The organism is Intrasporangium oryzae NRRL B-24470 (assembly GCF_000576595.1).
Classification (GTDB): domain Bacteria; phylum Actinomycetota; class Actinomycetes; order Actinomycetales; family Dermatophilaceae; genus Intrasporangium_C; species Intrasporangium_C oryzae.
Genome location: NZ_AWSA01000003.1, coordinates 110,937 through 154,990 on the forward strand (window position 1 = coordinate 110,937; position 44,054 = coordinate 154,990).

Annotated in this window: 39 protein-coding genes (1 of these 39 only partly in view); 16 read left to right on the forward strand and 23 right to left on the reverse strand. The window is 70.3% G+C overall.

Going from position 1 to position 44,054, the window contains the following annotated elements:
• Positions 1-831: the 3' portion of a ferredoxin reductase family protein gene (locus N865_RS02200; RefSeq protein WP_051509907.1), read on the forward strand. It extends 540 nt beyond the left edge of the window; the window shows 831 of its 1,371 coding nt (coding positions 541-1,371); its start codon lies beyond the left edge, outside the window; its stop codon occupies positions 829-831.
• A gap of 310 nt (positions 832-1,141) precedes the next feature.
• The gene (locus N865_RS02205; RefSeq protein ID WP_084327871.1) at positions 1,142-2,524 is read left to right on the forward strand and encodes an MDR family MFS transporter; all 1,383 of its coding nucleotides are present in this window, start codon (positions 1,142-1,144) and stop codon (positions 2,522-2,524) included.
• Positions 2,525-2,746: 222 nt separating this feature from the next.
• Here the strand turns inward: N865_RS02205 and N865_RS02210 are convergent, their stop codons facing one another.
• Positions 2,747-3,088 carry a nuclear transport factor 2 family protein gene (locus tag N865_RS02210; RefSeq protein ID WP_034801007.1) on the reverse strand — a complete coding sequence of 114 codons (342 nt, stop codon included), beginning with the start codon at positions 3,086-3,088 and terminating at the stop codon, positions 2,747-2,749.
• Between the two features lie 165 nt (positions 3,089-3,253).
• Here N865_RS02210 and N865_RS02215 point away from each other — a divergent pair, with 165 nt between their 5' ends.
• A complete protein-coding gene (locus N865_RS02215) occupies positions 3,254-4,294 on the forward strand; it encodes an NAD(P)-dependent alcohol dehydrogenase (protein ID WP_034801162.1) in 1,041 nt (346 codons plus the stop codon).
• Between the two features lie 99 nt (positions 4,295-4,393).
• Here the strand turns inward: N865_RS02215 and N865_RS02220 are convergent, their stop codons facing one another.
• Together N865_RS02220 and N865_RS02225 are read right to left on the reverse strand one after the other, a co-directional pair.
• Positions 4,394-5,428 (reverse strand): NAD(P)-dependent alcohol dehydrogenase, encoded by a 1,035-nt coding sequence (locus tag N865_RS02220; protein ID WP_034801010.1) that lies wholly within the window; start codon positions 5,426-5,428, stop codon positions 4,394-4,396.
• A gap of 148 nt (positions 5,429-5,576) precedes the next feature.
• Entirely contained in the window at positions 5,577-6,458 is an 882-nt protein-coding gene (locus N865_RS02225) for a hypothetical protein (RefSeq protein WP_211244833.1), read from the reverse strand.
• A gap of 145 nt (positions 6,459-6,603) precedes the next feature.
• Between N865_RS02225 and N865_RS02230 the strand changes: the two genes are divergently transcribed.
• Entirely contained in the window at positions 6,604-7,398 is a 795-nt protein-coding gene (locus tag N865_RS02230) for a DUF5995 family protein (protein WP_051509910.1), read from the forward strand.
• Between the two features lie 283 nt (positions 7,399-7,681).
• Here the strand turns inward: N865_RS02230 and N865_RS02235 are convergent, their stop codons facing one another.
• Genes N865_RS02235 through N865_RS02245 form a run of 3 tightly spaced genes read right to left on the reverse strand, consistent with a single transcriptional unit; the run spans position 7,682 to position 9,928 of the window.
• The gene (locus N865_RS02235; protein WP_157557515.1) at positions 7,682-9,181 is read right to left on the reverse strand and encodes a hypothetical protein; all 1,500 of its coding nucleotides are present in this window, start codon (positions 9,179-9,181) and stop codon (positions 7,682-7,684) included.
• A gap of 41 nt (positions 9,182-9,222) precedes the next feature.
• The gene (locus N865_RS02240) at positions 9,223-9,657 is read right to left on the reverse strand and encodes a TA system VapC family ribonuclease toxin (RefSeq protein WP_034801014.1); all 435 of its coding nucleotides are present in this window, start codon (positions 9,655-9,657) and stop codon (positions 9,223-9,225) included.
• Entirely contained in the window at positions 9,644-9,928 is a 285-nt protein-coding gene (locus tag N865_RS02245; RefSeq protein WP_034801017.1) for a type II toxin-antitoxin system VapB family antitoxin, read from the reverse strand. The genes N865_RS02240 and N865_RS02245 overlap by 14 nt, the downstream gene beginning before the upstream one ends.
• Before the next feature lie 212 nt (positions 9,929-10,140).
• Between N865_RS02245 and N865_RS02250 the strand changes: the two genes are divergently transcribed.
• Positions 10,141-10,545 carry a cupin domain-containing protein gene (locus tag N865_RS02250; protein ID WP_034801019.1) on the forward strand — a complete coding sequence of 135 codons (405 nt, stop codon included), beginning with the start codon at positions 10,141-10,143 and terminating at the stop codon, positions 10,543-10,545.
• A gap of 29 nt (positions 10,546-10,574) precedes the next feature.
• Here the strand turns inward: N865_RS02250 and N865_RS02255 are convergent, their stop codons facing one another.
• From N865_RS02255 to N865_RS02280, 6 genes are all read right to left on the reverse strand, one after another.
• Entirely contained in the window at positions 10,575-11,966 is a 1,392-nt protein-coding gene (locus tag N865_RS02255; RefSeq protein ID WP_034801022.1) for an FAD-binding oxidoreductase, read from the reverse strand.
• A gap of 117 nt (positions 11,967-12,083) precedes the next feature.
• Entirely contained in the window at positions 12,084-13,397 is a 1,314-nt protein-coding gene (locus tag N865_RS21515) for a HipA domain-containing protein (RefSeq protein WP_051509911.1), read from the reverse strand.
• Positions 13,397-13,660 carry a helix-turn-helix transcriptional regulator gene (locus N865_RS23875; protein ID WP_051509913.1) on the reverse strand — a complete coding sequence of 88 codons (264 nt, stop codon included), beginning with the start codon at positions 13,658-13,660 and terminating at the stop codon, positions 13,397-13,399. Before N865_RS23875 ends, N865_RS21515 begins: the two co-directional genes overlap by 1 nt.
• Positions 13,661-13,852: 192 nt before the next feature.
• Entirely contained in the window at positions 13,853-14,308 is a 456-nt protein-coding gene (locus N865_RS21520; RefSeq protein ID WP_157557516.1) for a PASTA domain-containing protein, read from the reverse strand.
• Between the two features lie 32 nt (positions 14,309-14,340).
• Positions 14,341-14,805: a hypothetical protein gene (locus N865_RS21525; RefSeq protein ID WP_051509918.1), complete on the reverse strand. Its 465-nt coding sequence runs from the start codon at positions 14,803-14,805 to the stop codon at positions 14,341-14,343.
• 124 nt (positions 14,806-14,929) lie between these two features.
• Positions 14,930-16,396 (reverse strand): hypothetical protein, encoded by a 1,467-nt coding sequence (locus N865_RS02280; protein WP_034801024.1) that lies wholly within the window; start codon positions 16,394-16,396, stop codon positions 14,930-14,932.
• 192 nt (positions 16,397-16,588) lie between these two features.
• On the opposite strand from N865_RS02280, the gene N865_RS02285 reads away from it, so the two are divergent.
• From N865_RS02285 to N865_RS02310, 6 genes are all read left to right on the forward strand, one after another.
• Entirely contained in the window at positions 16,589-18,730 is a 2,142-nt protein-coding gene (locus tag N865_RS02285) for a hypothetical protein (protein WP_051509920.1), read from the forward strand.
• Between the two features lie 2 nt (positions 18,731-18,732).
• On the forward strand, positions 18,733-20,352 hold the full coding sequence (locus tag N865_RS02290) for a class I SAM-dependent DNA methyltransferase (protein WP_034801027.1): 1,620 nt from the start codon (positions 18,733-18,735) through the stop codon (positions 20,350-20,352).
• 83 nt (positions 20,353-20,435) lie between these two features.
• The gene (locus tag N865_RS21530; RefSeq protein WP_169735684.1) at positions 20,436-21,539 is read left to right on the forward strand and encodes a restriction endonuclease subunit S; all 1,104 of its coding nucleotides are present in this window, start codon (positions 20,436-20,438) and stop codon (positions 21,537-21,539) included.
• 1 nt (position 21,540) lies between these two features.
• Positions 21,541-24,777: a type I restriction endonuclease subunit R gene (locus N865_RS02300; RefSeq protein WP_034801029.1), complete on the forward strand. Its 3,237-nt coding sequence runs from the start codon at positions 21,541-21,543 to the stop codon at positions 24,775-24,777.
• 31 nt (positions 24,778-24,808) lie between these two features.
• The gene (locus N865_RS02305; protein WP_034801032.1) at positions 24,809-25,804 is read left to right on the forward strand and encodes an ImmA/IrrE family metallo-endopeptidase; all 996 of its coding nucleotides are present in this window, start codon (positions 24,809-24,811) and stop codon (positions 25,802-25,804) included.
• A gap of 243 nt (positions 25,805-26,047) precedes the next feature.
• On the forward strand, positions 26,048-27,298 hold the full coding sequence (locus N865_RS02310) for a hypothetical protein (protein WP_034801181.1): 1,251 nt from the start codon (positions 26,048-26,050) through the stop codon (positions 27,296-27,298).
• 129 nt (positions 27,299-27,427) lie between these two features.
• Here the strand turns inward: N865_RS02310 and N865_RS02315 are convergent, their stop codons facing one another.
• Positions 27,428-28,006 (reverse strand): hypothetical protein, encoded by a 579-nt coding sequence (locus tag N865_RS02315; RefSeq protein ID WP_157557517.1) that lies wholly within the window; start codon positions 28,004-28,006, stop codon positions 27,428-27,430.
• A 168-nt stretch (positions 28,007-28,174) separates the two neighbouring features.
• Here N865_RS02315 and N865_RS02320 point away from each other — a divergent pair, with 168 nt between their 5' ends.
• Both N865_RS02320 and N865_RS02325 read left to right on the forward strand, forming a co-directional pair.
• Positions 28,175-28,369, forward strand: a complete 195-nt coding sequence (locus N865_RS02320) for a hypothetical protein (protein ID WP_034801036.1) — start codon at positions 28,175-28,177, stop codon at positions 28,367-28,369.
• A gap of 18 nt (positions 28,370-28,387) precedes the next feature.
• A complete protein-coding gene (locus N865_RS02325) occupies positions 28,388-28,789 on the forward strand; it encodes a YccF domain-containing protein (RefSeq protein WP_034801038.1) in 402 nt (133 codons plus the stop codon).
• A 154-nt stretch (positions 28,790-28,943) separates the two neighbouring features.
• On the opposite strand, the gene ptsP is transcribed toward N865_RS02325, so the two are convergent.
• The 5 genes from ptsP to N865_RS02350 all read right to left on the reverse strand — a co-directional run bounded on the left by ptsP (position 28,944) and on the right by N865_RS02350 (position 35,029).
• Positions 28,944-30,626 carry a phosphoenolpyruvate--protein phosphotransferase gene (gene ptsP / locus N865_RS02330; protein ID WP_034801040.1) on the reverse strand — a complete coding sequence of 561 codons (1,683 nt, stop codon included), beginning with the start codon at positions 30,624-30,626 and terminating at the stop codon, positions 28,944-28,946.
• 7 nt (positions 30,627-30,633) lie between these two features.
• The gene (locus N865_RS02335; protein ID WP_034801043.1) at positions 30,634-30,903 is read right to left on the reverse strand and encodes an HPr family phosphocarrier protein; all 270 of its coding nucleotides are present in this window, start codon (positions 30,901-30,903) and stop codon (positions 30,634-30,636) included.
• Between the two features lie 160 nt (positions 30,904-31,063).
• Positions 31,064-33,199, reverse strand: coding sequence for a PTS fructose transporter subunit IIABC (locus tag N865_RS02340; RefSeq protein WP_157557518.1), 2,136 nt, complete (start codon positions 33,197-33,199; stop codon positions 31,064-31,066).
• 124 nt (positions 33,200-33,323) lie between these two features.
• Positions 33,324-34,271, reverse strand: a complete 948-nt coding sequence (gene pfkB, locus N865_RS02345; protein ID WP_034801045.1) for a 1-phosphofructokinase — start codon at positions 34,269-34,271, stop codon at positions 33,324-33,326.
• Entirely contained in the window at positions 34,268-35,029 is a 762-nt protein-coding gene (locus tag N865_RS02350) for a DeoR/GlpR family DNA-binding transcription regulator (protein WP_034801047.1), read from the reverse strand. Before N865_RS02350 ends, pfkB begins: the two co-directional genes overlap by 4 nt.
• Positions 35,030-35,315: 286 nt before the next feature.
• Here N865_RS02350 and N865_RS22130 point away from each other — a divergent pair, with 286 nt between their 5' ends.
• Positions 35,316-37,496: an ATP-dependent DNA ligase gene (locus N865_RS22130; protein ID WP_084327868.1), complete on the forward strand. Its 2,181-nt coding sequence runs from the start codon at positions 35,316-35,318 to the stop codon at positions 37,494-37,496.
• 21 nt (positions 37,497-37,517) lie between these two features.
• Here the strand turns inward: N865_RS22130 and N865_RS02360 are convergent, their stop codons facing one another.
• Entirely contained in the window at positions 37,518-38,180 is a 663-nt protein-coding gene (locus tag N865_RS02360) for a methyltransferase domain-containing protein (protein WP_034801049.1), read from the reverse strand.
• Between the two features lie 97 nt (positions 38,181-38,277).
• Positions 38,278-40,068 (reverse strand): alkaline phosphatase D family protein, encoded by a 1,791-nt coding sequence (locus tag N865_RS02365; protein ID WP_034801052.1) that lies wholly within the window; start codon positions 40,066-40,068, stop codon positions 38,278-38,280.
• 311 nt (positions 40,069-40,379) lie between these two features.
• Between N865_RS02365 and N865_RS02370 the strand changes: the two genes are divergently transcribed.
• A complete protein-coding gene (locus tag N865_RS02370) occupies positions 40,380-40,970 on the forward strand; it encodes a DoxX family protein (RefSeq protein ID WP_245603635.1) in 591 nt (196 codons plus the stop codon).
• Positions 40,971-40,981: 11 nt separating this feature from the next.
• Positions 40,982-41,530, forward strand: coding sequence for a hypothetical protein (locus N865_RS02375; RefSeq protein ID WP_034801054.1), 549 nt, complete (start codon positions 40,982-40,984; stop codon positions 41,528-41,530).
• Between the two features lie 60 nt (positions 41,531-41,590).
• Here N865_RS02375 and N865_RS02380 read toward each other — a convergent pair whose 3' ends face one another.
• The 3 genes from N865_RS02380 to N865_RS22955 all read right to left on the reverse strand — a co-directional run.
• Complete coding sequence (locus N865_RS02380) at positions 41,591-41,977, reverse strand: VOC family protein (protein ID WP_034801187.1); 387 nt, start codon at positions 41,975-41,977, stop codon at positions 41,591-41,593.
• Positions 41,978-42,116: 139 nt separating this feature from the next.
• Complete coding sequence (locus N865_RS02385) at positions 42,117-42,527, reverse strand: pyridoxamine 5'-phosphate oxidase family protein (RefSeq protein WP_034801057.1); 411 nt, start codon at positions 42,525-42,527, stop codon at positions 42,117-42,119.
• Positions 42,528-42,666: 139 nt separating this feature from the next.
• On the reverse strand, positions 42,667-44,054 hold a 1,388-nt coding region (locus N865_RS22955; RefSeq protein WP_211244834.1), incomplete at its 5' end, for a hypothetical protein.

The following is a 44,054-nucleotide window of genomic DNA, read 5'->3' on the forward strand; positions in this document are numbered from 1 at the left end:
CGCCTCACCGGGCTCTTCCTGGCGTTCGGCTTCGTCCACGGCGTGATGGACTCGACCCTCTTCGGCTCGCAGCTGCTGCGGTGGTCGTACCTCGTCGTCGGCGGCATCGGGCTGGCCTTCTACCTCTACCGGGAGCTGCTCGCGCGGCACTTCGCGCGGACCCACGACTACCAGGTCGAGTCCGTCCGGCCCATCCACGACTCAGCGGTGGAGATCTGGCTGCGGCCCCTCGGCCGGCGGTTCGGGTTCCGGGCCGGCCAGTTCGCCCTCGTCAACCTCGAGGCGAAGGACGGCTGGCACCGCCACCCCTTCACCATCGCGAGCGCCCCGGCGGAGTCCAAGGTCCGGATCACCGTGGGTGCCGTCGGTGACTTCACCTCGAGCATCGGCGACCTCGTCGAGCCGGGAATGCCGGCCGTCATCAGCAGCCCCAAGGGCCACTTCGACTACTGCCGGGGCACCGAGCGCCAGGTGTGGGTCGCCGGTGGCATCGGTATCGCCCCCTTCCTCAGCTGGCTCCGCTCCGTCCGCCCCGGCGCGCTCCCGCACCGGGTGGACCTCTTCTACAGCGCTCGCGGTCCGGCTCCCCTCGCCGAGGAGGTGGCCGAGCTCGTCGGGCTGCACGAGGAGCTGCACCTGCACCTCACCGACACCCTCGGCGACCCGCGGCTGACGGGCGAGGCGATCATGGCGACGGTCGGGGGTGCGCCGCGTGAGCTCTCGGCCTTCCTCTGCGGACCCGAGGCCATGGTGAACGCCCTGCAGAAGGACCTGGTCCGCGGCGGCGTCAAGCCGGCCAACGTGCACCGGGAGTACTACAACCTGCGCTGAGTCTGGGACCACCCGCTGGATCTGGGACGACCCGCTGGATCTCTGCCAACCGCTGGATCTCTGCCAACCTCCGCCTGATCCCTGCCGATCTGCCGTCGGGCGGGCTGGCTGCGGAATGAACGAGCCGTTCCAGCGTTGACGTTAGGTGTTGCCGAAGTCCCCTGCCGCTTCGCCGCCGGCCTTCGCTCGCACGTCTTGGTTGCCCTGCCTGCCACAGCCGATCTCGACTTCCAGGAGGATCGTGTCCACCTCTACCACCTCGTCAGCAGTGGGACTCCGATCGGAGCGGGGCCCCATCCTCCTCGCCCTCATGCTCTCGACCGCGCTCATCGCGATCGACGCGACGATCCTCGCGACCGCGGTCCCGTCGATCGTCAACGATCTCGGCGGCCTGGCACAGTTCCCGTGGCTCTTCTCGGTGTATCTGCTGGCCCAAGCGGTGTCCGTCCCCGTCTACGCCAAGCTCGCCGACACGCTCGGGCGCAAGCCGCTCATCCTCGTCGGCATCGCCATCTTCCTCGCCGGCTCGATCCTCTGCGGTTTCGCGTGGAGCATGACCTCGCTCATCGTCATGCGGGCCATCCAGGGCCTCGGCGCCGGGGCCGTGCTGCCCATGACGATCACGATCGCCGGTGACATCTACACGGTCGCCGAGCGGGCGAGGACGCAGGGATACATCGCCAGCGTCTGGGCGGTCTCCTCCGTCGTCGGCCCGACGCTCGGTGGGGTCTTCTCCCAGTTCGTGTCGTGGCGCTGGATCTTCTTCGTCAACATCCCGATCTGTCTCGTCGCGATGTGGATGCTGTCGCGCACCTATCACGAGAAGGTCGAGCGGCACGGACACCGCATCGACTACGCCGGCGCCGGGGTCCTCATGGCCTCTCTCACCCTGCTCATCCTCGCGCTGCTCGAGGGCGGCCAGGCGTGGGCGTGGGCGTCGTGGCAGAGCATCGGGGCGTTCGTCATCGGTGGCCTGCTCCTCGTGGTGTTCGTCCTGGTCGAGCGGCGCGCGGCCGAGCCGGTGCTGCCGCTCGAGCTGTTCTCCCGCCGCCTCATCGTCTCGACGTCTCTGCTTTCCCTCGGCGTCGGGGCGATCCTCGTCGGACTCACGTCGTACGTGCCGACCTTCCTCGAGCGCACCACGGGTGCGGCTCCGGTCGTCGCGGGCCTCGCGGTCGCCGCGTTGACGCTGGGCTGGCCGGTCTCGGCGTCCCAGTCGGGCCGGTTCTACCTGCGGATCGGCTTCCGCGTCACGGCCCTCATCGGCCTCACCCTCACGACGCTCGGGTGCCTGGCGCTCTGGCTCACGTCGACCTCGCCGAACGTCTGGTCGACTGCGGCGTCGTGCTTCCTCGTCGGGTTGGGCCTCGGTCTCGTCGCCACCCCGACCCTCATCGCGGCCCAGTCGTCCGTCCCGTGGAACGAGCGTGCGGTCGTCACGGGGTCCAACATGTTCATGCGCTCGGTCGGCAGCGCTGTCGGGGTGGCGATCTTCGGTGCCATCTTCAACGGCGTCATCATGCGACAGGGCGGGGAGGCTTCGGCCCCGGCGATCCAGAGCGGCTCGACGGCGGTCTTCCTCGGGGTGCTCCTCGTTGCGGGGGCGAGCATCGTCGTCGGCCTGACCATGCCGCAGGCGCGGGTGGAGGACGTCGAGCACCGCCCGGCGCAGCTCGAGCCCGACGCCGCGTAGGGCCAGTCCGCCCTTCGCCGTTCAATGACCCCGCCGCGCCGCCTGACCTGCCCCGCCCCGGCGGAGTTGTTGCGGCCAACCGGCGCGGCCGGACCGCCGCATCTCCGCCCGGGTGGAGTTGTTGTGGGCGCCCGGGGCTCGCCGGCCGCCGCCGCGCTGGAACCCGACGTATGCCGCTGAGCCGGGCTCCGCGGCATACGACCTCCCCGACGTGCCTCGGACTCAGGCGGGCTGGACGGTGTAGACGACTGTCTGCACCCGGATCAGGCCGTCCGCGAAGATGAACGTGTCGATGCCGTCCTCGACCTTGCGGCCACCCCCGGTGGCCTTCCACTCGAGGTAGAGCACGTCCTCGGCGAACGTCTGGTCCAGCTCCCACTGGGCCTGCGGGACGTCGCTGAGCAGCTGGGTGAACACCTCGCGCGCGCCGTCCTTGCCGCGGTAGACCTTCTTTTGGACGACGAGGATGGCGTCGTCGGCGTAGTCGGCGATGATCTCCTCGAGGTCCTCGGCGCCGAGTGACTGGCCGTGGTGGGCGAATACTTCTTCAGGAGTCCGTGCCATGGGGATCGCCTTCCTTCGGTTTGGGGGTCCAACGGCAACGCTGGCCCTTCGAGTGTCGTCGGCAGCCGCGGCCCTGTACATGGGCCGAAGGTCCCAAGCCGAGCTCGTCGCTGAGTACAGTCGAAGGCGGGGATTCCACGCGGCATCGGGGTGTTCGGAGGCGTCATGAAGGCTGTTCGGCTGCATCGGTACGAGACCCGGCCCGTGGTGGAGGAGGTCCCCGAGCCCGTGATCACCCATCCGCTCGACGTCATCGTCCGGATCGGCGGCGCGGGCCTGTGCCGCACCGACCTGCACATCGTCGAGGGCCAGTGGGCGCCGACGAGCAACGTCGCCCTGCCGTACACACTGGGCCACGAGAACGCCGGCTGGATCCATGCGGTCGGCTCCGCGGTCGACCACCTCACTCCCGGAGATGCGGTGATCCTCCACCCGTTGATGACGTGCGGCTACTGCCGGGCCTGCCGGGCGGGCGACGACGTGCACTGCGAGGCGTCGGCCTTTCCCGGGATCGACACCGATGGCGGGATGGCAGAGCTGCTCAAGACTGCAGCGCGCTCGGCCGTCAAGCTGCCGGCGGGGATCGAGCCGGCGTCGGTCGCCGCGCTCGCCGATGCCGGCCTCACGGCGTACCACGCGGTGAAGAAGGCCGTGCCGCAACTGTTCCCGGGCAGCACCTGCGTGGTCATGGGCGCCGGCGGGCTCGGCCACCTGGGCATCCAGTGCCTGCGTGCGCTGAGCCCGACGCGGATCATCGTGCTCGACCGCAACCCCGACGCCCTCGCCCTGACGCCCGGCTGGGGGGCGGACGAGACGGTGCTCGTGGACGGCTCGCACGTCGACCGGGTCCTCGAGCTGACCGACGGCAAGGGCGCCGAGGTGGTCCTCGACTTCGTCGGCGAGCAGGGTGCGGAGCGCGACAGCTGGTCGATGACGCGGCGGGCCGGCAGCGACTTCGTGATCGGCTACGGCGGGACGGTCTCGATCCCGGCCATCGACGTCATCTCGACGGAGCGCAACGTCATCGGCAACCTCGTCGGCAGCTACAACGACCTCGTCGAGCTCATGGCCCTCACTGCGGCCGGGAGGGTCGAGATGCTGACGCAGACCTACCCGCTCGACGCCGTCAACGACGCCATGGACGACCTCGACGCAGGCCGCCTGCGCGGCCGCGGCATCCTCGTCCCCGAGGGCGCCGCTGGGTGACCTGACCCGGCCAACGCCCGAGCACGTATGCCGCGGGGCTGGGCTCCGCGGCATACGGCGTCTCGTGCGGCCCGGGGTGACCTGCCCGGGCTCGGGGGCTCAGGGGACGATGACGGCGCGCCCGCGTAGGGTGCCGGCGTGCATCCGCTCGTAGGCCTTCGGCGCGTCGTCGAGGGAGAACCGCTCGGTCTCCACGTGGATGAGGCCGGCGCGGGCGAGGTCGAGCACCTCGAAGAGCTCGCTGCGGGACCCCCAGTAGGGTGCCCGCGCCTTGGTCTCCCAGGGCAGCGTGAAGATCCCGACGGGGACGGCGCCGGCGCCGACGCCCACGATGACGATCTCGGAGTCGGGGTGGGTGAGCTTCGCGGCGAGCGCCGTCGTCGGCTCGATGCCGACGAAGTCGAAGACCGCGGTGGCTCCGCGGCCGCCGTTGAGGGCGCGGACCTTCTCGACCGCCGACTCGTCGGACCGGAACGCGTGGTGGGCACCGACGTCCTTGGCGAGCTGGAGCTTCTCGTCGGAGACGTCGAGGGCGACGACGGTGGCCGGCGACATGGCACGCAGGATCTGGATGCCGATGTGGCCGAGGCCTCCGGAGCCGATGACGACCGCGACCGCCCCGGGCACGAGGGCCGGGAGGCTCGGCTTGATGGCGTGGTACGGCGTGAGGCCGGCGTCGGTCAGCGAGACGTTCTCGACCGGGTCGAGGTCGCCGAGCGGCACGAGGTGGCGCTGGTTGTCGACGAGCATGTACTCGGCCATCGCGCCCGGGGCGCCGAGGCCGGGTGGGACGATGCCGCGCTCGGCGGCCACGTGGCAGTAGTTCTCCTGGCCCTTCGCGCAGGCGGGGCAGACGCCGCACCCCCACGGCCCGTAGACGGCGACCGAGTCGCCGACCTGGACGGCCGTGACCCCGGCGCCGACCTCGTCGACGATGCCGGCGCCCTCGTGGCCGAGGGTGAGCGGCAGTCCGTAGACGTAGGCCTCCTCGGGGAGTCCCATGACGAACTCGTCGGAGTGGCAGGCTCCGGCGGCGGTGACCTTGAGCAGGATCTCGCCCGGTCCCGGCGTGGGCTTCTCGACCTCCATGACCCTGGGTGGCTGGCCGATCTCGACGTACTGCAGAGCCTTCATCGCTGGCCCTTTCCCGAACGTGAATGACAAGCTTCCGACGAGATCGACGTTAGCCCCGGGGTCACAACGCGACGCGAATCCGTGACCAGACCGACATCCCTGATGTGTGCCGTCCCAGCGCGACGCGAGGCGGCGTATGCCGCTGGGCTCAGCGGGCCGGCATACGGCCGTTGCGCTCGTGCGCGATCCATAGCGCGACGGATCCGGCCAGCACCAGAGCGAATCCGCCGAGGACGAGCCACGTGAGCGGACGGTCGGTGGCGAGCTCGGAGCGGGCCCGCGCAGCCGCGACGAGGATGAGAGAGATCATGATCACCTCGACCTGGAGCATGAGGCGGACCGTCGTCCAGCGGGGGTCGAGGAATACCCAGATCCCCGCGCTGCCGAGGCAGAAGATCGCACCCATGACCCGGCACGTCAACGGGGTGAGCAACCACGGCCAGACGGGGATCATCACGGCCGGGGCCACGAACATCACGACCCCCTGCGCGAGCGCGCCGACCCCGACGACCCCCACCGTCCAGCGCGCGACCGGGCCGAGCCGGTCCTCCTCCGGTCGCGGCGGTGCCTCGTACCGGCGGTTGCGGACCCAGGCGGCCACGACGAGGAAGGGTGCCGTGAAGTAGAGGAAGGCCCAGAGCCAGAAGGCCGGGTGACCGTGGTTGAACCGGTCCCAGTGCAGGACCGTCGCGATGCCGAGCAGCGTCGCGAACATCGCGACGGCGAGGAAGCCGGACTTCAGTGCGCTCCACCGGCGCTCGCTGAGCGCCCGGATGAAGAAGTAGGCGCCGCCGGCGTAGGCCGCACCGAGCACCATCGGCGTCATCGTCGGGCGGATGGTCCACGCCCACAGCTGCCGCGTCTCACCGGGGAAGAGGTAGAGGATGACGAACGCGACGATGAGGAACGGCGCGATGAAGAGCGACAGCCCGCGCGTGAAGCGCAGGACGCGGTCGTCCGCGACAAGGGCCCTCGCCGCTGCCGGGTCCGCGAGGTCGGGGCGGTGGTCCCCGCCCGGGTCACGGCTCATGTCAGAACCTCCGTGCGACGCGCGACCCGCGGGAGACCTGTGTCGGCCGACACCGGTCCCCCTTTCCCCACGGGCGTGGTTGTCGCCACATCGAGGCGCCAACAGGTCGAGAATAGGCGGGCAGGGGCGCTCCCGAGGAGGATTCATGCAGGAGCCACCGCACGACCCGAGCCCGCCGGCGCGGCCCGACCCGATCGACGCCGTCCTCGCCGACATGCAGGATCGCCTCGACGCGATGCCGCCCGAGCTCTCGAGCCAGCGCGCCTTCCTCGGGACCTACCGACGCACGACGCTCGCGGTCGAGAAGGCGATCCGCGACGGGGTCTTCGAGGACCCCGCCTGGGTGGCCGTCTGGGATGCCGCCTTCGCTCGCCTCTACCTCGACGCCCTCGACGCACGCCTCTCCGGCGGACTGGCCCCGCGGCCCTGGCGGCTCGCGTTCGACGCGCCCTCCGGGCTGCCGCCGCTCCGCCACGTCCTGCTCGGCATCAACGCGCACATCAACTACGACCTGCCGCAGGCGCTCCTCGCTGTCATCTCCGACGAGGACTTCCTGGATCCCACCCTGCTCGACCGACGTCATCGCGACCACGAGCGGATCGACGGCGTCCTGGCCGCCCGGGTCGCCGCCGAGGACGACGAGCTGTCCGCCGTGTCGGCTCGCTCGCTGCTCGACCGGGTCCTGCAGCCCCTGAACCACCGCGCGTCACAGCGATTCCTGCGCGAGGCGCGCATCAAGGTCTGGCACAACACGAGGGAGCTGCAGCAGGCCCGCCTCGCCGGCCCGGGGGCGTATGCCGCTCGGCTGGCCGAGCTCGAGGTGCTCAGTGCCGCTCGCCTCGCGGACCTGACCGCGCCGGGGCAGGTCCTGTTGCGTCTCGCGGTTGCGGGCTTCGGCGTCCTGCTTCCACCTCCCGCCGAGCCGACCCCGCCGGACTGACACGCCGCCCGCGCTGGGAGGGAGGCCAGCGACATACGTCGACCTACGTCCGGAAGCCTCAGGCCGGAAGCCTCAGGCCGGAAGCCTCAGGCCGGAGGCCGGCCGGCCCTAGGGCAGCCCTAGGTCGCTTCCCACCCCACCCGCTCGGCGTCTCCGCGGCATGGCGGTTCAGGCTGCCTCGTCGCTGCGGTCTTATCGGTCACGGGCGGGATCGTCACATGTCATGCCGCCCTCGGTAACGAGAGGCGGATCGGAGGCGCTGGCCTGCGCTGGGCCGCGGGCGTCAGCGTATGGACGAGATACCGCGAAGCAGGTCACTGCGCCTGTCGGCCCGGATCCTGTCCACGGACGTCGTGGGCCAGGTCACGCCGTTGATCTGGACGTCGAGTCCATATCTATTGTCCGACAGTTCCGGGGTGCGGCAGTCACCCTTGAGTCCCGGGTGGTGTTTTCCCAACAGGGTCAGGCGCCACTGTGGCTCTCCTTGGTCCATCAACAGCAGGATCCAGTCGGATTTGAGTCGGGCCGTGAGATAGGCCCAGTCCTCGGTGCGGGGGGGCCGGTGCTGGACCGCCACGTACGCAAGTCTGCCCACGAACACGACCACGATGACCCCGACCGTCACCACAATCCCGTCAGGGAGGGTAACGGTGAAGGGGGCTTCAAAATACACCTCACCGAAGATGATGACTGCGAGGACGACCACCGCAGTGAGGAGTGCGTCCCAAAGGCCGTGGCCCAGCCGCTGCCACCACGCAGGCGGATCACCGGTTCCCGCAGCCCAGTCGTCTCGGTCTGCCAACCGGGCAAGTTCTTCGAGCCAGTTCGTCGAGCCGGGGGCGGCGGGGGCAGGCATGAGCTCTGCCAGTGCGGAGTCGGCCGACCGCTTTGGGGGCGCGTCCTGGATCGGGTCGAGCAGGGTCAGCGGGCGGGGAACGCGGTTCGCGCGACGCATCGCGAGGACCGTTCCGAGCGCAAGGGACACCCCGGCCGGCACCAGGGTGAGAAAAGCGAGGACAGCGAAGGTGGCCTCCTGGTCCCAGGCCAGACCGTTGAACGGGCCAGCCAACGCACGCACGAGTAGGGACCCGCCGTAGGAGTCGGCGGACTCGAAGCAGTCCACCCCAGCCGTGTAGCGCTGCCCACCTACCACCCACTCCACCCAGCAGGTCTCGTCGGAGATTCCCAGCACGTTGGCCGAGACGTCGCGCCCGGTCCAGTAGATGAGGTTGACGAGCCCGAACGCCGCCAGTCCGATGAACCCGAAGAACGAGGCCAGGCGCGGGAATGACGTCCGGACCAGCTGCCACTTCGAGATCGGGGGTTGCCTCGGTCCAGTGAAGAGACGATTGAGCCTCGGCCATCCGGACGCCTCGGTCGGGCCGATCAGCAGGGTACGGCCCGATGAGTCGCCGAACGGCAGCAACTGCTCGTACAGCGTCTCCGCGAGCCCATCGCGATGGTGCCTGAAATGTCTGGTCCCTGGGCCGGTCAGGTCCCGCAGTGCCAGCACCAGATGGCCCTCGGTATGGCTCAGCACGTGCAGGGAGTCCTCCGCCGGAAGGGCCTTGGCCACTTCCCAACGGTTGTCAGCGGCTACCACCACATCGACCTTCGTGCGACCGCCGCCGGCTCGGGCCGTCCCATCCCTGCCGCGCCACCAGCGAGCGCTGCCCCAGACCACGATCCCGACCGCGAGGGGAACCACGACGAACACGACCACAGGCCCCATCGCCACGCCCCCAAGGGTATCGCTGTCAAGATCACCGTCGAGATTGCCCAAGCGCGGCGCGACGCTACAAGAAAGCGACGCCCGGGTCCGCTCTAGTCCGAAAGGGGCGTGATCGCGCGGAGCGGTGCGAAGCGGGCGAAGCCGCGGTCGAGGGTCACGAGGCTCGCCCCGAGCTCAAGGGCCTGCGCGGCAAGCACGGCGTCGGGGACGTCGTTGCCGCGCAGGCGATGCTCGGAGACGAGCCGCTGGACGATCGGCCAGTGGTCGGGCCCAGGACGCACGAGCAGCGCTGCGGGTGCGGAGGCGAGCGAGGTGGCGAAGGCGAGGGCGTCCGCGGGGGTCGACGGTTGTCGGAACACCCTGGGGTGCGTGGCGATCCGAACGACGGAGGCGAGCACGGGCTCGCTGACCGCGATCCGCTCGTGGCCGACCAGCCGAGGAGCGAGCCACTCACTGACCCGTGCCGCGGTCTCCGACTCGGTCGGCCGGTATGCGTAGAGGCAGACGTTGACGTCAAGCAGGAGCATGGCCCGCGTGGTCTCCGGGGACCGCGTTGTCTCCGAGCAGCTGGGCCATGAGCTCCCTGTCCTCGAGGTCGACTCCCGGGAGGACGCCGGACATTTCGGGGACGAAGGTGTGGAGCACGTAGTCGCCGCGACTGACGGAGTCGCGGGCCTCGTCGGCGATGAGCTTGCGCAGGGCGTCCTCCAGGACGGAGCCGATGGTCCGGTGCTGGCGCGCGGCGATGAGCTTCGCCTCGGCGAGGAGGCGGTCGTCGATGTTGACCGTCGTGCGCACGGATGCATCATATCATCACTCGCCTAGCATCATGATGCTCGCGACAGAGTGCCCGGGACCGGGAGACTGCCGCCCCGACTCTGCCCCCTCCGGCCGGCCGCCGAGGCGAGCCCTCCCGGCCGGCCGCCGAGGCAAGCCCGCCCGGCCGGCTCGCCGCGTAGGCTGGGACCCAGCCCAGCGGCATACGTCCCTCGCACTCCTCAGGTGGTCCCGTGGTCGAGCACGATCCTGCGCAACCCGTCACGCGCGTCGCGGCCGGCGAGCTCGGCCCGAGCGACCCCACGCCGGGGATGGCTCGCCAGGTCGCTCTCCACACCGAGGCGATGTGGTCGGGCACGGTCGACACCGAGGCGGGCGCGGTCTCCGGATGGCACCACCACGGCGAGCACGACACGACGATCTACGTCGTGTCGGGACGGATGCGCCTCGAGTCCGGGCCGGGTGGTGAGGTGGCCGTCGAGGCCGGGCCCGGCGACTTCCTCCACGTCCCCGCCGGCGCCATCCACCGCGAGTCCAACCCGGGCGAATCCCGCTCGCACGCTGTGGTCGTGCGCTGCGGCCACGGCACGCCGACGGTCAACGTCGACGGTCCGGCGCCGGGGCACGGTCCCACCTGACGCCGAAGCCGCCTGACGAGGAGGGTGAGTCAGGCCCCCGCGGGCGCGACCGTGTGGTTGTGGTGGAAGACGTCGTCCGGGTCCCACGCCTGCTTGACCGCTGCGAGACGCAGGTACGTGTCGCCCGGGTAGATGTCGTGGATGCGCTCGCCGTCCGCGTCGACGACGAAGCCGAGGTAGGCGCCGGGTGTCCCGTCGGCGAGGGACCGCCCCAGGGTTTCGAGCCAGGGCTTCTGGTCGTCGAGGGCGTCCGCCCCGGAGACGATGGCTGCGGTGTTCAGCATGACCGGCCACTGCCGGTGGGCGTAGGCCGTCGCATCCGCGGCGACCCGCGAGATCGCCCCGCCGAGGGGGCGCAGCTGGACCGCGGCCATCTGCACTGTTGGGTCCGCCATCCGCTCTGTCAGCGTGTCGACGATGAGCCGAGCGTCGTCAAGGTCGATGTCCTGCGCATAGCCCGTCCACGACGTCGCGATCGGGTGGTAGCTGTCGTCGCCGGGCTGGAACATCCCGGAGTAGGGCATCGGCGCGAGGAGGTCCGCCAGCGGGGTTGCGACGGCCCGGAACGGCGCGAGGACGGGTTCGGCGTCGGCCGGCCCACCGGCATACGCCATGAGGGCCAGGATGACGAGCCGGCCGTGGTGCTCCGGCGCGAAAAACGGCATCGGCGGGGCCGGCATGACGTTGACGATGACGCCGAGCTCGTCGGGGGCCGCGAGCGCCAGCTCCATGAACCGGGCGATCGTCTCGGCGGTGGCGGGGAGCATGAGCATGCCGCCGACGATCTCGGGCACCTCGTGGAGCCTGAACTGCAGACGGGTCACGACGCCGAAGCCGCCGCCGCCCCCGCGCACGGCCCAGAAGAGGTCGGGGTGGTGGTCGGCGTCCACGTGGAGGATCTGCCCGTCGGCCGTCACGAGCTCGACGGCGAGGAGGTGGTCGATCGTCATCCCGAACCTGCGACTGAGGAAGCCGACGCCGCCACCGACGGTGATGCCCGCGACACCGACGGAGCCGGTGTCGCCGAAGCCCGTCGCGAGGCCATGCGCGCCGACCGCGTGCGTGTAGCGGCCCGCCGTGACGCCGGCGCCCACCCACGCGGTCCGGCCGTCGACGTCGATCTCGATCGCATCGAGGCCGCGGACGTCGATGACGAGCCCGTCGTCGATGGTGCCGAAGCCGGCGCCGCTGTGGCCGCCCGCGCGGACCGCGATCTCGAGGCCGCACTCCCGGGCATGCTCGATCGCCGCGGCGACGTCGGCGGCATCGGCGACGCGGACGACCGCGGCCGGGCGCCGGTCGATGTGCCGCGAGAAGATGAGGCGGGCGTTCTCGTAGTCGGGATCGTTTGGCGTGAACACCGTGCCGGAGACACAGGCGCGCAGGTCGTCGAGCGTGCGGTCGGTGCGTGTCGAAGTCATGCTGACCATCCTGAGAGTTCAAGTTGACCTGAGGTCAAGGCTTTTCGCTGACATCAGGACGTCGAACGGGATGGGCTGATCTCGACACGGGCCGTATGCCGCCCAGCCGGGCCCCGCCTAGGTGCTCCTGCGACGAGGTCCGCGACGGGCGCGGACAGCAGGCGCCACGGTGAGCGCGCCGGCGAGAAGCGACGACACTCGCGCCGCCACCGTCTCGACTGCTCCGTCGCCGACACCAGGGTGAGCTGCGCGATCCACCTCGTCGAGGGCACGGCCGAGGCCCTCCAGAGTCGACGTGACCAGCTCGGTCGCACGCCTCTCCGGGAGTCGCCACGATCTGCCCTCGGCGACGAGGGCGCGAGTGTCGATCCTGTCCAGATCGGACTCGCCGTCGATGTCGAAACCGAACCGCCGCTGCGAGGTCGGGTGATGTAGGTGCATCGAGGTGTCGTAGGCCGGCGCCAGCCGCGCCGAGCCGTCGGGGAGCCGCAGGACCGAGATGTTCTTGGCGTGCATGTCCGTGTTGCCGATCGCGACGTTGAACGTGACGAGGCGCAGGAGGTCGTCCGGCTCGGCCCCCCCTGCTCGCAGGATCTCCGCTATGGCCGACAAGCTCGGGAGGGCGTTCCCGTACTGGAACTTGCGTGTCGGATCTGCGGTGCTGATGCTGAGGGCCTGTGCGGAGTCCTCTTGGTGAACACGCCTGATGCGACCGCTCTCATCCGCCTTGCGGTCGTAGCGGGAGACCGCGATGGCTCGCACCCCGTCGACTGACAAGACGTGGGCGTCGACCGTCGTCAGACCGAGACTGCGCGCAAGCGCGAGAGCCAGCGCCTCGGTGTCGACCACGTCTGCAACCGGGCTCGTCTCCGGATGAGCGATCTTGAGGATCCACGTGGACGGCGCACCCCCGAGGCACCGGAGCCAGCCCACAGCATCCCGATGCAAGCCGATCTTCGGGATCATCCCCGCAAGCGAGATCGACTGGTTCCCCCGCAGGGTGTGGTCCGCCGGCGAGTGTCGATCTGCCTCCCGCAGCAGGGTGGCGACTTCCGGATCTGTGGCGCGCTCGTAGGAGCCCGTCCGGTCGGGAGCATCCTCAGCCAGGCCTTGGAAGACGAGCGCCCCGGCGGTGTCACGGCCGTATGCCGAGATGAGTCCGAAGGTGTCCTCAGGCGCGACCCCGGCAGAGAGTGCGTAGTTCGTGCGGGCGTTGCCCTCGGGCAGCAGACCATCGAGGAAGACGCGCACCCGAGCCGGATTCGCGCGAGTGCCGGGCGAGGTCACAGGGAGCAGGTGTGAGACGACTCGCGACTGCGAACCCCACCTGCCGTAGGCGGCGTCGCTCCACGTCCACCCGGGCCGGCCCCTGTGATCGGCGTGCAGGTCGGCGATGTGCGTGTCATAGAGCCAGACGGCAAGCGCCTGCATCAGTTCTCCCGAGCTGTCCCATTGGAGCGCGTCTCGGCCGTCAGCGTCACTCCGTACAACCGGAGCAGAGCAAAGAGCCGGTCGGTGTAGAGGCTCGGCTTTCCGGACTCGATCTCGTAGAGGTATCGACGGGAGATACCGAGCCGCTCGGCAACCTCGTCCTGAGTCAGATCGCTGCTCGCTCGAACCTCGGCGAGGAAGGCGCCAAGATCCGTTGCGGAACGGATCCGCGCCCATGGTTCAGAGTGTTGTCGCTCCGGCAATGAAGAACCTCCTGAGGAGGGGATATCCTCTCCTCAAACTAACGGGCGAATATCCTCCCGTCAATCGATTGGGAGCTTATGCTCCCGCTGTTCAGCAAGCCGCACGACATCGACCGCGCCAACCGTTGGACGCAACCAGCAGGCGACGCCGCTACCCCTTCGCAGCGGCGCCGCCTGGTCTGATACCGACGGTTAGTCGGTGAGCTTCTTGGAGCGCAGGACGATCGTCACGTCCGGCGCCGCCTTGGTCCCGGCGGGCGGCGACTGTGAGACGACGACCCAGTTGCGGTCGACCACCAGCAGCCTGCCTTGGCCGGTGGCGTCCTCCTCGCTGAGGTTGTAGAAACCGGCGGCCTGCATCGTGTCCTGTGCGAGCTGGTGGTTGACGCCGACGACGTCGGGGACCACGCCGAGCTGGGCCTGTGGCGCCGGGGCAGCGACCGCTCGCGTCTGTGATGCAGCCGGCGTGCCCTCCCCGGAGACGCTGGGCGCCGGCGCCTCAACGGTTTCCGTCTCGGTGGCCACCACCGTGACGGTGGCGATCGGCGGTGTCGGAACGGCATCACCGCCGCACGATGTGAGCGACAGGACCCCGGCAGCGGCAGCCGCGATCGACGGCGCGCGCCACGAGCGAGCCGCACGCGTCATCGACGACGGCCTGCCTGCGCCGACGCCCCGCATCATCGGCGCGTCCAGTCGTTGCAGCCGCTCGACTTGAAGAACTTGTCGGTCTTGCGGATCGTAACGACCGAGCGACCGGAGCTGTTGTCGTTGTCGATGATGCTGTCGAGGCCGTCGCCCCCGTTGTTTCGCTCCCAGTAGCAGTTCCCCGAGGCGGGCGCGTCTGAGACGTAGGTTCCGGGCTTGACGTCGACGCCCACCTGGTAGACGCCGTCCCCGGCCATGGCCACGGCGGGCGGAGGCGGCGGAGCGGTGACGGTCTTGACGGGCCCAGCGACCCCGACGGTGACAGTGGGCGCCGGCACCTCGACAGTCTGCGTCGGGCCGGCTGTCACCGTGGCCGTGACTGTCGGGGGGGCGGCACCCGAGACGGTCGGCGCGGCCTCCCCGCTGCTCCCGGCGGCGCCGATGGCGAGGGCGACGAACGCGGTGGCGCCGTACCCGATGACGTGCTTGCGATTCATGAGTTCTCCTTGTGTTTGCGGGCGCGCCAGGCACCCGTTCGTGGTGCGGCGGGGTTGGGCACCCGCGCCTGAACACGTGCTGGGCGGACCGGCCGCTCCCCCCAGGGCGACCGGCCCGCGTCTGTCAGGCAGCGCCGCTGGCGTGCCCGGTCTCGGGGGCGGGGTCAGCCGCGAGCTCTGCGGCTTCCATGGCGACGCCGGCAAGGGCGTCGAGGGCCTTCGACAGGTGCGACTGCACACCCGACTGCACGGTGTTGCACTCCTTGTCGATGGCGTCCGCGCTCTTGCGGATCGACCCGGAGGCGGACCGGATCTTGTTGATACGGTCGAGCAACAGGGTGGCGGCCCCGATCTGCTCCTCGGCGGTCTCGAGGCCCTCGACGTCTCGGCGCGATGACGCGGCCAGCGCGCTGACGCGCATCAGCTGGACCACCGTGCGCAGCAGGTCGCTGTCGTCGGATGCGGGGTCGAAGGCGAGCACGACGCGCCGAGCACCCAGCACTCGGATCGTCTGTCCCTTGTTCTGCGCCGCGGTGCGGACGACGCCGATCGACGCTGCCGCCTCACGGTTGCGCTCTGACTCGTCGAGGTAGTCGTTCCAGACGCGGCCGTCCATCGAGTCGTGCATCTCGACGACGACGCGGGCGACGCCGCCCGCGATTGTCAGCACGCCGTCGCCCTTCTTGCAGCGCTGGATGCTGCCGGTGACCCCGCCCATGTCCGCGTACTCGTCGCCGAGCCCGGCCGCGATCGCTTCCATCACGCCGTTGACCTCCGACTCGAAGGTCCCACCCTTGAGGGGCGTCACACTCGCCGTGCGCGTGACTGCGGCGGCTGCGGCCTTCTGCACCTCGACTGCCTTGGCGAGCTCGTCGACCTTGCCGATGAGGGCGAGGTGGTTCTTGTCCATGGCGTCGGTGAACATCTTCTGCTGGTCCGCGAGCGTCTTGGCCTGCTTCGCGAAGGGCGACGTTGGGTCGGCCGGGTCGAACTGTCGGCTGACCTTGCCGAGCAGCTCGTCGGTCTGCTTGAACGCCTGGTCGCCGATCTTGCGGCCGACGGACTCGAGCACGGGCCCGAGCTTGGCCAGCAGTTCTGGGCTCTCGCCGCCGAAGATCCGCTCGACATCGGCACGCAGCGCATCCGTCGTCGACTTCACCGTCTCGGCGTACGCCGCCCGCGTCGAGGCGCCGGCCTCCGCGATCACCGTGCGCGCCGCGTCCGTCGCCTTCGCGACCGACTCCGCGGCAGCCTTCACGGCGGATCCGGTGACGTCGGCGGCCTGAGCGCTGGAGGCCTCGGTGCGGGCCGCGACGTCGGCCACGAGCCGCTCGAGCTCGAAGGTGTCCTGCGCTCCCCCGGCACAGGCGATGGCCTGCGCTCCGACGGCGAGCGCCTGGGTGACGAAGCCCCCGAGGTCGACGCCGACCATCTGCTGGGCCGGCACTGCACTTCCGCGGCGCCCGGTCGACCAGCGCAGCGCCTCGGTGGCGACCGCCTTGTCCGCGACCGTGAGGTCGGTGATCACGACGGCTCCGGCGACCGGGTCGAAGGATGCCGCCGGGACCGTCCGGCTCGGGTTCTCGATCATGATGGCCCTCCTGGGTCAATGGGCCGCGACCTTCGCTGCCGTTGACCCGAGACTGGCCCGCCAGCGTGGGAACGCAGAGTGCGACCAGTGATAACGAGGGTTATCAGCGTTTGATCGGTCCGATAGCCCGGTTAGGTCTAGCGTGAGTCCACGAAACCGGACACACCGGGCACGCCGACGGAGGAGGGCCACATGGCTGAGGTCTCGACCCTTCAGCTCTCCCTCTCCGATGTGGCGCGTCTCGCGGGCGTCCGCCGCCCGGTCGTGTCGATGTGGCGGACCCGCGAGCTCGCCGGCCACCCCTTCCCCAAGCCGGTGGCACTCGTGGCGGGCCAAGAGCGTTTCGACGCCTTTGAGATCGCTGACTACCTCGCCACGACAGGCCGCGGCAACAACCCCGAAGCGCGGGACGACCTCGCCGCCCATGCCCAGCTGACGCACCTGTCGCACCTGGATGAGACGACAGCTGCGGACGGGCTGACCGCCCTGCTCTGCCTGGCTGCGTCGACCGGCGAGGCCCTGGGCGATCTCGATCACGCCACGCTCGTGTCGCTGGCCTCGGATGCCGACAGCGCCGACGCCTTTCTCCTCCGCGAGGTCGAGGCGCTCGGCGCAGACCTCCCGATGCTGGCCGCTCACGCAGAAGCCCTCGCCGACGCGTCGTACTCCCCCGCCGCGGCCTTCGAGCTCCTCCTGCGCCAGCAGCTCCAAAGGTCCCTCCGCGGGCACGCGAGTGTCGCCCTACGGCCGGAGGCGCAGCAGCTGGTCGCGCAGATCGCGGCGGCCCTCGCCAACGACGCGGGCATGGAGACCCCCCTCTTCGTCGACGTCACCGACGGCAGCGCTGACCTCGTGCTGGCCACCGCGCGGGCGTATGCCGCTGAGTCACCTCCCAGCGTCGCCACTGTCGCGCTCGACAGCCGCTCCGCGCGGCTGGCCCGGCGCCGGCTGCGCGTCCACGACCTGCACCGCCTCGATGTGCTTGTCGACGAGGACGGCGACTTCTCGATCCCGTCCACGATGGACGGGTCGGTCCACGTCCTCCAGCTGCCACCGGCTGGCCAGCCAGGTCTGTCGGATGTCGAGATGATCGATGCGATCGGCAACCTCCTCGTCCAGCTCGCCGACAACTCACGTGTCGTGGTGCTCGGTCCTGCGAGCGCCCTCACAGACCCGCCTTCAAGCCCCGAGGCCGACAGCGCGCGAGACGCGATCCTTCGCTCGGACCGCCTGCGCGCGGCGGTCCGGCTACCCAAGGGCCTCCTCATCCGCTCCCCTCGCAAGCCGCTGGCCCTCTATGCGCTCGGCCCGGCGCACCCGGACGTGCCGGTCGGGGAGCGCTGGACCGTCGTCGCGGACGTGTCAGATCGGTCCCTCGATCCTGGCGCCATCGACGACCTCGTCACCGACGTGGTCGCGGCAATGGCCAGTGAGCCAGAGGTTCGACGTCACGCCTTCCGCTTCGCGAGGCGAATGCGGACCGCGGCACTGCTTCCCGGCAGGAAGGCCCTCGTGGGCACGGTCGCACCGGCCCGCCGCATGTCGACCTCCCCCGATCTCCTCGTCCGGATCGACGAGCTCACCCGAAGCCTCGGGCGCGTGCCGCTGTCGCACCTCCGGGTCGAGGCCGTCGCCCCTCTCGACTCTCCAAGGGGGACCAGCACCCAGACGCTGGGCGAGGCCGTGGCCGCTCGGGTCTGCCGAATCGTCCCCGGCAACCGGGTCGACCCGGCCGACCTCACGGCCTCCGACGGACGCCGCGTCATCGGGACCGATGAGCTGCTCGGGACGGCACCGCTCGGGAGCCGACGCGTCGACACTCTCGACTTCGCAGGCTCCTACCCGGCTGCCCGGTTCACCGAGCCCGGCGACGTCGTCTTCTGCACGACCCCACGCGTCGCAGCGCTCGTCGACGACGCGGGCGGCTCGGTCGTCGTCACCCCGGCCCGCGTCCTGCGCGTCGTTCGCGATCCCGACCGGGGTGAGCCGCCCCTGCTGCCCGCGGTCCTCGCCGCCGACATCAGGGCCGCCGGAACCAGGGGGGACGCGAGCTCAGCGAAGGACTGGAGACGGTGGGCCATCCGCCACGTCCCCAAGGGCCAGCTCCACGCTCTCGCCAACACGCTCGAGGAAGTCGAGCGAGAGCGACACGAGCTGCGCACTCGACTGGGCCAGCTCGACGCCCTCGCGGCTGCCCTCACCGAGGGCGTGACCGCCGAGGCGCTGACGATCACGGCACGGCCAACCATGCCCGCGACTCACAACGACCTCCCGACCGACGACACACCTGCCACCCCACCCGGCGCGAGCGCGCCAGACGAGGAAGGATCCTGACCATGCCACCGAGGAAGAAGGCCGACGCGAGCGCGCCGTCGACGATGAAGGAGCTCAAGGACACCCTCTGGAAGGCCGCCGACAAGCTCCGCGGCTCGATGGACGCGTCCCAGTACAAGGACGTCATCCTCGGTCTCGTCTTCCTCAAGTACGTCTCCGACGCCTTCGAGGAGCGCCGCGAGCAGATCCGCACCGAGCTGACCGCGGACGGCTTCAGCGAGGAGCAGCTCGCTCCCCTGCTCGACGACATGGACGAGTACACCGCCCATGCCGTCTTCTGGGTCCCGGCGACCGCCCGTTGGACCTACCTCGCCCAGCACGCCAAGGGCCTGCCCGCCCAGGACGGTCAGCCGCACAAGAACGTCGGACAGCTCGTCGACGAGGCGATGGACCTGCTCATCGGGTCCAACCCTTCCCTCAAGGGGGCGCTGCCTCGGATCTACAACCGGGACAACGTCGACCAGCGCCGCCTCGGCGAGCTCATCGACCTCTTCAACTCGGCCCGCTTCACCGGTCAGGGCGCCTCCAAGGCCCGAGACCTCCTCGGCGAGGTGTACGAGTACTTCCTCGAGAAGTTCGCGCGTGCCGAAGGCAAGCGCGGCGGCGAGTTCTTCACACCGCCCAGCGTCGTGCGCACCCTCGTCGAGGTCCTCGAGCCGACCAAGGGTCGCATCTACGACCCGGCCTGCGGCTCCGGTGGCATGTTCGTCCAGGCCGAGAAGTTCCTCGCCGCCCACCACCAGGACAAGACCGCCCTGTCGATCTACGGGCAGGAGCTCAATGAGCGCACTTGGCGCCTGGCCCGGATGAACCTCGCCATCCACGGCCTCAACGGCAACCTCGCCGCCGTCTGGGGGGACACCTTCGCGATCGACCTGCACGCCGACGTGCAGATGGACTACGTCATGTCCAACCCGCCGTTCAACATCAAGGACTGGACCCGCAAGGAGGACGACCCCCGCTGGCGCTACGGCGTCCCGCCCGCCGGCAACGCGAACTACGCCTGGATCCAGCACATCCTGTCCAAGCTCGCCCCCGGCGGCAGCGCCGGCGTCGTCATGGCCAACGGATCCATGTCGACCAACAGCGGTGGTGAGGGCGAGATCCGCGCCCAGCTCGTCGAGGCCGACCTCGTCTCCTGCATGGTCGCCCTGCCCACCCAGCTCTTCCGCAGCACCGGCATCCCCGTCTGCGTCTGGTTCTTCGCCAAGGACAAGGCCTCGGGACCCAGGGGCTCGACCGACCGCAGCGGGCAGGTCCTGTTCATCGACGCTCGCAACCTCGGCTACATGGTCGACCGCGCCGAACGCGCCCTCGCCGACGACGACATCGCCCAGATTGCCAACACGTACCACGCCTGGCGGGGCACCACGTCTGCAGTCGAAGCTGGGCTCTCGTATGCCGACGTGCCGGGTTTCGCCAAGTCCGTGACCCTCGCGGCGATCAAGGCCTCTGACTACGCCCTCACCCCGGGTCGATACGTGGGCGCCGCCGAAGCCGAGGACGACGGCGAACCCATCGAGGAGAAGATCGAACGCCTCACCCAGGAGCTCTTCGCCCGCTTCGACGAGTCCGCCCGACTCGAGCATGTCGTCCGCGGGCAGCTGGGGAGACTGTTGTGAGGCAGGGGTGGACCCGCGCGCTAGTGGGAGATGTTGCTGCTCCCGGAGCGCGGTCCATCGCGATCGGGCCCTTCGGCTCCAGTTTGAAGGCGGAGCTGTATGCCGGGCATGGCATCCCCGTCATCCGTGGCCAGAACATCGCCGACGGGCGGCAGATCGACGACACCGACCTCGTTTTCGTGCCGGAGGAGGTGGCGCGCACGTTTCCCGCCTGCATCGTGCGCGCAGGCGACCTCGTTTTTCCACATCGAGGTGCTATTGGCCGTGTCGCCATCGTCGGCGGACGTGAGTACCTGCTCTCGTCGAGCATGATGAAACTCACGTGCAACCCAGAACTTGTCGACCCGACGTATGTCTTCTACTACTTCCGGGGCCCGGGCAAGAGGGAGCTCCTTACTCGGGCATCTACCGTCGGCACTCCCGGCATTGGGCAGCCGCTCAAGTCTCTGCGGGGGATCCCGATCTATTTTCCCAGCCTGGAGCAGCAGCGGGCCATCGCGGAGGTGCTGGGGGCGCTCGACGACAAGATCGCCGCCAACCGTGTCACTGAGTCCACCGCAGAAGAGCTCATATCCACTTGGTATCGACACTCCGTCAACAGCGATGCGGTGAGTGTGCCCTTGATGAACGCGCTCGATATAACGTTCGGCGAACCCTTCGGGGGACCTCATTTCAGTGAGCCCGGCGTTGGTCGCCCCCTCATCCGTATTCGCGACCTGAAGACCTTTGAATCACAGGTGTGGACCACGGAGCACAGACCCAAGGAACGGATCATCCGTCCCGGCGACGTCGTCGTCGGCATGGATGCCGAGTTTCGCCCGACCTGGTGGCTTGGCACCGAAGGCCTGTTGAATCAGCGTGTCCTCCAAGCGTCCGGACGCGGGTTCGGCTCTGCCTTGGCGCTGGAGGCCCTTCGAGCGCCACTCAGTCGCATTGAGGGATACAAAACCGGCACGACCGTCATCCATCTGAACAAGAGCGACCTGTCGCGGGAGGCACTGGTGCTTCCCGGGGAAGATGCGCTGAACCGCTTCGAGAGACAGGCCGAACCCGTGCTGCGCCATCGCGTCTCCTTGGCGACGGAGCGGCGCGCCCTTGCTGACGTGCGTGATCTGCTGTTGCCGCAGTTGATGTCGGGGAAGATCAGGGTCAGGGACGCGGAGCGCGTCGTCGAGGGGGTTGTGTGACATGACGGGGGACGTCGGGGGTTTCGACGGGTCTGGGTTCTCCGAGGCGGATTGGGAGGACGCGGCCATGGAGGCCCTGGCCGGGCACGGCTGGGTCCCCAAGCAGGGCAAGGATTTCGCGCCCGGCTCGGGTGAGCGTGAGAGCTGGGATGACCTCGTCCTGCCCTCGCGGGTTTTGGAGGCCCTGCGTCGGCTGAACCCGACGGTGCCGCCGGAGTACCTGAAGCAGGCTGCCGCCGAGATCTTCCGCCCAAGCTCGAATGACGCGCTGACGGAGAACCACCGCGCGCACGGCTTCATGGTCGAGGGCTACCGGGGGATCAGCTGGGTAGACCACGAGGGCGCCGAGCACAACCCGACGATCCGGCTGGTCAGCGACGACCCGGCATACGACGACTGGCTCGTCGTCAACCAGGTGACCGTCCGCTCTCGCGACGTGGAGCGACGCTTCGACCTCGTCGTCTACTGCAACGGCTTGCCGGTCTCGGTGATCGAGCTGAAGAAGGCGGGAAAGGAGACGGCCGACGTCGCGGCCGCGCACGCTCAGCTGCAGACCTATCTGCGGGAGCTGCCGATGTGCTTCCGGTTCGCGGTCCTCACGGTCGCGAGCGACGGGATCATCGCGAAGTACGGAACGCCGTTCACGCCGCTCAACCACTTCTCGCCGTGGAACGTCGACGACGACGGGCAGCCGCTCGGCTTCGGTGCGACGTCGGGGCTCGACGACCTCGGCACCGGGCTGGACCAGCTCATCGACGGGGTGTTCAACCAGGACCGGTTCCTGCAGCTCATGCGCAACTTCACCGCGTTCGACCAGGGCGCCGACGGCCTCGCGAAGCGGATCGCCAAGCCGCACCAGTACTTCGCCGTCAACAAAGCGGTGTGGCGGACCGTGCAGGCGGTCGAGTCGGACGGCAAGGCCGGCGTCGTCTGGCACACGCAGGGCTCCGGCAAGTCGATGGAGATGGAGCTCTACACCCACTACGTCCAGCGCCATCCGAAGCTGCTCAACCCGACCATCGTCGTCGTGACCGACCGGACCGAGCTCGACGGACAGCTCTTCGACGGGTTCCGGCAGAGCCTCCTGCTCGCCGAGGAGCCGAAGCAGATCACGAAGCGGGCCGACCTGCGCCGGGAGCTGTCCGAGCGGACGACTGGCGGCATCTACTTCACGACGCTGCAGAAGTTCGGCCTGTCCAAGGAGGAGAAGGACGCCGGCGAGTCCCACCCGCTCCTGTCGGACCGGCGCAACATCATCGTCGTCGTCGACGAGGCCCACCGCAGTCACTACGACGACCTCGACGGCTACGCCCGGCACCTCAAGGACGCCCTGCCCAAGGCGACCCTCATCGCCTTCACCGGCACGCCGATCTCCTTCGCCGAGCGGAACACGCAGGCCGTGTTCGGTGAGTACATCGACATCTATGACCTCAGCCGCGCTGTCGCCGACGGGGCCACGGTTCCGGTGCATTTCGAGCCGCGCCTGATCAAGGTCGGGTTCGCCGAGGGTGTCTCCGAGGACGACGTCGACGCCGCCGCGGACGAGCTCACCGTCGGCCTGGACGACGTCGAGCGCGACAAGATCGAGCGCAGCGTCGCCGTCGTCAACGCCGTCTACGGCGCGCCGGCCCGCATCGAGAAGCTCGCCGAGGACCTCGTCGCCCACTGGGAGGCCCGCCGGGCGGTTATGGAGCCGTTCATCTCCTGCACCGGCAAGGCCCTCATCGTCGGCGGCACCCGCGAGATCTGCGCGAAGATCTACGACGCGATCATCGCGATCCGCCCGGACTGGCACTCGCCCGAGCTCGACAAGGGGAAGATCAAGGTCGTCTACACCGGCGACCCCACCGACACCCCGCCCGTGTCGAACCACGTCCGCCGCGAGTCGCAGAACAAGGCGATCAAGGCCCGGCTCAAGGACCCCGACGACGAGCTCGAGATCATCATCGTCAAGGACATGATGCTCACGGGCTACGACTCCCCGCCGCTGCACACGCTCTATCTCGACCGGCCGCTCAAGGGTGCACTACTCATGCAGACCCTCGCCCGCGTGAATCGGACCTTCCGTGGCAAGCAGGACGGCCTGCTTGTCGCCTACGCGCCGCTCGCCGAGAACCTGCACACGGCGCTGGCCGAGTACACACCGCAGGACCAGGCGCAGAAGCCGATGGGCAAGGACCTCGGCGAGGCCGTCGAGCTGACCCGTGCCCTGCTCGCCCAGCTCGACGCCCTGCTTGCGGTGTATGACTGGCGTAGGGAGTACGCGGACCTCGCAGCGCGTGGCGACAAGAGGGCGTACGCCAACGTCGTCGCCCGGGCTGTCAGCCACTTGCGCGACCCGGCAACGCCGGGCAACCACGTGCCCGAGGGCAGCGACACGGAGACGATCTCAGCGGCATACCGACGCCTGAGCAGCCAGCTCGCCCGCGCGTGGGCGCTCTGCGCGCCGTCCGGGCAGCTCGAGGACGTGCGCGGCGAGGCGCGGTTCTACGAGGAAGTGCGCGTGTGGATGGCCAAGCTCGACGCCGAGGACCGGCAGTCGCGCGGCGAGCCGATTCCGGAGGACATCCAGCGGCTGCTCGGCGCGCTCATCGCCGAGAGCACCGAGACCGGCGACGTCCTCGACATCTACGACGCGGCGGGGATGCCCAAGCCCAGCCTCATGGACCTCGGGCCCGACTTCGTCACGAAGGCCCAGAACGCGGCCAACCCACACCTGGCGATCGAGGCGCTGCGTGACCTCGTCGCGAAGGAGTCGGTCAGGGCGACAGGAACGAACACGCTTCGGCAGCAGGCGTTCTCTGACCGGATCGCCGAGCTGATGCGCAAATACACGAACCAGCAGCTGACCTCCGCCGAGGTCATTGCCGAGTTGATCGAGCTGGCGCGCGTCGTCGTAGCGGAGCACGAACGCGGGGCTAGGTTCTCGCCGCCGCTCGACCAGGACGAGCTCGCGTACTTCGACGCCGTCGCCACCAACGAGTCCGCCGTCGACGTGATGGGCGAGGGCGTGCTCGCCGACATCGCTCGTGAGCTGGTGTCAGTGATGCGGCGCGACATCCGCACCGACTGGACGGTGCGCGAGGACGTTCGGGCCAAGCTGCGAACCTCGATCAAGCGGCTGCTGATCAAACACGGCTACCCGCCGGACCAGCGGCCCGGCGCGATCAAGCTGGTGATGGAGCAGATGGAGGCCATGGCCCCCCGCTACGCCCAGACTACGAGTCCGGTCTTTTAAGGCCGTCGACTCAACCAAAGGAAGGATCACGATGACTCGGGAGACGTTGTGGCAGACGGAGCTGGAAGGACTCGAGGCAAGCATTCAACTGTCCCTGGCCCCTCCTGAAACCCCCGCTTCATCCATGGAGAGCGGCGCGAAGGAAGCCAAGAAGTCGCTTGCGTACCTGCTCGCAACGGCTCTCGAGTACGGCCGCATGGGCAGCTACGCAGAACTGCTTGACCGGGTGGCCGCCTTTCCCCGCTACAGCCCATACAACGCACTCCTCGTCATGCTTCAGCGGCCAGCGGCGAAGTTCGTGCTACCGGCTCATCAGTGGAGTGAGAGATACGGTCGGCGCATCTTGCCCAATCAGCAGCCCTTGGTCCTTCTCCAACCCGGGGGCCCGCTGATGTACCTCTTCGATGTCTCCCAGACAGAGGGCACAGCAAGTTCGCCCCCACTTCCGCCCTTCGCCCGCGACCCCTTTGCCATGTCCGCCGTGGCAGACGCAGAGAACGCCCTGTACTGGATCGCCGAAAACGCCAAGTGGGATGGGGTCAGAGTCTTACCGACGGACCGGGGGTGGGATCACGCCGGAGCAATTTGGGCAGCGGAGGCTGGACTCCAGCAGAATGCCTACGGCAAAGCCAAGCGCTATCACACCGTCAGCGTTCGCTATGAGACGCTTCTCAACCAGTCGCACTCGCACACTACGCGGTTGGCCACGTTGGCCCACGAGCTGGGGCACCTCTACTGCGGTCACGTTGGAACTCACGACAAGGAATTGTGGCCCGATCGGCGTTTCGTCTCCACGGAGATGGCAGAGCTTGAGGCAGAGTCGGTGGCGCGTGTCGTGTTTGGTCGCCGCTACCCGGGTGTGGAGTTGCCGGACCACCTGACCCAGTACTTCACCGAAGTGCCAGAACTCCGTGGACTGGACCTCGAACGCGTCCTCACCGCGGCCGGGAGAATCCTCGAAACCGCGGATGGCTTTCGTCCTCGCCGCATGAAGTCAAAGAAGGTTCCTGCGGCGCAAACCCCGTAGACAGCCGACGAGCCATGATCTCGGTGTTCTAGCCCCAAGAAGGCGGCCACCAGGGCGCACTTGAAACGCCAGTGCGAGGACCACCAGAGATCTGCCGTCGTTGCCTGAAGTCCGCCTGCACTACGACATCCAGCCATAGCGGCTCTTTCTGCTTGCTGCCCGGGTGTCCGAAGGTAGCGTGAGCACCCGGCTCCTCCTCGACTGCAGAGAGCCGCTTCCTCGCCGAGATTTCAGGAGCCGATGATGGACAACCAGATTGAGCTGATCAGCGATGGCGACGGGCTGGCCGTCATCGGGAGTCCGACCGCTGTCGAACGCTTCCTGGTCTCTGAAGGACTGCCGTCGAAGGACCTCGGGCTCCCCCGGCTCGGTTCTGTTCTCAGCGCCGGAGCTGAAGCGGCACAGGTGGGTTCCGAGATCGCCGCTAACTCAGGTCGCTGGGTGAAGTTGACCAAGGAGTCCGCGCATCTCGCCGACCAGTACAAGCTCATGAAGGGCTCGGGCCCCGGTGTCAGGCGTGCTGTGCTGACCGACAAAGGCAAGATCAAGGGGCACCTCGAGTTGGTGAAGACGCCCATGGCGCACCTGAACAACCCGGCACTTCTGGCTGGTGCCGCGGGGCTCATGGCGCAGCTGGCCATGCAGCAGACCATGGACGAGATCACCGACTATCTCGCGACCATCGACGAGAAGGTCGACGGCATTCTCCGCGCCCAGAAGGATGCCGTGGTGGCGGACATGATCGGCGTGGACTTCGTCATCGAGGAGGCCATGATCATCCGAGAGCAGGTAGGTCGGGTGTCGGAGGTCACGTGGTCGAAGGTGCAGGCCACGTCGTCGACCATCGCGCGGACCCAGGCCTACGCGCTGCGTCAGCTCGACGCACTGGCGGAGAAGCTCGAGCGCAAGACAGCGATCGGGGATCTCGCCAAGACGTCCGAGGATGCAGAATCCACGGTTCAGGAATGGCTCGCCGTTCTGGCTCGCTGCTTCCAGCTGCAGGATGCGATCGCCGTGCTGGAGCTCGACCGGGTGCTCGACGCGTCTCCCGATGAGCTGGACCGGCACCGCGTCGCCCTTCGGGTGGCCCGTGAGAACAGGCGGGAACTCATCTCACGGAGCACCGGCCTTCTGATGGCGCGCATGGATGCGGCGGCTGGTACGGCCAACACGAAAGTGCTGCTGCACCCGACCGCGTCCAAGACGGTGGTGCATGCGAGCAACCATGTCGCGGTCGCGGTCGTCGACTTCCACAGTCGGCTCGGGATCGAGTCTGATCGCGAGGCGTTGGACGCGAGGCGGTGGGCCGACGCGGCCACCGAGGCGAGGGACAAGGCGCTGAACACGGGAGCAGAGGGAGTCGATGCGGCCAAACGACTCGGCAACGAGACTTTCGGCCGCGCCAAGTCAATGACGGGCAAGCTTTCCGGCGGCATCTCGGAGCGAGCGCTCCGTTGGCGCGGGAACGGCGAGGAGTGCGACGAGGAAGCCTAAGCGAGCGCCGACCTCAGAACCGACTGGATGGCCGCCGTCGCGGGGGCGCTTGAACCGTTAGAGAAGGCCTCCGCGCCAACGGCCATGACGTCAGTAGCAACGGTGCCGCGGTCTCGCCGAGGCCGCGGATCAGTAGGTGTTCTCGTCGTACTTCGGGAGTCCCAGCAGCCTGCGGATCTGGGCACCCGTGCCGGCACCGGTCGGAAGCCTCCTGACTGCCGCCAGCATCGCGTCCCTCGTGCCGGCGCGGCCGACGTCCAGCCATGCGGACTCTGCGCGCCGGTCGGTCTGGGCCAGAGAGATGATGAGCGGCTCCGCCTTCAGCGGCCAGGCCGGCTCGCGCAGAGCGGCCGACTCGGCGGTCGCGGCACGGGCCACCTTGCGGGCGCGGCCCTGCAGCGTCGCCACGGACTCGCCCTCGTTGAACCCTCGCTCGAACGCCTCGAGTGCGACGTTGTACGGCCTCGTGATCTCGAGGTACCGCTTTCCCGCCTCGGCGACGCTGAGCCGCACGGGCCCGGTCGGCGTGGTTGGCGGCGGCGCCGCCGTTGAGGAGGTCACCGTGACGAGCGGTGTCGTGACGAGCGGTGTCGTGGCTGCAGGCCCCGCCGCCAGGGGGACGGTCGGCTCCGTCCCACAGGCGGACAGCGGAAGCGTAAGGGCGAGACCGGTGGCGGCGACGGACAGGCGGCTGAGGCGGGAAGGCAAGGAGTCCCCTTCAGAGCGTGGCGGTTGGGCGCGGGCAGCCTAACCACGACCGCCCGCACGCGCTCGCTGGGAGCGGTGTCGCGGCTGGCGGCCCCAGTCGGCAACGAACTGGTCGACACCCCGCCGCGACACGCCAGGGCCGGGTCCGGTCCGGGAGAGAATCTGGGCATGAGCAGGTCGCCGTACCTCGTCGCCCTCGGGGCGCTCCTCCTGCTGGCGGGCATCCTGTGGACGCTGCAGGGCCTCGGCCTGATCGGCAGCGGTTCCGGGTCGGGATCCGGTGCGACGGTGTGGGCGATCATCGGGCCGTTCGTCGCACTGGGCGGACTCGCGCTGTTGCGCCGGCCCGGACGCCGACCCTGAGACTGGTTTGATGGAGCGATGCGGACGCTCCTCAACCTCATCTGGGTCGTGCTCTCGGGCTTCTGGCTCTTCCTCGCCTATGTGGCCGCCGGCATCCTCCTGTGCATCCCCATCATCACGATCCCGTGGGCGCTCGCCTCGTTCCGCATCGGCGTCTACGCGCTGTGGCCGTTCGGGCGCACGATCGTCAGCAAGCCGACGGCCGGGATGGGCTCGTTCCTCGGCAACGTCATCTGGGTCGTCTTCGCCGGCGTCTGGCTCGCGATCGCCCACGTCGTCACGGGCATCGCGCTCTGCGTCACGATCATCGGCATCCCGTTCGGCATCGCGAACTTCAAGATGATCCCGATCTCGCTGGCGCCGCTCGGCAAGGAGATCGTCGACATCGGCGCGACCGACGCACCGGCACTGATCGGCTGAGCGGCGCGGTTCCCCCGACCGCCGGGATCAACCGGCCACGACGTCGGGATCAACCGGCCACGAAGTCAGGTTCCTCGGTCGTAAATCCGGACTTCGTGGCCATGTTGCCGCGCACACCGGCCTGATGGCAGCGCCGGAACGCCCGACCGCCCGCTCAGAGCAGGTCGGTCAGCGTGCTGTTGGCGCGTTCGCGCACGAACTCCAGCGCCTCGATGGCCGTGCGCGCCTCGCGGGCCACGAAGGCCAACTCCTGGCACTCGGCCAGCGAGTGCAGGGACAACGCGAGCCGCACGACCGGCACCTTGCTCGGCGCCATCGACAGGCTCGACACCCCCAGGCCCGCCAGCACAAGCGCGAGCAGCGGGTCACCGGCCGACTCGCCGCACACCCCGATCGGGCGGTCGGCGCGCGCGGCTCCCTCGCAGGCGACGGCGACGACGTCGAGCACCGCCGGCTGCCACGGGTCGAGCAGGTCGGACAGCGCACCCTGCATGCGGTCGGCTGCCATCGTGTACTGCGCGAGGTCGTTGGTGCCGAGGGACCCGAAGTCGACCTCGCCGAGGACGTCGTTGGCGCGGAGCGCGGCGCCCGGCACCTCGATCATGACGCCGGCCTTGGGCAGCCCGTTCTCGCGGACGCGGCGGGCGAACCACGCCGCCTCCTCCGCGGTCGCGACCATAGGAGCCATGACGCGCACGTCGGCCCCGGTCTCGCGGGCCGCGACGGCGAGCGCCTCGAGCTGGGCATCGAGCAGCTCGGGCCGCTCGGCCGACAGGCGAAGGCCGCGGCGGCCGAGGGCGGGGTTCTCCTCCGGCCCGAGGTCGGCGAAGGCGAGCGGCTTGTCGGCGCCGGCGTCGAGGGTGCGCACGACGACGCGGCGCTCACCGAACGGCGCGAACACCTGGCGGTAGATCTCGGTCTGCTCCTCGACCGTCGGGGCCTTGGCCGCCGACAGGTAGACGAACTCCGTCCGGAACAGCCCGACGCCCTCGAGGTCGAGGGCTCCTGCGGCGACGGCATCCTCCACGCCGCCGATGTTGGCGAGGAGCGCGATGTGCGCGCCGTCGCGGGTCACCCCGGGCCCGGAGAGCGCCGCGAGGGCCTCCTTCCGGCGCTGGGCCCGAGCCCGCTGAGCCGCGACGAGCTCGGGATCGGGCTCGATCGTCACCTCGCCGGAGTCGCCGTCGAGCGCGACCGGCGTGCCGGCCTCGATCGACGTGGCCCCCGAGAGCTGGACGACGGCAGGGATGCCCATCTGGGCGGCGAGGATCGCGGTGTGGCTCGTGCGCCCACCGGCCTGGGTGATGATGCCGACGACGAGCGCCCGGTTGAGCGTGGCCGTCTCGGCGGGGGCGAGGTCCTCGGCGACGATGACGCTCGGCACCGTGAAGTGCGGCACTCCGGGCGCGGGGACGCCGAGGACCGCCGCGACCGCACGGGCCCCCACGTCGCGCAGGTCGACGACGCGCTCGGCGAAGTACCCTCCGAGCGCCTCGAACTGGGCGGCATACTCCTCGACGGCGTTGGCGATCGCGGTCGCGCGACCGCGGCCCGCGGCGAGCTGCTTGGCCGCGGCCTTGACGAGACCCTTGTCGCGCGCGATGAGCGCCGTCGCCTTGAGGATCTGCTGGGCCGTGTCCTCGACGGTCGCGGCGCGCTCCTCGAGCGAGACCGCGACCGATTCGAAGGCCGCCCGCACGTCGGTGAGCGCGGTGTCCTGGTCGTCGACGGCGGGCTCGTCGGCCGGCGGCCGGACCGGCGGCGCGACCTGCACCACCGGGCCGTATGCCGTCCCCGGGCTGACGCCGATCCCCTGCCTCGTCTCGGTCGCGGCCATGGCGGGCCTACTCCGCGTCGAGATCGCGCGAGAGGAGGGCGACGAGCGAGTCGAGCGCCTCGTCGGCGCCGTCGCCGTCGGCGGTGAGGACGACCTCCTCGCCGAACTTGGCGCCGAGGGCCATGACGCCGAGGATGCTCGTCGCGTCGACCGGGTCCTCGCCGGGCTTGGCGATCTCGACGTCGAGGCCGGTGTTGGTCGCGGCCTCGACGAAGAGGGCGGCCGGACGGGCGTGGAGGCCGACCGAGGAGGCGATGGTGACGGTGCGACTTGCCATGGACATGCTCCTTCGTAGGTGGGGTCGGCGCGCCGGGCGGAAGCCCGGCGCGCCGCACCCTGGGGTCAGTGCGTCGGATCTGTCGTCGGTGCACTGCGGTGCAGTGCTGGGGGTGCTGGTTCGTGCAGTGCGTCGGGTCTGACGTTAGGCCACGGCGCGATCAGACGGTGGCACTTGCCTCGACTGCCTCGAGGTTGCGCTCGCGCGACTTGAGCGCGATGACGAGAGCCGCCATGACAACGACGCCGACGGCGAGCCCGAGGACGAAGAGCAGGAAGTTGCCGATGAGCGGAAGGACCCAGATGCCGCCGTGCGGGGCCCGCAGGGTCGCGCCGAACATCATGACGAGGGCTCCCGTGATCGCCGAGCCGATGACCGACGAGGTGATGATCCGGACCGGGTCGGCGGCCGCGAAGGGGATCGCTCCCTCCGAGATGAACGACGCTCCGAGCAGCCACGCGGCCTTGCCGTTCTCGCGCTCGGGCTCCGAGAAGAGCGACGGGCGCACCGTCGTCGCGAGCGCCATGGCGAGCGGGGCGACCATGCCTGCGGCCATGACGGCGGCCATGATCTTCAGCTGCGGGGCGTCGGTCGCGGCTCCGGCCGCTGCGAGACCCGTCGTCGCGAAGGCGTAGGCGACCTTGTTGACCGGGCCGCCGAGGTCGAAGCCCATCATCGCGCCGAGGATGAGGCCGAGGACGATCGCGCTCGCGCCGGACATGCCGGTCAGCCAGCTGTTGAGGCCGTCGGTGAGGGCCTTGATCGGCTTGCCGAGGACGGTGATGAACAGGCCCGCCGTGATGAGCGTCGACAGCAGCGGGATGACGACGACAGGCATGACGCCGCGCACCCCCTTGGCGACGTTCCAGCCAGAGACCCAGCGGGCGACGAAACCGCCGAGCAGGCCGGTGACGAGGCCGCCGAGGAATCCGGCGCCCATGGTCGCGGCGATCGCGCCGCCGACGATGCCGGGCACGAGCCCGGGGCGGTCGGCGATGGCGAAGGCGATGAAGCCGGAGAGGATCGGCACGAGGAAGCCGAAGGCCGCACCGCCTATGACGAAGAGCAGCGCCGCCCACGAGGTGAGGCTCAGGGCGTTGAAGGTCTCGGCGATGTTGAGCGGGTCGCCGGGCTTGAGGTTGTACTTCACGATCTCGATGGCGCCCTGCTCGCCGAGCGCGACCTGGGCGAGCATGAACGACAGGGCGATGAGGATGCCGCCGGCCGCGACGAACGGGATCATGTACGACACACCGGTCATGAGCCACTGGCGGATCTTCGTGCCCGTGCCGACCCCCTCCTCGACCTTCGAGGTGAGCCCGCCCGAGGCGTATGCCGCTGTCGCCGCCGCGGCCTTGCTCGGGTCGTCGCGCCACTCGGCGGCGAGGACGACGGCGCGGTCGATGAGCTCGGGACCGTCGGAGATCGCCTTCTTGACGCCGACGTCGACGGTCGGCTTGCCGGCGAACCGGCCGGCGTCCTTGACGGGGAGGTCGTGGGCGAAGATGACGGCGTCGGCCGCGGCGATCTCAGCCGCGCTGAGCGGCTTCGAGCCGGCCGAGCCCTGGGTCTCGACCTTCATCGTGTGCCCAGCGGCCTTCGCGGCGCTCTCGAGGGCCTCGGCGGCCATGTACGTGTGGGCGATACCGGTCGGGCACGACGTGACCCCGACGAGCGTGAGCGGGCCCCGGCGCTCGGCGAGGCTGCCGACGGCGGTCGCCGTCACGCCCGTGGCGAGCTCGGCGCCCAGCTCGGCGGCTGAGGCGACGCGACCCTCGTGGGCCGCAGCGCCGGTCGCGTCGGCACCGGCGGAGGCGGCGGGAGCACCGGCAGCCGCGGCGGCCGGCTGGTCGAGCGCGACCTCGGCGCTGACGATGCGCACGACCTCGGCCTCGGTCGTCGCAGCGGCGAGGGCGGCCTTGAAGTCCTTCTTCATGAGCGCCCGGGCGAGCTTGGGCAGCATCTGCATGTGGGCCTCGCCGCCGCTCTCGGGGGCGGCGATGAGGAAGACGAGGGTGGCCGGGCCGTCCTTGGCGCCCCAGTCGATGCCCGTGGCCGAGCGGCCGAAGACGAGCGACGGCTCGGTGATGGCCGCGCTGCGGGCGTGCGGGATGCCGATGCCGCCGGGCAGGCCGGTCGCCATCGTCTCCTCGCGCTTGCGGACATCGTCGAGGAACGTGGTGAGGTCGGTGCACCGGCCCGAGGCGACGAGTCGCTCGCCGAGCCTCCGCGTCGCCTCGTGGCGGTCGGCACCGGTGAGGTCGAGGACGACCTGCTCTTCGGTGATGAGGGACATGGTGTTTCCTTTCGGGGACTCGAGCGGACTCAAGCGGTGATCGGGCGGTTTCCAACGGGGGTTCAGCGGGTTCAGCGGGTCGAGCAGGTCGAGCAGGTCGAGCACCAGGTGCCCGGCGGGCGGTTCAGGTCGCCAGGGTTCGGGTGAGGTCGGGGGTACGGGTCATCTCGACCGGGATGCCGCGCAGGTCGTCGGGAGACGGAACGCGGCTGCCGGGGAGGGTGACGGCCGCCGCACCCCAGAGCACGCCCGTCGAGAGCGCGTCGGGGGCGGACTGGCCGCTCGACAGTCCGTGGAGCAGTCCGGCGAGCATGCAGTCGCCGGCCCCCACGGTGGACAGGGGCGCGGAGATGGTCGCCCTGGCGTGGACGACCTCGTCGGCGGTGACGAGGAGCGCTCCGTCGCCGCCGAGGCTGACGGCGACGATCTCGATGCCGTCGGCCACGAGCTCGTGGGCTGCGGCACGGACGTCGCTCAGCCTCGGCAACGCGTGCCCGACGAGCTCGGCGAGCTCTTCGTGGTTGGGCTTGATGAGGCTCGGACGGGCGGCCACGGCCGCGGCGAACGGGGCGCCGGACGAGTCGACGGCCACGCGCACACCGCGCTCTCGCACGCGCGCCACGAGGACGGCATACAGCTCGGTCGGGGCGCCGGGAGGGAGGCTCCCGCACCCGACGACCCACGCGGCGCCGGCGGCGCGCTCGAGGGTGGCGGTGAGGAGGGCGTCGACCTCGGCCGGGGAGAGCTCGGGACCGGGCTCGTTGAGCTTGGTCGTCGTGCCGTCGGGCTCGAGGACGCTGATGTTCATGCGGACCGTCCCCGAGACGGGGACGCTGCAGTGGTCGACCCCGGCGTCGTCGAGCAGCTCCTCGAGGAGGTGACCCTCGGGGCCGCCGATGGGCAGCACCGCCGTCGTCGCCGCGGACTGGGCGGCCAGGGCGCGGGAGACGTTGACGCCCTTGCCGCCAGGGTCGATCCGGCCGCCACCGGCGCGGTGCACCTCCCCGCGGTGGAGGGCGTCGATGAACACGGCGCGGTCGATGCTCGGGTTGGGGGTCAGGGTCACGATCATGCGGTCACCACCTCTGGTCCGGCCGAGCGGATCTCGGCAGCGACGTCGTCGTCGAGATCGGTGTCGGTGATGACGACGTCGATGTCGGCGAGCTCTGCGAAACGGTGGAGGTGGTCGTCGCCGGCCTTGCTCGAGTCGGTGAGGACGACGCACGTCCGGGCCGCCGCGACCATGGCGCGCTTGACGAGCGCCTCGGACTGGTCGGGCGTCGTGAGGCCACGGGCGACGGAGAGCCCGTTGGTCCCGATGAAGGCGACGTCGACGACGACGTCGGAGAGCGCAGTCGTCGTCCACTCCCCGACCGCCGCACCGGTCTGGCCGCGCACACGCCCGCCGAGGAGGTAGAGGCTGATGCCCGGGTGGGTGGACAGGACGGTGGCGGCCGCGAGGCTGTTGGTCAGGACCGTGAGGTCGAGGTCGGGCGGGAGGAGCTCGGCGACCGCCTGGGTCGTCGACCCGGCGTCGAGGATGATGCTGCCGCCCGCGGGGAGCTCGTCGAGGGCGCGGGCGGCGATGCGTCGCTTGACGTCGGCGAGGCGTCCGGAACGGGTCGCGAGGGAGGGCTCGACCTCGAGGCGCTCGACGGGGATCGCACCGCCGTGGACCCGGCGGAGGGATCCGCGCCGCTCCAGAGCGGTGAGGTCGCGGCGGATCGTCTCGGCAGCGACGCCGAGCGAGTCGGCGAGGGCGGTGACCTCGACGCGGCCGGCACGCCGGGCCTCGGCGATGATCCGCTGCTGCCGCTCCGCTGCGTACATGGGACTTCCTCGTCCTCCGGCGGCCCCTCGGTGGGCCTCTTGCGAATCATGAAACCACCCAACCGGGCACCGAGTAAAGAGATTCGGGCACCCGTTTTTGTGGTTTCTTCCCGACAGACCGGCCATGCGCAGCCATTCAGGTGCCCGAACGGGCACAAAGGTGACGTTCGGGCACCCGCGCGGCCCAGCGGCATACGTCCCTCCGTATGCCGTTGGGCCCGGTTGCGTCCGAAAGGCCGGGCTCGCGTCCGGCTCGGTGTCCGAACCCGTGGCTACGATCGGGCAGGTGAGCGCGAAGCCCGCTGTCGTCGAGGCGCCCGGCCCGGAAGGGGTCCGCGAGGTGCGGATCTCGAGTCCCGACCGGGTCCTCTGGCCCGGCGCCGGGATGGCCGACGGGCAGCCGGTCACCAAGCTCGACCTGGCGCACTACCTCGTCGCGGTCGCCGACCCGCTCCTGCGGGCCCTCGGCGACCGTCCCGTGACGCTCCAGCGCTTTCCCGAGGGGATCGAGGGCGAGGAGTTCTTCTCGAAGAACCCGCCCAAGGGCGTGCCCGACTTCGCCCGGACCGTCATGTGCACCTACCCGTCCGGCCGGCGGCACCCGCAGCTCGTCGTCGACGAGGTCGCGACCGCGGTGTGGGCCGCGCAGATGAACACCATCACCTTCCACCCATGGCCGGTGCGGACGGCCGACGTGGACAAGCCCGACGAGCTGCGCATCGACCTCGACCCGCAGCCGGGACGCGGGTTCGCCGACGCGGTCGCGGCGGCCCTGGCCCTGCGTGAGGTCATGGCCGGCATCGGCCTGACCGCCTGGGCCAAGACGTCCGGCAACCGCGGCGTCCACGTCTACGCCCGCGTCGCGCCGACCCACGAGTTCCTCGACGTCCGACACGGCGTCATCGGCATCGCCCGCGAGCTCGAGCGGCGCCTGCCCGACCTCGTCACCACCTCGTGGTGGAAGGAGGAGCGGGGCGAGCGCGTCTTCGTCGACTTCAACCAGGCGTGCCGAGACCGGACGATCGCCTCGGCCTACTCCCCCCGTCCACTGCCGGGGGCGCCCGTCTCGACGCCCGTGACGTGGGACGAGCTGGCGACGGTCCACCCGAGCGAGTTGACCGTGCGGACCGTGCCCTCGCTCGTGGCCTCTCGAGGCGACGCGTGGGCGGGCATCGACGACGCGATCGGCGACGTGGCTGCCGCAATCGCCTTGTGGGACAAGGACGTCCACGAGCGTGGGCTCGGCGAGCTCAACTTCCCGCCCGACTATCCCAAGATGCCCGGCGAGCCGCCGCGGGTCCAGCCGAGCAAGCGCCGCCAGGACCGCGCAGACGCCGACTACCTCGCGCCCAAGGCCGACCGTGATGCCGAGACCCGGGCGACGTGGGGCATGCCCGTCATCCCCCACGTCCCGCCGATGCTCGCCAAGGCGGTCAAGGACTTCGGCGCCGTCAAGGGCGACGTCGTCTACGAGCCGAAGTGGGACGGCTTCCGGTCGATCATCTTCCGCTCGGGCGACCTCGTCGAGATCGGCAGCCGGAACGAGAAGCCCATGACGCGCTACTTCCCCGAGATCGTCGAGGCCGTCAAGGCGAGCTTCCCCGACAAGGCTGTGATCGACGGCGAGATCATCCTCATCGACCCGGCGACCGGCGACCGGCTCGACTTCGAGCTGCTCCAGCAGCGGATCCACCCCGCCGCCTCCCGCGTCAAGAAGCTCGCGGCCGAGACGCCCGCCTCGTTCGTCGCCTTCGACCTGCTCGCCCTCGGGGAGGAGAGCTACCTCGACCGACCGTTCTCGGAGCGGCGTGCCGCCCTCGAGACCGCGTTGGCCGGCGCCGAGCCGCCGATCCACCTGACGGCGGCGACGACCGACCGTGACGTCGCACGCGAGTGGTTCACCCAGTTCGAGGGGGCCGGGCTCGACGGCGTCATCGCCAAGCCCGTCGACGTCACCTACCAGCCCGACAAGCGGGTCATGTTCAAGGTCAAGCACGAACGCACCGCCGACTGCGTCGTCGCCGGCTACCGCGTCCACAAGAGCGGCCCCGACGCGATCGGCTCGCTCCTGCTCGGCCTCTACGGCCCCGACGGCCAGCTCGCCAGCGTCGGGGTCATCGGCGCCTTCCCTATGGCCCGGCGGCGCGAGCTCTTCGAGGAGCTCCAGCCCCTCGTCGCGGAGTGGGAGGGCCACCCGTGGAACTGGGCCCAACCCGAGGAGGGCGTGCGGACCCCGCGGTCATCGGAGTTCTCGCGGTGGAACAACCAGAAGGACCTGTCCTTCGTCCCACTCCGCCCCGAGCGTGTTGTCGAGGTCCGCTACGACCACATGGAGGGGACGCGCTTCCGGCACACGGCGCAGTTCGTCCGGTGGCGCGATGACCGCACACCCGAGTCATGCACCTTCGAGCAGCTCGACGAGCCGGTCTCCTACGACCTCGCCGACGTCCTCTCGGCCGGTTCCTGACCGACCCGGCGGGGCTGCGCCTCAGGAGACGGCGGGCACCGGTGCCCGGGTGGCCGTGATCATCTTCCACAGCCCACCGCCGTGCTCGTGTCTCGCCGCGACCCCGTGGTCCCCCAGGACGCGGACCATCTCGTCCGGGTCGTGGGCGAAGGTGCGGTACTCGAGTCGGCGCAGCCGCAGCCCGAGATTCTCCATCGCGAGCAGGGCGCGGGACAGGACGTTGCGCGGCGGGTGGGTGAAGACCACCCCGCGCAGGGCATGGTCGGCAGCCGCGCCGAGCAGCCGCTCGTAGTCGGGGTAGCAGCACACGACCCGGTGCATGACGACGAAATCCGCAGGGTCGGCGACCGACCCGTCGGCCGCGACATCGCCGAGGCGACGGTCGACGCGTCCGGTCATCCCGGCCTCCGCGATCAGGGCCTTCGCCTCGCCTTCGTAGCCCGGGCTCAGCTCGAGGTTCGTCGTGCGGGCGGCACCGCGCCGGAGCAGCTCGAGCTGGATCTCGCCGACCCCGCCGCCGATCTCGAGGACGGTAGCCCCCTCGATCCCCTGGGACACGAGCCAGTCGACCATGCGCTGGGACGCGCGGTCGAGTCCACGCTTGCGGTAGCGGGCGGCCACGTGACGGGCGAACCTCGGTCCGAAGAACGTGTCGCATCCGCGCGGGTCACAGCAGCCGGCCATGCCCCGAGTATGCCGTGCCGTCCCCACCTCCCGGTCGATGTTTCCCCGCGTGCCCTGGGGCGCGGTGATACATCGAACCGGGAGGAGGTGGGGGTGGTCAGGCTCCAGCCGGCTGGTCCGACCTCGGACCGACCGGCCCGGCGGCGAGTGACACGCGGCGACTGCCCGCGAGCGTCTGGAAGCTCCGCGCGTAGGTCGGCACGACCGCCGCGTCGACGCGCGGGTCGGGCGCGACGCTGGTCGGCGCGGGAGTGTGGTGGTAGTCGGCCTGGACGCGTTCCGGCGTCACGTCGATGACGGTGAAGCCGTGCCGGACGCCGTCGATCCAGCGGATCCAGGGGTTGAGCAGCTGCGCGGCGCCGATCGCCTGGTTCGTCACGGCGACGACGACTTCCGGCGGCGACCCGGCCAGCTGCGGCGACCGGCTCAGCACCTCGAAGAACCCGTCGCTCGTCACTGACGGGCACACGAACTCGACGCCCGCCGAGGTGTACGCGGGGCTGCCCGGCCGTGCGGCCACCGGCAGGTCGCACGCGAAGGACGCGTGGATGTCGCCGGTCAGCACGACCGCGTCCCCGGCGTCCGAGCTCGCCTGCGCGGCAGCGTGGGTGAGCAGGCTCGTGCGGTCGGCCGTGTAGCCGTCCCACTGGTCGGCGTTGACGAAGGTCAAGCCCGGCGCCCCCAGTGCCGCGCCCGGGTAGAGCACCGGCGAGATCATGACCTGGTTGCCGAGGAGGTGCCAGGTGCGGCCCTCCTCGGCGAGGCCGTCCTGGAGCCACGTCATCTGCTCGGGCTCGGGAAGGTGGCGCAGCGGCGACGCGATGGCGCCGTCGATGGCCGGGTCGATCCCGACCGGCACGAACCCGTCGAACGGGACATTCGGCACGGTCACCTGGCGGCTGCGGTTCTGCCGGGTCTCGAGGATCGACAGGTCGCCGAGTGCGCCGTACGTGAACCGCTTGAAGAAGCGCGTTCCCTGGTGGGGCACCGACTGGTCGGGCAGCCGGAACGGCATCCACTCGAGGTAGGCCTGCATGGCCTGTGCCCGGCGCTGGAGGTAGTCGCCCTCCTCTGGCGACTGGTGGTTCTCGGCGCCGTCGGCCCACGCGTTGTTGGCGACCTCGTGGTCGTCGAAGATCGTGATCCACGGGTGCTTACGGTGCGCCTTCTGGGCGTCGGGGTCGGCCTTGTGGAGCGCGTGCCGGAGGCGGTAGCCGAGCAGGTCGATCGTCTCGGTCGCGGGCTGGCCGTCGCGGACGCCGATGAGCGCGGCCGGGCCGTAGCGGTCGGCGCCGTTGCCGTACTCGTAGATGTAGTCGCCGACGTGGAGGACGAAGTCGAGGTCGTTGCGATCGGCGATCGCGCGGTAGGCGGTGAAGTAGCCGCCGGTGTAGTTGCTGCAGCTGACGAGGGCAAGCCGCAGGGCGTGGACCTCGCCCGCGATGTCACCCGCGGTCTGCGTGCGCCCCACCTCGCTGAACTCGCCGAGCGACTGGAACCGGTACCAGTAGCGGGTGTAGGGGTCGAGGCCCGTGACGTCGATCTTGACCGTGTGGTCGCTGTCGGGAGAGGTCATGACGGTGCCGTGCGCGGCGAGGCGGGTGAAGTCCCGGTCGCGGGCGACCTGCCAGCGGACCGGGATCGGTCTGCCGAGTCCGCTTCCCGGGGTCGCCACCGGTTCGCCGGGACGAGCCGGCGGCGTGGCGCGGGTCCAGATGATGACGGAGTCGGCCGTCGGGTCGCCGCTGGCGACGCCGTAGCCGAAGATGCCACGACTGGCCGGCGCGGCAGCGGCGGCGGGGTCGAAAGCGCGGGGAAGCGCGAGGGCGGCGGTGGCCGCGGCCGCGCCCTTGAGCAGGGTGCGGCGGTCGACGGATGGCGGAGTCATGCTCCGGAGGCTATGCCCGTCGGACGGCCTCACGGGACCTTTCGGGCAAACGCTCGTTGACCGGCGGGTGGTCTCTGAGGGAGGGCCCGAGGACGTCGTCCCGGGGGCCGCCGAGGCCTGCGTATGCCGCCGGGCCGGGTCCCCGACGACTGTCCAGCGGGTGCCCGATTCGTTCCCCGATGCGAGATTCGCGACTTTCGGTCGCGCGAAATCTACGTCCCGACAAGGCAATTCGCGTGGTCGAGGTATCAGTCCGGGAGGTCGGCCCCCTGTCGTCAGGACATCGGAAACACACCAGGGGGAAACCACTCATGTCACAGCTCATCCTCGACCGACGCGGCACCGAGACCCGGTCCGCCGTCGAGACCCACTCCACCAGCGAGCCCCAGACCGCCATCGAGACCCGAGCCGGCGAGACCCGTGCGACCCGTGCGTCGAAGCCGACGCTCGTCGACCTCGCCATCGGGCACCTTCAGCGCCTGCTCGACGCCTACAGCGTCATGGCGCTGCGGATCAGCCTCGGCCTCGTCTTCCTCGGCTTCGGCGTCCTCAAGTTCTTCCCGGGGCTCAGCCCCGCGGAGGCCATCGCATCCGCGACGATCGACCGCCTCACCTTCGGCCTCGTCAGCGGGCGCAGCGCCGTCGTCCTGACGGCCGTCCTCGAGACCTTCATCGGCCTGACGCTCGTCTCGGGAAAGCTGCTCAGGACGGGGCTCGTCGTCCTCGCCGGGGCGTTCGTCGGGATCCTCTCGCCGCTCGTCCTCTTCTTCGACGAGCTCTTCCCGCACGGCCCGACGCTGCTCGGCCAGTACGTCCTCAAGGACATCGTCCTCGTCGCCGCCGCCCTCGTGGTGGCTGCCGCCGCCCTCGGGTCGCGCCTGCGCTCCGACTCCGGAGCCTGAGGGGACCTGTCATGACGACCACCACGTTCGACGCCCGCGAGCCGGACCGCACGAACTCCAACGCCGGCAGGTACGACGCGCCCTGGGACTACACCAAGCGCACCGGACTGCTCGCCCCGAGGGCCGAGACCCATCGCTTCCCTGCCCCGATCTACCTGCGCGCCGACCGGGTTCGTGAGGAGCGCACCGTCGCACAGCAGGCGCTCGCGGCATCCGACCGCACGTCCTCACGGCGGATCGGCGCGGCCGCAGGAGCCGTGCTCGTCCTGCTCATCGGCCTGGCCGCGCTCTACCTCACGGGGCTCGGGTCCGACAGCTCGCCGATCGGGCAGATCGTGACGCTCGAGGCAGCCGTCGTCGTTGCCGTGCTCGCCTTCGTGGGGCTGCTCCGCCGGCGCAGCGTCGCGCACGAGCAGCTCGAGGCGCGGGCCAGGCTCTACGACGTCAGGCTCGCCGAGCTCCAGCGCGAGGCACAGCGGATGTCGGCCCAGCGCCCGTCGCCACAACGCCCGTCGCCACAGGGGGCCTCGGCCCACCGGCTCACGGCTGCACGGGCCTGAGCTCCTCTCGCCGAACCCCGAGACCTGAACCCTGCTACCTGCACGCCCAGGGAGCAGGGTTCAGCCAGGTCCGTCCGTCTCGATGACCGAGAGGATGTTGCCCGACGGGTCGGTGAACCAGGCGATGAGCGGACCGCCCCCGCGGAAGACGCCCTTGGCGTCGGTCTCGGCGGGCGTTCCCTCGTAGTGCTCGAACCGCACGCCCCGCGCCGAGAGCTCGTCGACGGCCGCCTCGATGTCGGCGACGGGGAAGTTGAGGATCGTGTACGTCGCCGGGACGTGGTCGGGCTTGGGGTAGACGATGGTCGGCCGGTCGGGCGCGAGGTGCAGAGTGAGCATCCCGTTCTCCTCCGTGACCCGCAGGCCCAGCGTGTCCCCGTAGAAGGTCTTGGCTGCAGCGACGTCCTTGACGGCGAAGCCGCTGAACGCCTTCGAGCTCTCGAGCATGAGGGTCCCCTTCGTCCGATGGTCCGCAGCGATGGGTGAGACCGCGGCCCTCTCCAGTGTGGGCCCGCTCCGCCGGTCCTGAACAGGGTCATCGCCTGCGAACGCCACGGCGCGGTCGGCTCGGCGGATGTCCACCACCTCAACGGACGTTCTTCAGCCTCCCCCAGGCGTGCCAGCTCGAGATCTCGATCCACGCGCTGACGCGCGGGCGGTCGCGCACGGCATACGGCTTGCCCGTGTAGTGCGTTGCGATCCGGTCGATGTCGACGAGCCCCTCGTCGTCGAGCAGCTCGACGACCCGGCCCTGGATGCTCACGTGCGTCAGCCACTCGGAGGGGTCCATCGCGCTGAGAGCCACGCGCGGCTCGGAGCGGAGCCATTCGAGGCGCTTGCGGCCGGCGTCCATGTTGACGAGGATGCGGCCCCCGTCGAAGAGGTACCACGTCGGCACCGACACGGGCTGCCCGTCGGGCCGGACCGTGGAGATCGTGGCGTGCCAGGGGTGGGCGAGCGCATCGGAAACGGCTTGGGGCAGTGGCGGTTTCGACACGGCACCTTCCTCTCGTCGACCGGCCGGAGCGCCCACACCCGGGCGCGACCGTTCCAACGTACGCCTGCCGGTCCCGCCTCGGGGCACCTCTGAGGTCGCGGCACGGCTGTGGACGCGGCACGGCTGTCGACGTGGCAGCTCAGCGCTGCGTCCACGTCCCGCGGCGCAGCTCGCCCGTGAAGTCGGTCAGCACCGCCTCGGCGAGCGCCGCCGTGAGCTGCCGCCCGCGCACGCTCTGCGGGTGCCGGACCGCGTGCCGCGCCTCCCGGTATGCCGGGTCGCCCGCTCCCAGCCGCCGGCGCAGCGCCGCGCGCGCCTCCTCACCGACGTCGAGCGTGAGGGAGAGCGAGACCGAGTGCCACTCCAGCCAGGACTCCTCCTGGGGCCAGTCCTCGAGGACGAGCGCGGCCGCCGTCTGGAGGTCGAGGCGGGTGATCCAGTCGGCGAGCACCCGGGCCCGTCCGGCCGCGGAGTCGGGCCACTCGACGATCGCGCGCGAGGCGCCCTCGTCACCCCACTGCCGGTCCTCCAGGACACCAGGCGCGACGACCGTGAGGCTGTTGCCGCCCTCCCAGCTGACGGGGGCGCCTCCTGAGTCGCTGAACCACGTCGACCGCGCGATCTCCTCACCCGAGAGCGCGTCGCCCTCGGGCGTGAGGACGGCCCACCGCCACCGGCGGCCGGCCCGGACCGCCGTGAGCGAGCGGCCGTCGAGCGTGCAGCGGACGCCGTCGTGGGGGCCGGGGACACCCTCGCCAGCGGAGGGTACCCGGAGCAGCGCGAGCAGCTCACGGTCGTCGAACCCGGGCGCGGCGTACTCCGTCTCGGCATCGGCTCGGATGGTGTGCAGCGCGGAGGTCGCCGCCACCGCGCCGGCGGCGGTCGCATACCGTCCGACCACGGTCGATCTCCACGGCCCGGAGCCGCGGGAGACGTGGGCGACGACGGAGAGGCCACCGGCGGGACCGGCAGGGTCGGCGGGCTGAGCGGGGTCGGCGGGCTGAGCGGGCTCGGCGGGGCCGGCAGGACCGTCGCTCTCCGCCATGACGAACCAGCGCTCCCGGCGCCCGGACGGGAGGGTGCGCCGCATGGACAGCACCGTGCCCTCGGGCGCCGGCGGCCACACCCCGGTGAGGAGGTCGGCGAGGGTGTCGCCCAGGCGCTCGTGATGCCGGGCCGTCCCAGGCGGTGGCGCGAGGTCGGCGACCGACCCGGCCGACGCCGCCGACCAGAAGGACCCCACCGACCCGACCGCGACCGTCGGTCCGCCGGAGAGGCCGGGCACGACGAGGACGCCCGACTCGGCCGCCGCGGCGGACCATTCGATCCCGGCTGCGACGACGTCGTGCGGTGCCCATCGGTGCGCGTCGAAGGCTGACGCAGAGGCGGGGTCGCCGCCGAGCCGGGTCCAGGCTCGGACCTGCTTCGGTCGCCAGGCGGCGGGCCACCCGGCCGCGACGTCTGCCTCGTGTTGCGCCTCGGCCCGCGCCCGGGCCTCCCGCGCACGGGCGGCCGCCACCTCACGCG

What these genes read in the sequence shown, in the direction of transcription:
- N865_RS02350 (WP_034801047.1), bottom strand. Translation starts at nt 35,029, where the DNA reads ATGTACGCAGCGGAGCGGCAGCAGCGGATCATCGCCGAGGCCCGGCGT.
- N865_RS02210 (WP_034801007.1), bottom strand. Translation starts at nt 3,088, where the DNA reads ATGGCACGGACTCCTGAAGAAGTATTCGCCCACCACGGCCAGTCACTC.
- N865_RS21520 (WP_157557516.1), bottom strand. Translation starts at nt 14,308, where the DNA reads ATGACGCGTGCGGCTCGCTCGTGGCGCGCGCCGTCGATCGCGGCTGCC.
- N865_RS02340 (WP_157557518.1), bottom strand. Translation starts at nt 33,199, where the DNA reads ATGTCCCTCATCACCGAAGAGCAGGTCGTCCTCGACCTCACCGGTGCC.
- N865_RS02205 (WP_084327871.1), top strand. Translation starts at nt 1,142, where the DNA reads ATGCTCTCGACCGCGCTCATCGCGATCGACGCGACGATCCTCGCGACC.
- ptsP (WP_034801040.1), bottom strand. Translation starts at nt 30,626, where the DNA reads ATGGCCGCGACCGAGACGAGGCAGGGGATCGGCGTCAGCCCGGGGACG.
- N865_RS02325 (WP_034801038.1), top strand. Translation starts at nt 28,388, where the DNA reads ATGCGGACGCTCCTCAACCTCATCTGGGTCGTGCTCTCGGGCTTCTGG.
- N865_RS21515 (WP_051509911.1), bottom strand. Translation starts at nt 13,397, where the DNA reads ATGCAGGCGCTTGCCGTCTGGCTCTATGACACGCACATCGCCGACCTG.
- N865_RS02375 (WP_034801054.1), top strand. Translation starts at nt 40,982, where the DNA reads ATGACGACCACCACGTTCGACGCCCGCGAGCCGGACCGCACGAACTCC.
- N865_RS02215 (WP_034801162.1), top strand. Translation starts at nt 3,254, where the DNA reads ATGAAGGCTGTTCGGCTGCATCGGTACGAGACCCGGCCCGTGGTGGAG.
- N865_RS02335 (WP_034801043.1), bottom strand. Translation starts at nt 30,903, where the DNA reads ATGGCAAGTCGCACCGTCACCATCGCCTCCTCGGTCGGCCTCCACGCC.
- N865_RS02220 (WP_034801010.1), bottom strand. Translation starts at nt 5,428, where the DNA reads ATGAAGGCTCTGCAGTACGTCGAGATCGGCCAGCCACCCAGGGTCATG.
- N865_RS02285 (WP_051509920.1), top strand. Translation starts at nt 16,589, where the DNA reads ATGGCTGAGGTCTCGACCCTTCAGCTCTCCCTCTCCGATGTGGCGCGT.
- N865_RS02240 (WP_034801014.1), bottom strand. Translation starts at nt 9,657, where the DNA reads ATGCTCCTGCTTGACGTCAACGTCTGCCTCTACGCATACCGGCCGACC.
- pfkB (WP_034801045.1), bottom strand. Translation starts at nt 34,271, where the DNA reads ATGATCGTGACCCTGACCCCCAACCCGAGCATCGACCGCGCCGTGTTC.
- N865_RS02360 (WP_034801049.1), bottom strand. Translation starts at nt 38,180, where the DNA reads ATGGCCGGCTGCTGTGACCCGCGCGGATGCGACACGTTCTTCGGACCG.
- N865_RS02280 (WP_034801024.1), bottom strand. Translation starts at nt 16,396, where the DNA reads ATGATCGAGAACCCGAGCCGGACGGTCCCGGCGGCATCCTTCGACCCG.
- N865_RS02230 (WP_051509910.1), top strand. Translation starts at nt 6,604, where the DNA reads ATGCAGGAGCCACCGCACGACCCGAGCCCGCCGGCGCGGCCCGACCCG.
- N865_RS02320 (WP_034801036.1), top strand. Translation starts at nt 28,175, where the DNA reads ATGAGCAGGTCGCCGTACCTCGTCGCCCTCGGGGCGCTCCTCCTGCTG.
- N865_RS02305 (WP_034801032.1), top strand. Translation starts at nt 24,809, where the DNA reads ATGACTCGGGAGACGTTGTGGCAGACGGAGCTGGAAGGACTCGAGGCA.
- N865_RS02225 (WP_211244833.1), bottom strand. Translation starts at nt 6,458, where the DNA reads ATGAGCCGTGACCCGGGCGGGGACCACCGCCCCGACCTCGCGGACCCG.
- N865_RS02370 (WP_245603635.1), top strand. Translation starts at nt 40,380, where the DNA reads ATGTCACAGCTCATCCTCGACCGACGCGGCACCGAGACCCGGTCCGCC.
- N865_RS02300 (WP_034801029.1), top strand. Translation starts at nt 21,541, where the DNA reads ATGACGGGGGACGTCGGGGGTTTCGACGGGTCTGGGTTCTCCGAGGCG.
- N865_RS02380 (WP_034801187.1), bottom strand. Translation starts at nt 41,977, where the DNA reads ATGCTCGAGAGCTCGAAGGCGTTCAGCGGCTTCGCCGTCAAGGACGTC.
- N865_RS02365 (WP_034801052.1), bottom strand. Translation starts at nt 40,068, where the DNA reads ATGACTCCGCCATCCGTCGACCGCCGCACCCTGCTCAAGGGCGCGGCC.
- N865_RS02290 (WP_034801027.1), top strand. Translation starts at nt 18,733, where the DNA reads ATGCCACCGAGGAAGAAGGCCGACGCGAGCGCGCCGTCGACGATGAAG.
- N865_RS02310 (WP_034801181.1), top strand. Translation starts at nt 26,048, where the DNA reads ATGGACAACCAGATTGAGCTGATCAGCGATGGCGACGGGCTGGCCGTC.
- N865_RS02255 (WP_034801022.1), bottom strand. Translation starts at nt 11,966, where the DNA reads ATGACTTCGACACGCACCGACCGCACGCTCGACGACCTGCGCGCCTGT.
- N865_RS21525 (WP_051509918.1), bottom strand. Translation starts at nt 14,805, where the DNA reads ATGAATCGCAAGCACGTCATCGGGTACGGCGCCACCGCGTTCGTCGCC.